Annotated in this window: 53 protein-coding genes and 2 pseudogenes (2 of these 55 running past the window's edge); 29 read left to right on the plus strand and 26 right to left on the minus strand. The window is 70.5% G+C overall.

The window, feature by feature from the left end:
- Window positions 1-82, plus strand: partial view of an NAD(P)H-dependent oxidoreductase gene (locus ERL55_RS09750; protein WP_129136252.1) — the 3' portion only. 467 nt of this gene lie to the left of the window's left edge; 82 of the gene's 549 nt are visible here — the last part of the coding sequence; the start codon falls outside the window, past its left edge; the stop codon is at window positions 80-82.
- A gap of 264 nt (window positions 83-346) precedes the next feature.
- On the opposite strand, the gene ERL55_RS09755 is transcribed toward ERL55_RS09750, so the two are convergent.
- The 11 genes and pseudogenes from ERL55_RS09755 to ERL55_RS09805 form a co-directional block, all read right to left on the minus strand.
- The gene (locus tag ERL55_RS09755) at window positions 347-919 is read right to left on the minus strand and encodes an alpha-ketoglutarate-dependent dioxygenase AlkB (protein ID WP_129136253.1); all 573 of its coding nucleotides are present in this window, start codon (window positions 917-919) and stop codon (window positions 347-349) included.
- Between the two features lie 3 nt (window positions 920-922).
- On the minus strand, window positions 923-4,165 hold the full coding sequence (locus ERL55_RS09760) for an error-prone DNA polymerase (RefSeq protein ID WP_164972174.1): 3,243 nt from the start codon (window positions 4,163-4,165) through the stop codon (window positions 923-925).
- Between the two features lie 12 nt (window positions 4,166-4,177).
- The gene (locus ERL55_RS09765; RefSeq protein ID WP_129136254.1) at window positions 4,178-5,596 is read right to left on the minus strand and encodes a DNA polymerase Y family protein; all 1,419 of its coding nucleotides are present in this window, start codon (window positions 5,594-5,596) and stop codon (window positions 4,178-4,180) included.
- A gap of 9 nt (window positions 5,597-5,605) precedes the next feature.
- A complete protein-coding gene (gene imuA / locus ERL55_RS09770; protein WP_164972175.1) occupies window positions 5,606-6,238 on the minus strand; it encodes a translesion DNA synthesis-associated protein ImuA in 633 nt (210 codons plus the stop codon).
- 4 nt (window positions 6,239-6,242) lie between these two features.
- Entirely contained in the window at window positions 6,243-6,848 is a 606-nt protein-coding gene (gene lexA, locus ERL55_RS09775; RefSeq protein WP_129136255.1) for a transcriptional repressor LexA, read from the minus strand.
- A gap of 254 nt (window positions 6,849-7,102) precedes the next feature.
- The gene (locus ERL55_RS09780; RefSeq protein WP_129136256.1) at window positions 7,103-7,606 is read right to left on the minus strand and encodes a DNA-binding protein; all 504 of its coding nucleotides are present in this window, start codon (window positions 7,604-7,606) and stop codon (window positions 7,103-7,105) included.
- 64 nt (window positions 7,607-7,670) lie between these two features.
- Window positions 7,671-8,260: pseudogene (locus ERL55_RS09785) on the minus strand (GIY-YIG nuclease family protein).
- A gap of 12 nt (window positions 8,261-8,272) precedes the next feature.
- On the minus strand, window positions 8,273-9,676 hold the full coding sequence (locus ERL55_RS09790; protein ID WP_129136258.1) for a DUF763 domain-containing protein: 1,404 nt from the start codon (window positions 9,674-9,676) through the stop codon (window positions 8,273-8,275).
- Window positions 9,677-9,848: 172 nt separating this feature from the next.
- Complete coding sequence (locus ERL55_RS09795) at window positions 9,849-11,003, minus strand: amidohydrolase (RefSeq protein ID WP_129136259.1); 1,155 nt, start codon at window positions 11,001-11,003, stop codon at window positions 9,849-9,851.
- 189 nt (window positions 11,004-11,192) lie between these two features.
- Window positions 11,193-12,326: an acyl-CoA desaturase gene (locus tag ERL55_RS09800; protein WP_129136260.1), complete on the minus strand. Its 1,134-nt coding sequence runs from the start codon at window positions 12,324-12,326 to the stop codon at window positions 11,193-11,195.
- A 13-nt stretch (window positions 12,327-12,339) separates the two neighbouring features.
- Entirely contained in the window at window positions 12,340-13,443 is a 1,104-nt protein-coding gene (locus ERL55_RS09805; RefSeq protein ID WP_129136261.1) for a ferredoxin reductase, read from the minus strand.
- 186 nt (window positions 13,444-13,629) lie between these two features.
- Here ERL55_RS09805 and fabR point away from each other — a divergent pair, with 186 nt between their 5' ends.
- Window positions 13,630-14,280 (plus strand): HTH-type transcriptional repressor FabR, encoded by a 651-nt coding sequence (gene fabR, locus ERL55_RS09810; protein ID WP_241685745.1) that lies wholly within the window; start codon window positions 13,630-13,632, stop codon window positions 14,278-14,280.
- A 151-nt stretch (window positions 14,281-14,431) separates the two neighbouring features.
- A complete protein-coding gene (locus ERL55_RS09815; protein ID WP_129136263.1) occupies window positions 14,432-15,193 on the plus strand; it encodes an enoyl-CoA hydratase/isomerase family protein in 762 nt (253 codons plus the stop codon).
- A 98-nt stretch (window positions 15,194-15,291) separates the two neighbouring features.
- Here ERL55_RS09815 and ERL55_RS09820 read toward each other — a convergent pair whose 3' ends face one another.
- The 3 genes and pseudogenes from ERL55_RS09820 to ERL55_RS09830 all read right to left on the minus strand — a co-directional run bounded on the left by ERL55_RS09820 (window position 15,292) and on the right by ERL55_RS09830 (window position 17,826).
- The gene (locus ERL55_RS09820) at window positions 15,292-16,143 is read right to left on the minus strand and encodes a sulfurtransferase (RefSeq protein ID WP_129136264.1); all 852 of its coding nucleotides are present in this window, start codon (window positions 16,141-16,143) and stop codon (window positions 15,292-15,294) included.
- A pseudogene (locus ERL55_RS09825) lies at window positions 16,140-16,981 on the minus strand (DUF1289 domain-containing protein). The gene ERL55_RS09820 and the pseudogene ERL55_RS09825 overlap by 4 nt, the downstream one beginning before the upstream one ends.
- A gap of 143 nt (window positions 16,982-17,124) precedes the next feature.
- Window positions 17,125-17,826: an FKBP-type peptidyl-prolyl cis-trans isomerase N-terminal domain-containing protein gene (locus ERL55_RS09830; RefSeq protein WP_129136265.1), complete on the minus strand. Its 702-nt coding sequence runs from the start codon at window positions 17,824-17,826 to the stop codon at window positions 17,125-17,127.
- Between the two features lie 207 nt (window positions 17,827-18,033).
- Between ERL55_RS09830 and ERL55_RS09835 the strand changes: the two genes are divergently transcribed.
- From ERL55_RS09835 to nth, 3 genes are read left to right on the plus strand one after another with little or no spacing between them, the layout of a single operon-like run.
- Window positions 18,034-18,816, plus strand: coding sequence for an enoyl-CoA hydratase-related protein (locus tag ERL55_RS09835; protein WP_129136266.1), 783 nt, complete (start codon window positions 18,034-18,036; stop codon window positions 18,814-18,816).
- 5 nt (window positions 18,817-18,821) lie between these two features.
- Entirely contained in the window at window positions 18,822-19,196 is a 375-nt protein-coding gene (locus ERL55_RS09840) for a hypothetical protein (protein WP_129136267.1), read from the plus strand.
- A 5-nt stretch (window positions 19,197-19,201) separates the two neighbouring features.
- Entirely contained in the window at window positions 19,202-19,876 is a 675-nt protein-coding gene (nth, locus tag ERL55_RS09845; protein ID WP_129136268.1) for an endonuclease III, read from the plus strand.
- A 40-nt stretch (window positions 19,877-19,916) separates the two neighbouring features.
- On the opposite strand, the gene ERL55_RS09850 is transcribed toward nth, so the two are convergent.
- Both ERL55_RS09850 and ERL55_RS09855 read right to left on the minus strand, forming a co-directional pair.
- The gene (locus tag ERL55_RS09850) at window positions 19,917-20,633 is read right to left on the minus strand and encodes a TonB family protein (protein ID WP_129136269.1); all 717 of its coding nucleotides are present in this window, start codon (window positions 20,631-20,633) and stop codon (window positions 19,917-19,919) included.
- A gap of 218 nt (window positions 20,634-20,851) precedes the next feature.
- Window positions 20,852-21,703: a 2OG-Fe(II) oxygenase gene (locus tag ERL55_RS09855; protein WP_129136270.1), complete on the minus strand. Its 852-nt coding sequence runs from the start codon at window positions 21,701-21,703 to the stop codon at window positions 20,852-20,854.
- A gap of 282 nt (window positions 21,704-21,985) precedes the next feature.
- Between ERL55_RS09855 and ERL55_RS09860 the strand changes: the two genes are divergently transcribed.
- The 16 genes from ERL55_RS09860 to ERL55_RS09935 all read left to right on the plus strand — a co-directional run bounded on the left by ERL55_RS09860 (window position 21,986) and on the right by ERL55_RS09935 (window position 39,242).
- Entirely contained in the window at window positions 21,986-23,452 is a 1,467-nt protein-coding gene (locus ERL55_RS09860; RefSeq protein WP_129136271.1) for a hypothetical protein, read from the plus strand.
- A gap of 94 nt (window positions 23,453-23,546) precedes the next feature.
- Window positions 23,547-26,165: a TonB-dependent receptor gene (locus ERL55_RS09865; protein WP_129136272.1), complete on the plus strand. Its 2,619-nt coding sequence runs from the start codon at window positions 23,547-23,549 to the stop codon at window positions 26,163-26,165.
- 291 nt (window positions 26,166-26,456) lie between these two features.
- Window positions 26,457-27,194 carry a type II secretion system protein N gene (locus ERL55_RS09870; protein WP_241685746.1) on the plus strand — a complete coding sequence of 246 codons (738 nt, stop codon included), beginning with the start codon at window positions 26,457-26,459 and terminating at the stop codon, window positions 27,192-27,194.
- Complete coding sequence (gene gspD / locus ERL55_RS09875; protein WP_129136273.1) at window positions 27,191-29,308, plus strand: type II secretion system secretin GspD; 2,118 nt, start codon at window positions 27,191-27,193, stop codon at window positions 29,306-29,308. The genes ERL55_RS09870 and gspD overlap by 4 nt, the downstream gene beginning before the upstream one ends.
- Window positions 29,305-30,786, plus strand: a complete 1,482-nt coding sequence (gene gspE / locus ERL55_RS09880; protein ID WP_129136274.1) for a type II secretion system ATPase GspE — start codon at window positions 29,305-29,307, stop codon at window positions 30,784-30,786. Before gspD ends, gspE begins: the two co-directional genes overlap by 4 nt.
- Complete coding sequence (gene gspF / locus ERL55_RS09885; protein WP_129136275.1) at window positions 30,783-31,979, plus strand: type II secretion system inner membrane protein GspF; 1,197 nt, start codon at window positions 30,783-30,785, stop codon at window positions 31,977-31,979. The genes gspE and gspF overlap by 4 nt, the downstream gene beginning before the upstream one ends.
- Before the next feature lie 154 nt (window positions 31,980-32,133).
- The gene (gene gspG, locus ERL55_RS09890) at window positions 32,134-32,589 is read left to right on the plus strand and encodes a type II secretion system major pseudopilin GspG (protein WP_255683289.1); all 456 of its coding nucleotides are present in this window, start codon (window positions 32,134-32,136) and stop codon (window positions 32,587-32,589) included.
- Window positions 32,590-32,608: 19 nt separating this feature from the next.
- Window positions 32,609-33,124: a GspH/FimT family pseudopilin gene (locus ERL55_RS09895; protein ID WP_256386120.1), complete on the plus strand. Its 516-nt coding sequence runs from the start codon at window positions 32,609-32,611 to the stop codon at window positions 33,122-33,124.
- A 1-nt stretch (window position 33,125) separates the two neighbouring features.
- Window positions 33,126-33,503 carry a type II secretion system minor pseudopilin GspI gene (gspI, locus tag ERL55_RS09900; protein ID WP_129136277.1) on the plus strand — a complete coding sequence of 126 codons (378 nt, stop codon included), beginning with the start codon at window positions 33,126-33,128 and terminating at the stop codon, window positions 33,501-33,503.
- Window positions 33,503-34,093, plus strand: a complete 591-nt coding sequence (gene gspJ / locus ERL55_RS09905; protein WP_206733305.1) for a type II secretion system minor pseudopilin GspJ — start codon at window positions 33,503-33,505, stop codon at window positions 34,091-34,093. The genes gspI and gspJ overlap by 1 nt, the downstream gene beginning before the upstream one ends.
- Complete coding sequence (gene gspK / locus ERL55_RS09910) at window positions 34,090-35,082, plus strand: type II secretion system minor pseudopilin GspK (RefSeq protein ID WP_206733423.1); 993 nt, start codon at window positions 34,090-34,092, stop codon at window positions 35,080-35,082. The genes gspJ and gspK overlap by 4 nt, the downstream gene beginning before the upstream one ends.
- The gene (gene gspL / locus ERL55_RS09915; RefSeq protein ID WP_129136279.1) at window positions 35,079-36,230 is read left to right on the plus strand and encodes a type II secretion system protein GspL; all 1,152 of its coding nucleotides are present in this window, start codon (window positions 35,079-35,081) and stop codon (window positions 36,228-36,230) included. The genes gspK and gspL overlap by 4 nt, the downstream gene beginning before the upstream one ends.
- Complete coding sequence (gene gspM, locus ERL55_RS09920) at window positions 36,227-36,724, plus strand: type II secretion system protein GspM (protein ID WP_129136280.1); 498 nt, start codon at window positions 36,227-36,229, stop codon at window positions 36,722-36,724. Before gspL ends, gspM begins: the two co-directional genes overlap by 4 nt.
- The gene (gene gspN / locus ERL55_RS09925; protein WP_129136281.1) at window positions 36,721-37,467 is read left to right on the plus strand and encodes a type II secretion system protein N; all 747 of its coding nucleotides are present in this window, start codon (window positions 36,721-36,723) and stop codon (window positions 37,465-37,467) included. Before gspM ends, gspN begins: the two co-directional genes overlap by 4 nt.
- 103 nt (window positions 37,468-37,570) lie before the next feature.
- Entirely contained in the window at window positions 37,571-38,710 is a 1,140-nt protein-coding gene (locus ERL55_RS09930) for a glycosyltransferase family 1 protein (RefSeq protein WP_129136282.1), read from the plus strand.
- Window positions 38,682-39,242 (plus strand): phosphatase PAP2 family protein, encoded by a 561-nt coding sequence (locus ERL55_RS09935; RefSeq protein ID WP_129136283.1) that lies wholly within the window; start codon window positions 38,682-38,684, stop codon window positions 39,240-39,242. The genes ERL55_RS09930 and ERL55_RS09935 overlap by 29 nt, the downstream gene beginning before the upstream one ends.
- A 33-nt stretch (window positions 39,243-39,275) precedes the next feature.
- On the opposite strand, the gene ERL55_RS09940 is transcribed toward ERL55_RS09935, so the two are convergent.
- From ERL55_RS09940 to creB, 5 genes are all read right to left on the minus strand, one after another.
- Complete coding sequence (locus ERL55_RS09940) at window positions 39,276-40,160, minus strand: carbon-nitrogen hydrolase family protein (RefSeq protein WP_129136284.1); 885 nt, start codon at window positions 40,158-40,160, stop codon at window positions 39,276-39,278.
- On the minus strand, window positions 40,157-40,765 hold the full coding sequence (locus ERL55_RS09945; RefSeq protein ID WP_129136285.1) for a GNAT family N-acetyltransferase: 609 nt from the start codon (window positions 40,763-40,765) through the stop codon (window positions 40,157-40,159). Before ERL55_RS09945 ends, ERL55_RS09940 begins: the two co-directional genes overlap by 4 nt.
- A gap of 75 nt (window positions 40,766-40,840) precedes the next feature.
- Window positions 40,841-42,163 carry a cell envelope integrity protein CreD gene (gene creD, locus ERL55_RS09950; protein WP_129136286.1) on the minus strand — a complete coding sequence of 441 codons (1,323 nt, stop codon included), beginning with the start codon at window positions 42,161-42,163 and terminating at the stop codon, window positions 40,841-40,843.
- An 86-nt stretch (window positions 42,164-42,249) separates the two neighbouring features.
- A complete protein-coding gene (gene creC, locus ERL55_RS09955; RefSeq protein WP_129136287.1) occupies window positions 42,250-43,680 on the minus strand; it encodes a two-component system sensor histidine kinase CreC in 1,431 nt (476 codons plus the stop codon).
- Window positions 43,681-43,682: 2 nt separating this feature from the next.
- Entirely contained in the window at window positions 43,683-44,387 is a 705-nt protein-coding gene (creB, locus tag ERL55_RS09960; RefSeq protein WP_206733306.1) for a two-component system response regulator CreB, read from the minus strand.
- A 31-nt stretch (window positions 44,388-44,418) separates the two neighbouring features.
- Between creB and rlmJ the strand changes: the two genes are divergently transcribed.
- From rlmJ to ERL55_RS09995, 7 genes are all read left to right on the plus strand, one after another.
- Entirely contained in the window at window positions 44,419-45,285 is an 867-nt protein-coding gene (rlmJ, locus tag ERL55_RS09965) for a 23S rRNA (adenine(2030)-N(6))-methyltransferase RlmJ (protein WP_129136289.1), read from the plus strand.
- 99 nt (window positions 45,286-45,384) lie between these two features.
- Window positions 45,385-45,918, plus strand: a complete 534-nt coding sequence (locus ERL55_RS09970) for a GNAT family N-acetyltransferase (protein ID WP_129136290.1) — start codon at window positions 45,385-45,387, stop codon at window positions 45,916-45,918.
- Between the two features lie 49 nt (window positions 45,919-45,967).
- Complete coding sequence (mfd, locus tag ERL55_RS09975; protein WP_129136291.1) at window positions 45,968-49,474, plus strand: transcription-repair coupling factor; 3,507 nt, start codon at window positions 45,968-45,970, stop codon at window positions 49,472-49,474.
- 80 nt (window positions 49,475-49,554) lie between these two features.
- Complete coding sequence (locus ERL55_RS09980) at window positions 49,555-50,397, plus strand: helix-turn-helix domain-containing protein (protein WP_129136292.1); 843 nt, start codon at window positions 49,555-49,557, stop codon at window positions 50,395-50,397.
- Between the two features lie 38 nt (window positions 50,398-50,435).
- Complete coding sequence (locus tag ERL55_RS09985) at window positions 50,436-50,891, plus strand: VOC family protein (RefSeq protein ID WP_129136293.1); 456 nt, start codon at window positions 50,436-50,438, stop codon at window positions 50,889-50,891.
- A gap of 78 nt (window positions 50,892-50,969) precedes the next feature.
- Window positions 50,970-51,524, plus strand: coding sequence for an ankyrin repeat domain-containing protein (locus ERL55_RS09990; protein WP_129136294.1), 555 nt, complete (start codon window positions 50,970-50,972; stop codon window positions 51,522-51,524).
- A 40-nt stretch (window positions 51,525-51,564) separates the two neighbouring features.
- Window positions 51,565-53,280: a catalase gene (locus ERL55_RS09995; protein ID WP_129136295.1), complete on the plus strand. Its 1,716-nt coding sequence runs from the start codon at window positions 51,565-51,567 to the stop codon at window positions 53,278-53,280.
- A gap of 287 nt (window positions 53,281-53,567) precedes the next feature.
- Here the strand turns inward: ERL55_RS09995 and lolD are convergent, their stop codons facing one another.
- The 5 genes from lolD to ERL55_RS10020 all read right to left on the minus strand — a co-directional run.
- Window positions 53,568-54,290, minus strand: coding sequence for a lipoprotein-releasing ABC transporter ATP-binding protein LolD (gene lolD / locus ERL55_RS10000; protein WP_129137306.1), 723 nt, complete (start codon window positions 54,288-54,290; stop codon window positions 53,568-53,570).
- A 64-nt stretch (window positions 54,291-54,354) separates the two neighbouring features.
- Window positions 54,355-55,596 carry a lipoprotein-releasing ABC transporter permease subunit gene (locus ERL55_RS10005; protein WP_129136296.1) on the minus strand — a complete coding sequence of 414 codons (1,242 nt, stop codon included), beginning with the start codon at window positions 55,594-55,596 and terminating at the stop codon, window positions 54,355-54,357.
- 45 nt (window positions 55,597-55,641) lie between these two features.
- Complete coding sequence (locus ERL55_RS10010) at window positions 55,642-56,094, minus strand: hypothetical protein (protein WP_129136297.1); 453 nt, start codon at window positions 56,092-56,094, stop codon at window positions 55,642-55,644.
- Window positions 56,057-56,317 (minus strand): succinate dehydrogenase assembly factor 2, encoded by a 261-nt coding sequence (locus ERL55_RS10015; RefSeq protein WP_129136298.1) that lies wholly within the window; start codon window positions 56,315-56,317, stop codon window positions 56,057-56,059. Before ERL55_RS10015 ends, ERL55_RS10010 begins: the two co-directional genes overlap by 38 nt.
- Window positions 56,314-56,692: the 3' portion of an MAPEG family protein gene (locus ERL55_RS10020; RefSeq protein WP_129136299.1), read on the minus strand. The gene runs 47 nt beyond the window's last position; the window shows 379 of its 426 coding nt (coding positions 48-426); its start codon lies off the right edge, out of view; the stop codon is at window positions 56,314-56,316. The genes ERL55_RS10015 and ERL55_RS10020 overlap by 4 nt, the downstream gene beginning before the upstream one ends.

The following is a 56,692-nucleotide window of genomic DNA, read 5'->3' on the forward strand; positions in this document are numbered from 1 at the left end:
CGACATCGCCGCCGGCAGCTGCGACTTCATCCGCGGCTGGCTTGACGCCTACCTCGACTTCGTGCGCCGCCATTCCAGCTGAGCGTCACCCCCGCACGACGTGGCGATATTTTCGCCATATCGTGCGGGGCCGCAGCGGTGGTCACAATTTCGCCACATCGGGAAATCGCCCCGTGCGATGCCGCCGGGTGACCGGTGTCCCGCGCGCTTCCACAGACTTGCCCACAGGCCAGGTGGATAACTCCACGGCGCCCTCTGGACAATTCTTCGCCACCCGGCCGCGGCATCGAAACCGCAGATCCGGACGCGAAGAACGCTTGACTTGCGCAACCGGAGCAGGGTCGCCCTACTCCTCCAGCTCCGGCCGTACACGGAACACCACGCTCATGCGTGGACCCGGATCGCGCCTGGTTTTGGGGATGCCGTGTTCGTGGGTGAGCTGCGAGGCATGGCTCATGCTCAACACGCTGCCCGGCTGCAGATCGACACGCACCAGCCTGCCATCGGCGCGCGCGCGGATGTTCATCTGTCGCGGCGCGCCCAGGGACACCAGCGTGATCGGATGCCCGGGGATGAGCGTATGCAGCTTGTCGTTGTGCATCGCCACCGAGTCGCGGCCATCGCGGTAGAGGTTCAGCCCGACCGCGTTGTAGGGCGCCGGCGCCACGCTCTGCACATGGGCGAGCAGTTCCGGCAACGGCAGGCCTGCAGGTGCCGATGCCAGCCGCCACGACGCCAGCAGCCGCGGCACTTCCACCACCCGGTCGTACATCGGCCGTGACATCTGCCGCCAGGCGATGCCATCGCGCAGCGCCTCGAACCACGCCTGCGCCAGCTCCGCCGGAATCACATCCGGCCAGTAGCGGATGCCGCCCTCGGCGTCATCGACCAGCTGCAGCACCGGGGAAAACAGGTCCATGGGTCAGTGGAAATCGCGCGATGGCAGCGACAGCCCGCCCAGCAGGCCGCTGAGGTCCTCGAGATCGCCGGCGATCAGGTGCTCCACGCCATCCACGCGTTCCCAGCGACCGCGCACCGCCAGCAGGCGCGATTCCAGCAGCGCGCGACGGCGGCGCAGCGCCAGCGTCGGCCAGACGATCACGTTGATCATCCCGTCCTCGTCCTCGAGGGTGACGAAGATCGTGCCCTTGGCGGTGCCCGGGCGCTGGCGCTGGGTGACCAGCCCGGCCACGTGCACGCCGCTGCCATGACGGCGCTCGCGCAGGGCACGCAGACCGAGGATGCGGCGCTGGGTCATCTGCGCACGCAGCAGGGCCATCGGATGTTCGCGCAGGGTCAGGCCGACGCTGTGATAGTCGGCCAGCAGTTCCTCGCCACGTCGCGGCGCCGGCAGTTCCACTGCCACTTCTTCCGGGCTGCCCGGCAGCAATGGCAGGCGGCGTTCGATGCCGGCCACCGCCCAGCGCGCGGCATTGCGATGGCCCGACAGCGACCGCAGCGCATCGGCTTCGGCCAGCGCGGTGCGCGCCTTCTCGTCCAGCCCGGCGCGCAGGCACAGATCGGCGATATCGAAAAACGGCCGCTGCACGCGCGCCTCGACGATGCGCCGCGCCACCGCTTCCGGCAGCCCGGCCACCTGGCGCAGGCCGAGGCGGATCGCCGGTTGCTCGCCGCGATCGTCCTCGTTGCGCCATGGCCGTCCACCGACCAGGGTGCTGTCCCAGTCGCTGTGCATCACGTCCACCGGCAGCACTTCTACCGCCTCACGTTCCGCGCTGCCTCGGCGTGCGTCCTGCACGATCTGGCTGGGCGAGTAGAACCCCATCGGCTGCGAATTGAGCAGGCCGCAGGCGAAGGCCGCCGGCTCGTGGCGCTTGAGCCAGCAGCTGGCATAGACCAGCTTGGCGAACGAGGCCGAATGGCTCTGGGGGAAACCATACGAACCGAAGCCCTTGATCTGTTCGAAGATCTGGTCGATGAACTCCGGCGCATAACCTTTGCCTTCCATCAGTTCGCGGATGCGCACACGGTGCGGCTCCATGTCGCCGCCACGCCGCCACGCCGCCATCGAGCGCCGCATGCGGTCGGCCTCCTCGGGCGTGTAGCCGGCCAGGATCACCAGTTCCATCACCTGTTCCTGGAACAGCGGCACGCCGAGCGTTTCGCCGAGGATCGCCTGCACGTCCGGCGACGGGTACAGGATCGGCTCCTTGCCCTGCCGGCGGCGCAGGTAGGGATGCACCATCTGCCCCTGGATCGGCCCGGGCCGCACGATCGCCACCTCGATCACCAGGTCGTAGAAACGCGCAGGCTTGAGCCGCGGCAGCATCGCCATCTGCGCGCGCGATTCGATCTGGAACACGCCGACCGTATCGGCGATCTGGATCATCGCGTAGGTGTCCTTGTCATCGCCGGGAATCGTGGCGATGTCGTAGTCGCGGCCACGACGCCCGCGCACCAGGTCCAGCGTTTTGCGGATGCAGGTCAGCATGCCCAGCGCCAGGCAATCGACCTTGAGCAGCTTCATCGTCTCCAGGTCGTCCTTGTCCCACTGGATGATGGTGCGCTCGGCCATCGCCGCGTTCTCCACCGGCACCAGGTTCCACAACGGCTCGTCGGAGATGACGAAACCGCCCACGTGCTGCGACAGGTGCCGCGGATGGTCGCGCAGCTGCTCGGTGACGTAGAGCACGCGCTGGATCAGCGGATTGGCGAGATCGAAGCCGGCTTCGGTGATGCGCTGCTCCATCGGCGTGGCCCCGTTGCCCCAGCCGTAGCAGTTGGCCAGCAGGGTGATCTGGTCGGGCGGCAGGCCGAACACGCGGGCCACGTCGCGCACCGCGCTCTTGCCCCGGTAGCTGATCACCGTGGCCGCCAGCGCGGCGCGCTCACGGCCGTACTTCGCGTACACGTACTGGATGACTTCCTCGCGTCGCTCGTGCTCGAAGTCGACGTCGATATCCGGCGGCTCGTTGCGCTCCTTCGACAGGAAGCGCGCCATCAGCAGGCGGGTCTCGTCGGGATTGACCGCGGTGATGCCGAGCGCATAGCAGACCGCCGAATTCGCCGACGAGCCGCGGCCCTGGCAGAGGATCCCGCGGCCGCGCGCGAAGCGGACCACGTCGTGCACGGTGAGGAAGAACGCCTCGTAGCCGAGGCCCGCGATCAGTTCCAGTTCCTCCTCGATCGTCGCCCACACCTTCTTCGGCGTGCCTTCCGGCCAGCGTTCGCGCGCGCCTTCTTCCACCAGCTGGCGCAACCAGGTGGTGGCGGTGTGGCCATCGGGCACCAGTTCCTTCGGGTACCGGTAGGCCAGCGTGCGCAGGTCGAAGCTGCAGCGCCGGGCCAGTGCGACCGCGCAATCGAGCAGGTGATGCGGATGGATATTGCCCAGTGCGCGCCGCGTACGCAGGTGGCGTTCGCCGTTTCGGAACAGGTGCGCACCGCACTCGGCCAGCGGCAGGTTGTGACGGATTGCGGTCAGCGTGTCCTGCACGATGCGTTCGCGGCGGGTGGCCATGTGCACGTCGCCGCTGGCCAGTGCCGGCATGCCGAGTGCATCCGACACTGCCAGCAGGTCCTGCAGCCGCCGTGCATCGTCGCGTTCGCGGTGCAGCTCCACCGCCAGGTGCGTGCGTCCGTCGCCGAACACCCGCTGCAGCCAGCGGCCCTCGTCCGCGTCCGGCTCGCCCCCCGGCAGCCACAGCGCGAACACGCCCGGCGCCGTGTCGGCGAACAGCGTTTCCACGTCCGCGCGCGTCAGCCGGTAGGTGCCCTTGCCGCCGGCGCGACGGCCGGTGGTGATCAGCCTGCACAGCTGCGTGTAGCCCTGCGCGTCCTCCACCAGCAGCACGAAACGCAGGCCGTCGAGCAGCCTGAACTCGCTGCCCACGACCAGCCTGATGCCGGTCGCCTCGGAAGCTTCGAGCGCACGCACGATGCCGGCCAGTGAACATTCGTCGGTGATCGCGAGTGCCTCGTAGCCGCACTGCGCGGCGCGCGCGAACAGCTGCTCGGCACTCGATGCACCACGCAGGAACGAGAAGTCCGACAGGCAATGCAGTTCCGCATAGGCCGGCAGCCTGTCGTCCTCGCCCACCGCATCGTTGGCGGCCTGGCGCAGGCGCTGGCCGACCGCCCAGGCGCGCGGGATCTGCACTCCGGGTGTGTCGCGGCCGAGCCCGTCGAAGAGATCACCGGTCATCGCCAGCCGCCTTCATCCGAACCACCCGTGCAGCATCCAGCCGTCACGCTGGCCGGCGGGCGTATAGGCCCAGGCGCGCTGGCCGAGTGACGTCCGCACCACGTAGTAGTCGCGACGCACGTCGTCGCCATCCCACCAGCCGCTTTCCAGCCGTTCCGGGCCGTGCAGGATGTCGATGCGGCTGTCGCGCAGCGGCAGCGGCTGCGGCAGCAGCCAGCCCGGGCGTGGCGGCCGCGGCGGCGCCGCGGGCGATGCGTCCGCCTCGCCATCGACCCGCCGCCAGGCGCGTTCCGGACGTGGATCGTCGGCAGGGGCGAGCCGGTACACCGCGGCATCGCCCAGCCGGCCACGCAGGCGCTCGCGCAACTGCGGCCACGGGGTGCCCTGCTGCAGGCGCTGGTCGAACAGGTCGCGGCTGGCGGGTACGAACGGCGGCAGCGACGCGGCGTGCAGGCGCAGTGCCACCACCGGGCGCGTCACCTCCACCCGCTCCAGCCGGCTGCGCGCCACCTCGAACAGCAGCGCGGGATCGCGCTCGGGGGCGAGCAGGCCGACGTCCACCGTGGTGTGGCCCTGCTCGTGCTCGAGCCGCAGCTCGAACCGCTGCACGCCGCCATCGCGGATCGACAGCGCGGTGCACAGGTCGCCGATCATCCGCCGCAGCGGGAACAGCAACGCCATGTGGTTTTCGACCTCGTAACCCATCTCGATGCGGGCATCGAAGCGGTCCGGTGGCGCATACCAGGGCAGCGGATCGTCCGCCTCGCCATACAACCGCTGCAGATGGTCGAGCACGCCGGCACCGAAGCGGCGGCGCACGGTGTCGGTGGGCAGGCCACGCAGCGTGCCCAGCGTGCGCACGCCCATCCGGTGCAGGCGTTCGCCATCATCGCCGGGCAGCGCCGCACGCCGTACCGGCACCGGGTCGAGCACGCGCGCCATCGCATCGGCATGGGTGACGGCGAATCCGTCGCGCAGGCCGGCCAGCACCCGCGCCGCACGCGGCGTGGGTGCCAGGGCGATGCGGTGGCGGAAGCCGAGCGCGACGAGTTCCTCGCGCAGGCGACGTTCGAACCGCGGCCACGGCCCGAACAGGCGGAAGCTGGCGCGGGCCTCGAGCACGATCGCTCCCGGCCAGGCGGTGCTGACCAGCGAGCTGTGGCGATAGGCCCAGCCGGCCAGGAACTGCTGCGCCGCGGCTTCGCGCGCGGGGGCGTGCTCGACCATGGCGAAGCCGGGCAACAGCGCCTGCGCGGCGACCAGCCGCTGGCCGGGACGCAGGCCGGCAGCGGCCGCGGTGGCATTCACCGCATGCAGGCTGCGCAGCTGCGCCGGGCCGGTGACCAGCGCCAGCGGTGCGTCCGGATCAGGGCAACGGCGAAGGACGGCGTCGAGCGCCAGTTGCGGCAGGAGGATGCAGGCCCAGAGCATGATCGCGGCTCAATGCGGAAACGCGGCCAGTGGAGCCGACTGCAGTTGCAGGGGCTGGGACGGCAGCTGCCCGCCGCGGCATTTGCGTACATGCCAGGCGCCCTCGACCCATTCCAGCCGCAACGCCGCCGGCGACGGGTTGCCGGCATGGCGGCGGTCGCGCACCGCGAACGCACAGCAATCGCCGCTGTCGGCCGCCACCTGCAGCCGGCGCAGCGCACGCTCGTCGGCGCTGCGCGGCCAGCCCACCACCGCCGCGCAGGCGCCCGAACGCAGGCACTGTTCGAATGCCCACAGCGCATCGCGTGGTTCGGCCTCCACCACGTGCAACCAGGCCAGATCGACGCCTGCCGCCTGCCAGGCCGGCGCATACGGCACGTACGGCGGCGCCACCAGCACCACCGGGCTGGCAGCCGCGGTAAAGCGCGCCAGCGCCGGCAGCAGCAGTTCCAGCTCGCCCACGCCGTCGGCCGGCAGCAGCAGTTCGCTCAGCGCACGCCGCGGCCAGCCGCCCTGCGGCAGCACGGCATCGAGCGCGGCATGACCGGTGGACTCGCCATCGACCATGCGCACCGCGCTCTTGCCCGCCGGCCAGACGGTGCGGGCGGCGAGCAAGGCATCCAGGGCCAGTACTTCGCCCATGGCCTCAACCCTGCCGCAGCAGGCCGCAGAACAGCCCTTCGATGGCGAAATCCACACCCGCCAGCACGTTGATCGGCGCATGCGCCGGATTGCGTGGCAGCAGGCGCAGGCGGTCGCGCCGCTTCTCCAGCCGCTTGATGGTGATCTCGCCATCGAGCCGGGCGACCACGGTCTGGCCATCGCGGGCATCGGCACTGCGGTGCACGCCAACCAGGTCGCCATCGAGGATGCCGTCGTCGATCATCGAATCGCCCTGCACCCGCAGCAGGTAGTCCGGGCGCAGCGCGAACAGCCCGCGGTCCAGCCACAGCTGCTGGTCCAGGCCGATATCGGCGCCGATCGGCTGGCCGGCCGCCACCCGGCCCAGCACCGGCAGGGCCAGCAGGTCCGGGCGCTCGTTGGTGGCCAGGCGGATGCCGCGGGCATGGCCGGCGGCGTGTTCGATCAGCCCCGCTTCGGCCAGCGCATGCACGTGCTTCTGCGCGGCACTGCGCGAGGCGAAGCCGAACTGCGCGGCGATCTCGGCCAGGCTCGGCGGCCGGCCCTCGGCGGCCCGCTCACGCAGGAAGGCAAGGATGGCGGCACGGCGTGGAGACAATGGCGAGGACATCGGCAGGAGGGCTGAAAGCGGAACCCGAGTGTACAGATGTACACCCGCCCCTGCCTGACTTGGAAGGCAGCCTCGACGAAGCCGGGTTCGCCGACTGGCTGCGCCGCCGCCCGGTGATGCCGGCCGCGACGCCCCGGCTCAACGAAACGGGGCGCCGCCTGCCAGGACCCAGCGGCACGCACGTCAACCCCGGGTCGAAGCTCCCGTCGGCGACCGACGGGCGCAGACGCGCGGACCGCTGCCGGCCAGCGCTGTCAGTCCGACTTCCTGCGCGTACGCGCGGCCTTCTTTGCCGCGGCCTTGCGACCTGCCGAGCCCTTGGTCTTCGCCGCCTTCCTGGCTGCGGCGGAACGGTCCGCGGCGGTGCGTTTCGAGGCGGCCTTCTTCGCCTGCGTCGACAGCGCCTTCTTGCCGGCGACCTTCTTCGCGGTGGTTTTTTTGCTGGCGGTCTTGAGCGCCTTCTTCGCCGCGGTGGAACGCTTGGCCGAGGTCTTCTTCGTCGTCTTCGAAGCCTTCGTGTCCTGCGCCGCCTTCTTCTTCGTCGCCTTCGACGCGGTCTTCGACGGCTTGGCCTTGACCCCGTCCCGGCGTGCCTTGGACAGGCCGATCGCGATCGCCTGCTTGGTGTTCTTCGCGCCGTGCTTGCCTTCGCGCACGTGCTCGATTTCTTCCTTCACGTATTCGCCGGCCTGGGTGTTGGCGGACTTGCCATCGCGCTTGGCCTGCTTGGCGGCCTTGCGGGTCTTCTGTTCCGGCATGACGGGTGCTCCGGTGGCGTGGAGCGTTCGATGTAGCAACCGCGGCGTGAAGCAGGTCGCAAGGTCAGCGGCGGTACCAGTCGCGCACAACTGCGGGAAGCACGTCGTCGATGTCGATCGACAGAGCGTCGAAGGCATCGAGCTGGTCGCGCAGGCGACGCTGCGCCGGCGTGTCGCCAACCAGGCCGTCGAGTTCGTCGACCGACAGCTGCAACAGCGTCCATTCGTGCAGGCCATCGCGCCGGGCCGAGAGTGCAGCGCGCAGCCACGCCTGCAATGGCCGCACGCGGTAACCCTGCAGGGCGAGGTCACGCACCGCCGCATCGAGCAGCGTTTCGACGCCGCGGAACCATTCGGTGCCGCCACCGGCCTCCACCCGCACCGACAATGGCGCCGGTGCGTTGTGGTCACGCAACGGTGCGCGCAGCAGCAGTTCGAGATCGCGCGCATCGCGCACCGATTCGGCCTCCACCAGCACGCCGCGTTCGAGGTCGAAGAAGTCGAACCAGCGCGGATGCAACGCGGCGATACGCCCGAGCGGATCACGCGAGAAGCCGATCTTGCAGTGGTCCTCCCAGCGGCACGGGAACACATAGGCGAAGCAGCGGCCGTCGATCGGCACGCCGGCATCGACGCCGGCGCCCGGACCGGCATCGACCGGATCCATCAGCCGGTACCGCGACGACGCGGGGCCGCCGGCGCGGCCGGTGCCGGTTCCCAGCCGAACACGCTCCGCCCGCCGTAGCGGTGCGACTGCGCGCGCTCGTCGGCGAGGAAAGCATCCAGCGTCGGCCCGGTGGCGGTCGCTTCCAGCGTGCGCGACTGCGCATCCAGCCTGCGGATCGCCGCCAGCCGCTCCTCGTTGCCAAGCTTCGCCTGGCCGACCGCCTGCTTCATCACCTCGATGGTGTGGTCGAACACCTTCGTCGGCACCGGGAACGGATGCCGGTCCTTGCCGCCATGCGCCAGCGAGAACCGCGCCGGATCGGTGAACCGGCATGGAATGCCATGCACCACCTCGGCCACCAGCGCCAGCGCACGCACCGTGCGCGCCCCCACGCCGGGCACCTGCAGCAGTCCGGTGAAGTCGCGCGGGCCGGCCTCGGCAGCCGCGGCCAGATTGCCGTGCAGGCGCCGCAGCACGAGATCGCTGGCGCGCACCTCGTGGTGGTCGGGCAGCGACAGGTGCGGCAGGCCGGCAGGCGGTGATGCGGGGGCCGGTGCCGCGGGGGTGGTGTCGCCGAACAGGTCGCCGGTGACGACATCCGTGCGGCGCCGCCGGCGCACCGGCCCGGCAGCGGACGAGGCAGTCCGCGGCGAGGAATGTTCCTGCGCAGCAACCGGAGCGACGGTCGCCGCGTCCACACCCAGACGGGCGAACTCGCGGGCGATCGCATCCGGCCCCATCGCCGCCAGCAGCGTGACCTGCGCCTCGCGCGAGGCGGCCGCACGGCGATCGGCGAGATTGACGATCCGCCCCTGCCCGGGACCGTCGATCGCCGCATGCGGCGCATCGACGAAGCTCTCCAGTCCTTCCGACAGCCAGTGGTAACGCCGCGCCTGTCCACGCCCGCCGTGCATGCCCTGCTGCACCACCACCCACCTGCCGTCGTCGGCGACGATGAAACCGTGCAGGTAGAGGTCGAAGCCGTCCTGCACCGCGGCGCTGTCCACCTTGGCCACCAGCCGGCTCGTGCGCGCCAGTGCGGCACCATCGACGCCGGTGCGCTCGCCCACCGCCATCAGTTCGGCAGGGGTGCTGCGCGAATGACGGCCACGGCCGCCGCACACGTGGATGCCGAGCTCGCCCGACAGCGGCGCCAACCCACGCTTGAGCGCGCCGATCACGCTGGTGGTGATGCCGGACGAATGCCAGTCCATGCCCATCACCGCGCCGAAGCTCTGGAACCAGAACGGATGGGCGAGCCTGCGCAGCAGCTCGTCGCGGCCGTACTCGATGACGATGGCCTCGCACAACACCGCGCCCAGCCGCGTCATCCGCTGACCCAGCCACGCGGGCACACGCCCGCCGTGGAGCGGAAGATCGGCGCTGCCGGTACGTCGTGACATGCGCCGGATTCTGCGGTGCCGGCGTCTCAGTCGATGAGATCGCCGGCCGCAGATGCCGCAGCCTGCCGGCGCCCGCGCGCCACAACCGCGATCGGCGCATGCAGGGCCACCCGCTCGCTTCGGCGGGCACCGCCGCGGTCGGCGACGGCCCGCACCCGGGCTGCTGTAAGCCTCAGCCCAGCCGCTTGCGCACGATGCGGTCGAACACCGCCGCGGCCACCGGCAGCAGGTTGTCGTCGAAGCGGTAGGTCGGGTGGTGGCACATCGCGCTTTCCATCCCGAGGAACAGGTACGCGCCCGGCCAGCGTTCGAGCATGTAGCTGAAGTCGTCGGAGAACGGGAACGCGCGCAGGTCGGTTTTCACGTTGTCGGCGCCGAGCACCTCGCCCATCGCCTCGGCGGCAAGCGCGGCCTGCTCCTGCGCGTTGACGCACGGCGGGCAGTAATGCGGCAGCTGCAGGTCGATGGTGCAGCCGGACATCGCCGCGAAGCCCTCGCACAGCGTACGCAGCCGCGCGAGCAGCTGGTCGTGCACCCCGGTCGACAGCGCGCGGATGGTGCCGGCAAGCGAGGCGCTGGCGGGGATGATGTTGTGGGTGGTGCCGGCCTGCAGCATGCCGACGTTGATCAGCGCCGCTTCCATCGGGTCGATGTGGCGGCCGACGATGCCGGAGATCTCCACCGCCAGCCGCGCTGCCACCTGCAACGGATCGGTCGCCCTGTGCGGTGCCGCGGCGTGCCCGCCCACGCCCTCGATCGCGATCTCGAACACCCCCAGCGACTGCAGGGTCGCGCCCGTGCGCACGCTGCCCTCGCCGAAGCCCAGCAGCGGCATGTTGTGGAAGGCGTAGACCTCGTCGCAGTGGAAGCGCCCGAACAGGCCGTCGTCGATCATCCGGATCGCGCCACGGCCGCCTTCTTCCGCCGGCTGGAACACCAGCACCACGCGCCCGGTCTTCGGCGGATGCGCGACCAGGTGGCGCGCGGTGCCCAGCAGCGCCGCGGTGTGGCCGTCGTGCCCGCAGGTGTGGGCGACGCCGGGCCGCTGCGAGCGGAACGGAAGATCGTTCTGCTCGTCCATCGGCAGCGCATCCATGTCCGCGCGCAGGCCGATCGATGGCCCGGGCACGCCGCTGTCGATCACCGCCACCATGCCGGTACCCCCGAGGCCGCGATGCACCTCGAGGCCAAGCGATTCCAGCACTTCGGCCACCAGCGCCGAGGTGCGCGCCTCCTCGAAGCCGAGCTCCGGCCAGGCATGGATACGCTGGCGCCACTGCGCCATCTCGGGCGCAAGCGCCTGCAATTCGGGGGAAATGGTCGACATCACGGCACCACGCAGAGGGGGCCCGCGATGGGACCAGAGCGGGCACGCACTGTCAAAGCCGCATGCCGCCATCACCGCGCGCCATGGGAACCGCACGCGGCCGGAACGCCACGCGCCGGTCGAAAGCCACCGTCAGAAACGACGAAGCCGCCTTGCGGCGGCTCCGGTCGTTCAACCCGCCTGATGGGGTCAGGCGCTCTGCGGCATGCCCTGCGGCGAGGACGCACGCTTCGGCCGGCTCGGGAACGCATGGCGGGTGATCCGCCACAGCACCTCGCCGAATTGCCGCGGCAGCGAACCGACGTCGTAGGGCTGGCCATAGCGCTTGCAGATTTCGCGCACTTCCTTGGACATCTCGCGATAGCGGTGCGCGGGCACGTCCGGGTAGAAGTGATGCTCGATCTGGTGGCTGAGGTTGCCGGTCAGCAGGTTCATCACCGGGCCGCCGCCGATGTTCGACGAACCGCGCAGCTGGCGCAGGTACCAGTGGCCACGCGATTCGTTGCGCAGCACCTGCTTGGGGAAGGTCTCCATGTCGGCGGTGAAATGGCCGCAGAAGATCACCACGAAGGTCCACACGTTGCGGATGCCGTTGGCGACCAGGTTGCCCAGCAGCACCGGCAGGAAGAACGGACCGGCCAGCGCCGGGAACAGCACGTAGTCCTTGAGCAGCTGGCGGCCCATCTTGCGGCCGACCGGCTTGAATTCGCGCCGGATCTTGGCGCGCGCGCCCTTGCCGCCGAACAGGCGGCCGACCTTGAGCTCCTGGATCGCAACGCCCCACTGGAACAGCAGCGCGAACACCGGAACGATCAGCGGCTGGAACAGGTGGTACGGCTTCCAGCGCTGTTCCGGGAACACGCGCAGCAGGCCGTAGCCGATGTCGTCGTCCATGCCGCGCACGTTGGTATAGGTGTGGTGGCGGTAGTTGTGCGAATGCCGCCAGTTGTCCGACGTCGCCACGATGTCCCACTCGTAGGTGCGGCTGTCGAACTGCGGGTCGTTCATGAAGTCGTACTGGCCGTGGATCACGTTGTGGCCGACTTCCATGTTCTCCATGATCTTCGACAGCGCCAGCAGCAGCACGCCGACGATGCACGCCGGCCACAGCAGCCACGGCACGAACGCCCCGCCTATCGCACCCACCATCAGCAGCGCGCGACCACCGAAGCCGGTGTAGCGCACCCAGCGCACCACCTTGCGGATGTAGTCGGCGTCCACCTTGCCGACGTCGGCCATGGTGCGGGTATGGAGCGCGTCGAGCTCGGCACCGAAGGCGTCGAGCTGCTGTTCGCTGAGGCGTACTGCTTTGGTCTTGGACATGTCGTTCCGCATTTCAGAGATCGAGGACGAGGTCGGTCAGCGCACTGTTCACGCACAGCTTCAGCGCGTGCGTCGGCTCTTCGCCGGCGCTGCCGGTGCGCAGGTCGCGCACGGCGCCGGCGGACTTGCCGCAGGCGCAGGTGTTGCAGATGCCCATCCGGCAGCCGGAGCGTGGCTTGAGGCCTTCGGCTTCCAGCGCGTCGAGCAGGGCCACGCCACGCGGCAGCTGCAGTTCGCGCCCGCTGCGCGCCAGGCGCACCGACACCGTGCCGGTATCGTCGGCAGGCGGGCGCGGCAGGGGCGTAAACGCCTCGGTGCGCAGCAGCGGCACGCGGCCGTCCAGCAGCGTCTCCACGGTGGCGATGAAACCGCCGGGGCCGCAGGCGTAGGTCTGGCGGCCGGCATGGTCGGCCACCACGGCGTCCAGCAGCGCGGCGTCGATGCGCCCGCCGGCCTCGTCGCCGGCCGCCGGCATTTCACCGGTGAGCACGAAACGCACGTCGAAGCCGGCATGGCGGGCGGCCAGTGCACGCAGTTCGTCGGCAAAGCAGAACTCGGCGCGGGTACGCGCCCAGTACAGCAGGGTCACCGGGGCGGGCATGCCCTGCGCGGCCAGCTGGCGTACCAGCGCCATCAGCGGGGTGATGCCGCTGCCGGCGGCAAGCAGCAACCACGGCGTGGTGGTGTTGGCCGGCACCAGCAGCTCGCCAAAGCCCGGCCCGATGTCGAGCACATCACCGATCCGCGCCGGATTCAGCAGGTGGCGACTCATCCGGCCGCCCTCCACGCCCTTTACCGTCACGCTGATGCGGCCATCGGCATGCACCGGCGCATCCAGGCTGTAGCTGCGGGTCACGCGGATGCCATCGATGACGGCCGTCAGGTTGACGTGCTGGCCCGGCAGTGCGCCCGCCCAGTGGCGGTTCGGCTTGAGCACCAGGGTCACCGCGCCGGCAGCCGCGGGCGCATGGCCGACGATACGTGCCAGCGGGCGCTCCCAGGTCCAGGTCGGATGCAGGCGCTGGGCCCAGAAATCGAACACCGGCGGTGGCATGAAGGCACCGGCCACCTGGGTCAGGCGACTGCGGCGGGCTTTCTGGCTGAGGAGGGCTGACATGGGAGCGAATGTACACGCATCCTTACAGGCGTGTATACACGTGTGCATTAAATGCGGGGAGGGTCACAACCGGGATTCAGGCAGGTGATCGCGCGTTGTCACGGGCTGCTGCATGCCCGGCGTCGGACCATACGGTGAGGCACTGCTATGCTCACGCCTCGTCCGTCACCCTGGCAGCCCGTGTCCGTGAGCACTCCAGCGCCTGCAGGCGTCGAGGCCGCCGCCCCCGACGGCCCCGGCCGCAAGCCGACCATCACCCGCGATGATCTCATCGCCGCCGCCCTGCGCCTGCTCGGTCCGCACCGCAGCGTGTCGACGCTGAGCCTGCGCGAGATCGCCCGCGAGGCCGGAATCGCCCCCAACAGCTTCTACCGCCAGTTCCACGACATGGACGAACTGGCCGTGGCGCTGATCGACGTGGCCGGTGAATCGCTGCGCCGGATCATCGGTGATGCGCGCAAGCGCGCCGTGTCAGGGCGCAGCATCGTGCGCGGGTCGCTGGAAATCTTCATGGAGCGGCTGCGCGCCGACGACAAGCTGCTGCATGCGCTGCTGCGCGAGGGCACGGTCGGCTCGGATGCCTACAAGCGTGCGGTGGACCGCCAGCTGCACTTCTTCGCCGAGGAACTGCAGGCCGATCTGGTCCGCATCGCCGCCGCGCAGGGGGCGCGCTTCCACCGCCCGGACCTCGTCGCCCGGGCGATCACCCGGCTGGTGTTCGCCATGGGCGGCACCGCGCTGGATTCGCCACCGGCGCAGGACGAGGTGCTGGTGGAGGAACTGGCGCAGATGATCCGCATGCTGCTGCGCGGCGCGCAGGCCCTGAGCCGCGAATAGCAACGGGCGCTCCAGCGCGCAGGCCGCTGCCAGCAGGACACCCGGATACGCGGACAGCGGCGCCGGCGGTCGCCGCGGGCCACGCCGCACACTGACTGGGGCTGGCCGGCGGCGCCGTATGATGACCACCCCGCCCTCGCACCGAGCCGCCATGCCCCTGATCGAGACCATCGCCCACGACCGCATCCGCGAACTGCGCCTGGCGCGCCCGCCGGTCAATGCGCTCGATCCCTTGCTGTGCGATGAACTGGTGCTCGCGATCGAGACCGCGGTGGCCGATGGCGCCGACGGCCTGGTGCTGTCCGGCGGGCCGAAGGTGTTCTCCGCCGGCCTCGACGTGCCCTACCTGCTCTCGGTGCAGGACGACCGCCACGTGCTGCGCGCCGCCTGGGACAGCTTCTTCAATGCCGCCTATGCGCTGGCGGCCTGCCCGGTCCCGGTGATCGCCGCGATCGGTGGCCATGCCCCGGCCGGTGGCTGCGTGCTCGCCCTGTGCTGCGACGCGCGGATCATGGCCGCCGGCCCCTATTCGATCGGTCTCAACGAGACCCAGGTCGGCCTGCGCATGCCGGTCGGCGTGCTGCGGCTGATGCAGCGCACCGTGGGCCAGCGCCAGGCCGAGCGCCTGGTGGTGCCCGGGCTGATGCTGGACGCCGAGCAGGCGCTGGCCATCGGCCTGGTCGACGAGGTCGTCGGGGTCGACGAGGTCGTGACCCGCGCGGTCATCCGGCTGCAGGCGCTGGCTGCCTTGCCGCGCACGCCGATGCTGGCGACGCGTGCGCTCACCCGTGCCGATCTCGTCGAGGCGATGTCGCCCGCGGCGCTGGAACTCGACGCGATGATCGACGCCTGGTTCGACCCGGATCCGCAGGCGGCGCTGCATGCGCTGGTGGCGCGGCTGGGCAAGCGCTGACCCGAAGTCCTTCGACTGCGGGCGTCGTCAACCACGTTCGCGGCGCCCGGGGTCCCCGCAGCAGCAGGGCGCAGCGCGGATGCCGCGCGCAATGGCGGTCAGGCGCCGGTGGCAACCGGCCGCGCAGGATCCTCGATCCAGCCACTCCATGAGCCGCCGTACAGGCGCGCGCCCTCGAGGCCGGCATGCGCCATCGCCAGCAGGTGATGGCAGGCGGTCACCCCGGAGCCGCACATCGCCACCATCTCCCCGGCACCGCGTGCGCCGAGCAGTGATTCGAACTCCCGGCGCAGTTCCGCAGCCGGCTTGAAGCGGCCATCGCGCAGGTTCTGCGCGTAGGGGCGGTTGACCGCGCCGGGCACGTGGCCGGCGACGCGATCGATCGGTTCGACCTCGCCGCGGAAGCGTTCGCCCGCGCGTGCATCCACCAGCAGGCCACCCGACGCGAGATGCGCCTGCACGCCCGCAGCTTCGAGCGGGGGCATCCGCCAGGACAGCGACCGGACGACGACCGGCGCCGGTACCGGTTGATCGCCCGTGACCGGCAATCCCAGTGCCTGCCAGCGTGCCCAGCCGCCATCCAGCACCGCCACCCGAGCGAAGCCCGCGGCACGCAGCAGGCACCACAGCCGCGCGGCGAAGGCGCCGTCGCCATCGTCGTAGGCGACCACCTGATGGTCGGCATCGACGCCCCAGCCGGCGAGCGTGTCCGCGAACGCCGATGCCGATGGCCACGGATGCCGGCCTTTCCCGGGGGCGTGCGGCCCGGACAGGTCGCGGTCGAGATGCGCATATCGCGCACCGGGCACGTGGCTGCGCTGCCACGCGGCTTCGCCCGCGTCCGGATCCGGGAGCGCGAAGCGGCAATCCACGACCACCACCTCGGGCCGGCCAAGGGCCGTATGCAGCTCCTCGCAATCCACCAGCGTGGTCCACACCGGCGTACTCATGCCGCGGCCTCCCGCAGCGCTGCCAGCCGCTCGCGCAGGTTGAACAGGATCGATGCGGTCGCGCCCCAGATGCGGTGCGGCGTGCACAGCGGGTCGCTGCGGAACTGCAGCACCTGCCGTTCGCGGCCGCGGTACTCGATGGCGATGCGCTCGAGGCTGGTCTCGGCCAGCAGCCAGGCCAGCGGCACTTCGAACACCTCGGCGACCTCGCCCGGATCGGGCCGTGCGATGAAATCCGGGCTGATGCGCGCCACCGCCGGCAGCACGCGGAAGCCGCTGACCGTCAGCAGCGGGTCGAGGAAGCCCAGCGGTTCGACCTGGCTGGCGGCAAGGCCGATCTCCTCGGCCGCCTCGCGCAGCGCCGCGGCCAGTGAATCGGCGTCCGCGGGCTCGACGCGGCCGCCGGGAAAGCTCACCTGGCCGGGGTGGTGGCGCAGGTTCTCGTTGCGCAGCGTCAGCACCACGCGCAACCCATCGTCGCGGCCCACCAGGCCCACCAGCACGCCGGCCTGGGCGTGCACGCGCGCGTCCGGCAGCAGATCGTGCAGTTCGTCGAGATTCCAGCCCTCGCCGGTGGGCGGGTGCCGCAGCGGGTGCAGCACCCGCGCGATTCCCTCCAGCGTCGGGCCCGCCATGGTCACGTCCGCTGCGCCTCGCGCTCGGGCAGCACCACGTCCATGAAGTGCTGGCGCTCGGCCTCGCCCATCTGCGCCCAGCGGGTGATCTCGTCGATGCTGCGATGGCAGCCGTCGCACAGACCGGCAGCGTCGAGCGTGCACACGCCGATACAGGGCGTGAGCACCGGGCGCAATGGCATGTAGGCGGTCATGCCGGACATTGTATTGGCGCGACGGTGAATCCGCAGGCGCCTGGATACAGGGCTGCAGCGTTCGCGGCGCATCCGCGTCACCAACAGAAACGCCGCCCGGAGGCGGCGTGCTGTTGAGGCGGCGTGCTGCTATTGCGTGGTGCGGACGACGATCAGTTGATGCTCACCAGCTTGACGTCGAACACGACTGCCTGGTTCGGGCCGATCGGCGACTGCGGCGAGTTGCCGTAGGCCTTCTCCGGCGGCATCACGATTTCCCAGCGCGCGCCGGTCGGCATCTGCGCCAGTGCCTCGCGCAGGCCCACGAGCGGGATCTGGTCCATGCGCACGCTCACCGGGCCGGCCTGCTGGCCTTCCTGGGCGACCGAAGTGTCGACGAAGGTCTGGCCGGTCGACAGGCTGCCCTTGTAGTTGATCGACACTTCGCTGTTCGGGGTCGGCTTGGCGCCACTGCCGGCCTCGATCACGCGGTACTGCACGCCGCCGGCCAGCGACTGCACGCCGGCCTTGGCGCGGTTCTGCGCAAGGAAGGCATCGCTGCGGGTCTTGTTCTCGCCGGCGACGCGCTCGAACTCGGCGCGGGCCTTGGCCAGCTGGCGCTGCTGCATGTTCTCGACCGCACTGCGCAGCTGGTCGACCGGCACGGTGGGATCGCGGCGTGCGTAGCCGTCCTGCAGCGCCTTGATGACGGTATCGACGTTGACCTGCTCGCCGCTCTCGATCAGGTTGCGGCCCAGGTCGTAACCGAGCGCGTAGCTCAGCCGTCCCTGCTCCGACGAGGTGTCCTGGGCGACGGCGGCGCCGGCGGTCAGGGTCAGTGCCGCCAGGGAAGCGGCCAGCAAACGCAACTTCATTCGGTGGATCTCCGAGAATTTTTCCGGTTTGAGTCGTTCCCGACGGCACGCCCCGGGGGCGCGCGGAGGAACGGGTTAGGATAACGACCGCCGGGCTTAACTGCCACTGACGGCGTCCCTCCGACAAGCCCCCCGGGTGGTGAGTTCCCCGGAGGCGCGGAGCCGTTCACGCATGACACCACATTTCGACCTCCGGAAACGAATCGCATGACCGAATCCCTGCTCCTGGTTGCCGACGACGGCGCCGTGCGCACCCTGACCATCAACCGGCCGGACAAGCTCAACGCGCTCAACGCCGCCACTCTCGACGCCCTGCTGGTCGCCTTCGAGGATGCTGCCGAGAACCCCGCGGTGCGCACTGTGGTGCTGACCGGCGCCGGGCCCAAGGCGTTCGTCGCCGGGGCCGACATCGCCGAGATGGCCGACCTGCCGCCGGTTGCCGGGCGCGATTTCTCGCAGCGCGGCCAGCGCCTGATGCGGCGTATCGAGACCTTCCCCAAGCCGGTCGTGGCGATGGTCAACGGCTTCGCGCTGGGCGGCGGGCTGGAGCTGGCGATGGCCTGCCACCTGCGCATCGGTGCCGACACCGCGAAGGTCGGCCAGCCCGAGATCAACCTTGGCCTGGTGCCGGGTTTCGGCGGCACCCAGCGTCTGCTGCGCCTCGCCGGCCGTGCTGCGACCCTCGAGCTGTGCCTGACCGGCACACCGATCGATGCCGCGCGCGCGCAGGCACTGGGCATCCTCACCCGCGTGGTGCCGGCGGATGAATTGGCCGCCGCCACCCGCACGCTGGCGGCGCAGCTGGCCGCGGCGGCGCCGCTGGCGCTGCGCGCGATCCTCGACTGCGTGCACGTCGGCGGCGAGTGCGCGATGAGCGAAGGCCTCGAGTACGAGACCGCGCAGTTCGGGCTGATGTTCGCCACCGAGGACATGCGCGAAGGCACCCGCGCCTTCCTCGAGCGCCGCAAGCCGGACTTCAGCGGGCGCTGAAAGCCATGCACGCGCCCGACCCGCACCGACTGCTCGCGCTGCTGGCCACCGACGACGTCGACGCGGCCATCGAGGCGGGCCTGGCCGAGCTGACCGATTCAGAGCTGGCCGATGCCGGGCTCGCCGGGCTGGCAGCGGCGGACGCGGCCCGGCTGCGCGAGGCGCGCGACCGCCTGCACGCGGCCTGGGCCGCGCGCGAACGCTATCGCGCGCGCAACGAACGCCTGGCGCGCCGCGCCGCCGAACGCGAGGCACGGCGCCAGGCCGCGCTGGCGCCGCCAAAAGCCGCCACGCCGAGCGCGCGGCCCGCCCTGCCGGCCGCCGCCGCGGCCGCACTGGCCCGTGCGCGCAGCCGTGCGCAGCGCCCCGCCGACTCCTGATCCATATGCCCGAACGCAATTCACCGCGGCGCCGCGGCCGCACGCTGACCCGCGCCGAGATCCACGAGATGTTCGAGCGGCTGTCTGCACTGAATCCGAAGCCGACCACCGAGCTCGAATACAGCTCGCCGTTCGAGCTGCTGGTGGCGGTGACGCTGTCGGCACAGTCCACCGACGTCGGCGTCAACAAGGCCACGCGCCGGCTGTTCCCTGTCGCCAATACCCCGGCGGCGATCCTGGCGCTGGGCGAGGACGGGCTGAAGCGCTACATCTCCACCATCGGTCTCTACAACGCCAAGGCGAAGAACGTGATCGCCGCCTGCCGGATGCTCGTGGAGCAGCACGGCGGCGAGGTACCGCGTGATCGCGCATCGCTGGAGGCGCTGCCGGGGGTGGGCCGCAAGACCGCCAACGTCGTACTCAACACCGCCTTCGGCGAGCCGACCATGGCGGTCGACACGCATATCTTCCGGGTCTCCAACCGCACGGGCCTGGCGCCAGGAAAGAACGTACGTGAGGTCGAGGACGGGTTGCTCAAGCGCATCCCGAAGCAGTTCCTGCACGACGCCCACCACTGGCTGATCCTGCACGGCCGCTACGTCTGCAAGGCACGCAGGCCGGAATGCCCGGCCTGCGTGATCCGCGATCTCTGCCGCTACCCCGACAAGACGCTCCTCTGACCGTACGCCAGAAGGGTGTACCCCATGACCCCGGCGATGCTCAGCGTGCGTCGAACGCCAGAGGCGTCACCGGGCGCGCAACCGGGTCCAGCGGCAGCACCGTCTTGCTCGAATACAGCCGTGCCTCGGGGCCGCTCCACGCGCAATGGGTCGCGGTGGAACCCGCACCGAGGAAGCAGACCGGCCACAGCACGGTGCCCTCCACCGGGCGGGCGTCGACCAGTTCCGGCGAGAAGCGCCACTCGGTCGCGGCGCTGCGCGCTGCAGCAGCCATCCTGCGGCTGACGTTTCCATGCACGCTGTCCACCTCGGAGGAGCGCACGTGGCCGTCGGCGCCGATGTTGAGCCTCAACACCACCGCTCCCTGGCGACCCTCACGCTGCTCGCGCACCGGATACTCCGGTTGCGTGAGACGCTGCGGCGCCGGACCTGTGGTCGCCGAGACCAGTTCCGGACCGTTCGCTCCGGGCGAAACGACCAGGCGCAGATAGGTACGCACGCTGCTGTCCTGCCCATTCCCGGAACGGCTGTCGGTGGTGAACAGCCAGGTTTTGATCCGGTCGGCGAACTCCGCGCCGAGGGCGTCGCCACCGGCGCCGACCGGCACGACCTCCTGCACCCGGCCGTCGGCATCGAGCTGCACCGCATAGGTATGGACCTGCTGTTCGCTCCAGGCGTCCCGTTCCGTGGCGACCACCGCCTGCGTCGCAGCGCCCAACGCCAGAACGCCGGCGAATCCGAGCAAGGAATTCTTCATTTCAGCCCCTCGAGTGTGTGACAGGGACATGTCACACCACGCCAGCGGCCGCAATGATGACAATGCAATGACACACCCGGACGGGTCCGACCAGTGGTCGAATTCTGCTGACAGGCGGTCGGAAATCCGTGCAGACCTTTCCGGTCTTGTTGCCTTGCAGCAGTGAGGTGCGACTGCGCGGACCACGCGGCTGCAGGGGTCCGATGGTCCGGAACGCCTCAGACGTGCCGGCTCTCGCGCAACCACTTGGTCGCCACCCACTTTTCCCCGCCCAGCACCGGCGCACCGCCGTGCAGGCTGCGCGTCATGGGATGCGGACGGTCGTAACTGAAGAAGACCGCATTGCCCCGGATCGCCGCGACTTCGAACTGGACATCGGGAAATGTGGTGGCGCCGCCCCGCGCCGGGGTGTTGAGGTACATCACAAGGGTCGCCACGCGCTGGCCGCCCCGTGCCAGCGTGGACCGGTTGCCCGGGCGGTCCGGATCGAAATAGTCGTAGTGCGGCTTGTACTCCGCGCCCACGCCGTAATTCAGTAGCTGGATGCCCTCGCCGTGCTCCAGCGGCCATTCGGTGAGCGCGGCGATCCGCGCTTCGATCGTGCGCAGCAACGCGTTCTCTCCGCGTTGCAGGAACAGACCCCGGCTGGTGCGGTCCGGATGGACCTGGTCGCGCCCGGTCTCGGGGTCGAGCGTGGGCGAACGCTGCACGCGGCCGCGCGCGAGTTCGATCAGGGCATCGCACTCGCCGTCGGAGAGCAGCCCGCCGAACACCACCACGTGCGGATGTACGAGGTGGGCGAGTACCTGCACGCAGCGGTCGCCGGCATCGATCTGCGACGCGCCATTCCACGCCACCGGCGCAGGCACGCGCGCAGGCGCGGGAAGCCCGGCGTCACGTGCATGCCTGGCGAGGTGGTGGCGCACCGCGCTGTCGATGGCGTCGATCGCCACCTGCTCCTCCCAGCCGCGGGTCATCAGTGCCGCGACCACGGCTTCGGGAGACTGGCCCGCACCCACCTGCGCGAGGATCCAGTCGTCGAGCTCGGGGCCGGTGTGGTGCAGGTCCATGGGATCGATCTCCGGTTGCCATCGCGGCCGCACGGACAGCATGCGCGTCGCGCAAGCCTGCACTGCGTCCATGACGGTACGAAGAAAAAAAGATCGGGGGACCGGGCTGGCGACGAGGGGCCCCTCGCCCGGCACGACCCATCGCAATAACGCAAGAAAAGCGTCACACAACGCATCTATAACTTTTCTCCGATCTTCACCGGGGAACGGGGGCCGCGGCCGATGGCAGCGCCCCTACTCCTGCGTCGACACCCCTGTCTAACTTCTCGGAGAGAGTTGCAAATGGCTGCGAACAATTACCGGACTCTGGCGCTGGCCTTCGGCGCGGTCCTCGCGCTTGGCGGCTGCGGCAATGGCGCCGATCGCGTGGCATCCCCCGGCGAAGGCGCGTTCCCGCCGGCCCCGCCGCCGACCACGCCTCCGCCGACCACCCCGCCCCCGACCACACCGCCGCCGCCGACCGGTGGCCCCGCCGCGGACTGTCCGTCGGGCTTCACCGACGTGGGCACCGTCGCCAACAACACCCTGCGCGCCTGCCGTCTGCCGCAGCTGATCACCGGCAACGTCGTCGTTCCCAAGCGCGACGGTACCGTCTACGCCATCTCGGGCCGCGTCAGCGTCGGCCAGGACCAGGGTGGCGATGCGGCCAATCCGCATCCGGTCCCCCGTGGTGTTCTCACCATCGAACCTGGCGTCACCCTCTACGCGTCCTCGGGCAACGACTACCTGCTGGTCAACCGCGGCTCGGAGCTCTACGCCGACGGCACGGTCGACCAGCCGATCATCTTCACCGCGCGCCAGGACCTCGAAGGCCAGACCAGCGCCGACACCATGGGCCTGTGGGGCGGCCTGATCCTCGCCGGCCGCGCGCCGATCAACGCGTGCCCGGGTGGTACCACCTCCGGCACGCCGCAGTGCCAGAGCCAGGTCGAGGGCACCAACGCGTTCTACGGCGGCAACGCCCCGGCCGACAGCAGCGGCCGCATCCGCTACGTGCAGGTCAAGTACTCGGGCTTCGAGATCTCGCCGAACAACGAACTGCAGGGCATCACCGCCGCCGGCGCCGGCAGCGGCACCGTGCTGGAGTACTTCCACATCCACAACAGCTCGGACGACGGCATCGAGATCTTCGGCGGCACGATGAACGCCCGCTACCTGGTGGTGACCGGTGCCGACGACGACTCCATCGACACCGACACCGGCTGGAACGGCGCCATCCAGTTCGGCATCGTGATCCAGCGCCCGGGCGGTGGCGACCGCATGAACGAGTGGAGCAGCATCAACCGCCAGCCCTACTCGCAGCCGCGCGTGGCCAACATCACCTACGTCGGCCGAGCCGGCGGTGGTGCCGCGATCCATCTCAACCAGGGCACCCAGGCCTCGTTCTACAACAGCGTGGTGACCCGTCCGGCGGGTGGTTCGGGCTCCGCCGAGCGCTGCCTCGAGATCCGCGATGCCAACACCACGGGCACGTTCCACTCGGTGCACTTCTCCTGCCCGGTCGCGTTCGAGGACGCCCGCGCACAGACCGCATTCGAGGCGGGCACGAACAATGTCGTCGGCACCTCGAGCCTGACCGGCGTCTTCATCAACGGACCGCAGGAACGCGCGGTGCCGGCGTACCAGGGACTGGCGCAGGTGCATCCCTTCTTCCGCCAGGTGGACTACATCGGTGGCGTGCGTGACGCCAACGACAACTGGTGGAGGGGCTGGACCTGCGGCCTGACGGCGGACTCCCCGTCCTGCTGATCGGACCACGCAGAAACGTAGCGGGGCGGCGGAAACGCCGCCCCGCTGCAATCGTGATCCGGAAATCCCCCCTGTCCGCAGCCAAGGTTTTCCCATGAAACACATTCCGACCCGAAACCGCCTGGTCCGACGGCATCTGCCGCTGGCCATCTCGGCCCTGCTGGCACCGTGGGCCGCGCATGCCCAGGATGCCCCGCCGGCCTCGCCCACCCAGCTCGACGCCGTCCAGGTGCGTGGCGAATACATCCCGGAGCCGATGCTCCAGACGTCCGAAGTCGCCTCGTTCATCACCCGCGAGGATTTCGAGCGCACCGGCGACAGCGATGCCGCAGCCGCGCTGACCCGGGTGACCGGCCTGAGCCTGGTACGCGGCAAGTTCGTCTACGTGCGCGGCCTCGGCGAGCGTTACTCGTCCGCATTGTTCAACGGCTCGCCGTTGCCGAGCCCGGAGCCGCTGCAGCGCGTGGTGCCGCTGGACCTGTTCCCGAGCGAGGTGCTCCAGAGCGTCACCGTGCAGAAGACCTATTCGGCGCGCTATCCGGGTGAGTTCGGCGGCGGCGTCATCGACCTGCAGTCGCTGACCGTGCCCGACGAGCCTTTCCTCAACCTGTCGATCGGCAGCGGCGGCAACAGCGTCACCACCTTCGAAAAGGGCCTGACCTACTTCGGCTCCGACGACGACTTCTGGGGATACGACGACGGCACCCGCAAGATGCCGAGCGCGCTGAGCGAAGCCATCGGCACCGGACGTCGCGTCGACCTCGGCTCGTTCGAGCGCGAGGACATCCGCCGCATCGGCCGCAGCCTGCAGAACGCCAACGTCCGCCTGCTGCAGGAAAAGGACAGCATCGATCCGGACCTGAGCTTCGGCGGCAGCGCCGGCTATTCGCTCGACATGGGCGACGACGGCAGGCTCGGCTTCGTCGCGGTCGCCGGTTTCGACAACCAGTGGCGGACCCGCTTCGGCGTGCAGCGCGACCCGGTGTTCGTCGACGACGCCGTGCAGTACAACTCGGACTACGACTTCCTCTCCACCACCAACAACGCCAAGGTCAACGTCCTGCTCGGCGCGGGCTGGGAGAACGGAGGCCACAGGATCGGGCTGACCACGCTGTACGTGCACGACACGCTCAAGGAAGCGCGCTCGCGCTCCGGCTTCGACAACCTTGCCGGGTTCCAGGTCCGCGACGATTACACCGAGTGGTTCGAGCGCGAGCTCATCAACAACCAGATCACCGGCACCCATACCTTCGGCGAATACGACGACCTGAAGATCGAATGGCGTGGTGCCATCGCCCGTGCCACCCGCGATGCCCCCTACGAGACCGGCATCCGCTACGAGCTCGTCGATGGCTACTGGTCGCATGACGGCACCCGCGTGCAGAACCACCTGCGCTTCAGCAACGTCGAGGACGAGGTCGCCAGCGGTGGCGTCGACGTGAGCTGGCGCCTGCCGGTGGAGCGTGACATCACCGTATCCGGCGGCGTGGCCTATTCCGACAACGACCGCAATGCGGAGAACCGCGAGTTCCGCCTGCTGGCGCTGGATGGGCCGCTGCCGCACTACAACCGCTACCAGCGCGTGGACTACCTGTTCTCCGACTACAACCTCAGCAACGACCTGCTGCGGTTGCGCGAGGTCACCGGCAATTCCGGCGACGCCGCGTACGACGCGACCCTCAAGGTCATGGCGGGCTACCTGCAGGCCGAGGCGGAGCTCACCCCGCACGTGCGTGCCACCGCTGGCGTGCGCTACGAGGACGCCACGCAGGCGGTCCATACCTACGACATCTTCAGCGGCGAACGCCAGGGCGGCGTCGACCCGCTGCGCAACAGCTACGTCCTGCCCACCGCCACCGTGACCTGGAACTTCTCGGAGAACCAGCAGATCCGCTTCGGCGCCTCGAAGACCATCGCCCGGCCGCAGTTCCGCGAACTCTCGCCGTTGCAATACCTCGACCCGGACAATGACCGCATCTTCTACGGCAACCCGTACCTCGTCGACAGCGAACTGCTGAACCTCGACGCACGCTACGAGTGGTTCTTCGGATCCGGCGAGTACTTCACGCTCGGCGCGTTCTACAAGGACATCGACAAGCCGATCGAGAGCAACGTGAACGACGCGCCGGGCGGCGGCATCCTGCAAAGCTTCCTCAATGCACCCTCGGCGACGCTGTACGGGGCCGAGATCGAGGCGAAGAAGTACGTGGAACTGCCGATCGACGCCAACTGGTGGGGCGACAAGCGCCTGTACGTGGCGGCCAACTACACCTGGTCGAATTCGGAAGTGCAGGTGGAGGCCGGCGATACCGTGCATCCGTACGGATTCCTGGCGCCGCAGGATGCCACCCTGTTCGTCCGCGACGGTAGCGTGATGCAGGGCCAGTCGGACCATATCGGCAACCTGCAACTGGGCGTCGAGAGCGAGAGCAGCCGCACGCGGGCCACCCTCATCGCCAACTACGTGGGTGAGCGCGTCAGTGCGCGCGGCCGGCCGGGGCAGCCCGACTACATGGAGAAGCCGGGTGTTTCGCTCGACCTGGTGCTGCGCCAGGGCTTCAGCCTCGGCGACAACGAGATGACGCTCGGCTTCAGCGCCCGCAACATCCTCGACGCCGACCATCGCGAGTACCAGGAAGGCGGCGAGCGGATCGACATCTACCGCTACAGCCCGGGCGTGTCCTACACACTGAGCCTGTCCGCTTCCTTCTGATCGACGCGCTCGTTTCCGGCCCCGTTCCCGCCTGCGGGAGCGGGGCCGGTTGCGTTCCAGGGGAGCGTTGCCGCGACGAGCCGGAGCCCAAGGAAGGCGACAACGAAGACGACTCTCGTCGAATATGGCAGCTGAAGCCTGACTGTCACAAATCGGTCTCAAACTGGCCGTATCCCCGCCAGACCGTCACAGTCCGTGCATAACGCGCTTCGACGCCCCCTGTTGCGCTCCTTCCGCAACGGCGCACGTTCCGGCGGCTCTCCCGCGTCCGGCGCGACATTGCGCGCGGGCGTGGAACTGTTGTTGGTCGCGCTGCTTGCGCTGCAGGCCGCACGCCTGGGCTGGCTGCTGCTGGCGCCAGCGGGGCCGCTGGTTGCCGATGACAGTGTCGTGGCAGCGCCCGCCCCGGTGCCGCCTGCACTGGCGCTGTCATCCGATCCCTTCCATCCCGCCGCCGGTCGTCACGGCGTCGCAGCCGCGGATGTCTCCGGGCTGCGTCTGCACGGCGTGCGGATGGCGGGGACCGGGAGCTCCGCGATCCTCTCGTCCGCCGACGCACCGCAGGCGGCATTCCGCACCGGCGACAGCGTCGCGCCCGGGGTCGTTCTTCATGCGGTCGCATCCGATCACGTGATCCTGCGCACCGGCGCGGGCGAACGTCGCCTCGCGCTGGAAGCCGCACCCGCATCGACCGCGACCGCGGTCGCGCCCACGCGCACCGTCGGCACGACGGCGGCCCCGTCTGGGGCACCCATCGACCCCGCTGCGCTGGTCGCCCAGGCCGGCTTCAGCGCGCGGGTGGAGAACGGAAAGATCACCGGGTACACCCTGATCCCGCGCGGCGACGGCACGGTGCTGCGCCAGGCGGGCCTGGAAGCGGGCGACGTGCTGCTGGCGCTCAACGGCAACCCGCTGACGCCCGAGCGGATCGCGGAACTGGAACCCGAACTTGCACGCGGGGAGGCCAGGCTCACCGTCCAGCGTGGCGGACAGACGCGCACACTCACCTTGCGGACGGCCTTGCCTTGACCTACCGACTCCACTCCGTCTCCCTTGCCGTCGCGCTCGCCCTGGCCACGGCCCTTCCCCTGGCCGCGCAGGACGGCGCCACGCGCGCGCCGGCGCTGCACGTGCAGAACGCCGACATCCGCGCCTTCATCCAGGACGTCGCGCGTGCCACCGGCACGACGTTCCTGGTGGATCCCGCCGTGCAGGGCACCATCACCCTGTCCAACGAGGAACCGCTGACGGAGCCCGAGCTGCTGGGAATCCTGGTGGCCACGCTGCGCGCGAACGGCCTGATCGCGGTGCCCAGCGGATCCGGTGTGTACCGGGTGGTCCCGGACGACACCGCCGCGCAGCAGCCCGGTGCCGTCGCGGCCGGCGGCGCCGGCGGGTTCTCCACCCAGGTATTCCAGCTGCGCCACGTCGATGCGCAGGCGGCGGTGGAAACCGTACGCCCGCTGGTCGGGCGTGGCGGCGTGGTGCTGGCCACCCCCCAGGGAAACAACCTGCTCGTCGCCGACTACACCGACAACCTGCGCCGCCTGCGCGGGCTGATCGCGCAGATCGACCAGGACCGCGCGCAGGTTGAGGCGGTGAGCCTGCGCAACAGTTCCGCACGCGAGATCGCCCAGGTCGTCGACAACCTCTATGGCGGCCAGCGCCGCGGCGGCGTGCTCACGGTGGTGCCGGTCGAAAGCAGCAACGCGGTGCTGTTGCGCGGGGATGCCGCACTGGTGCAGACCGTGCGCCGCGTGGTCGAGGACCTCGACCGGCGCGCCGAGAACAGCGGCGACGTGCGGGTCATCCGCCTGCAGCATGCCAATGCCGAAGACCTGCTGCCGGTGCTGCAACAGGTGGTCGGGACACCCGATGCCGGCAACGCGAGGCAGGCCGGCGGCACGGCAGGCGCGCTGCAGCAGCGCCTGTCGACGCCCGCCGCCGACGTGGGAAGCCTGGCCGGAGGTGCCGCCTTCTCCGCGCCTGTCGCCGACGGCGCCGCCGCGCCGCTTGCGGCGTCGGTGATGGTGGCACCGGGCCGGCGCGCGACCATCGCCCGCTATCCGGGCGCCAACGCGATCATCATCAACGCCGATCCGGAAACCCAGCGGATGCTGGTCGACGTGATCACCCAGCTCGACGTCCGCCGCGAGCAGGTGCTCGTGGAGGCGCTGGTGGTGGAGATCTCGGACGAGGCGGCACGGCGGCTGGGCGCGCAGCTGCTGGTGGCCGGCCGCGACGGCAACATTCCACTGGGCTACACCAACTTCCCCGGTGGCGCGCCGAGCATCGGCGCGCTGGCCGCAGCGGCGGCGCGGGTGCGCGAGGGCGACACCGACTCGCCGGTCGTCCGCAACGCGGTGAACTCGCTGCTCGGATACAACGGCGGGCTGATGGGCCTGGCCGGAAACACCGGCAGCGCGATGTTCGGGCTGATCATCGACGCGGTGCGCAGCGACACCTCGTCGAACCTGCTGTCCACGCCATCCATCCTGACGCTGGACAACGAGGAGGCCCGGATCCTCGTCGGCCAGGAGATACCGGTGACCACGGGCGAAGTGCTGGGCGACGCCAACACCAATCCGTTCCGAACGATCCAGCGCCAGGACGTCGGCATCCAGCTGGTGGTGCGGCCGCAGATCAACGCCGGCGGCGGCATCACCCTGGCGTTGCGGCAGGAAGTCTCCTCGGTCGCCGGCCCGGTGAGCGAGACGTTCAACGAACTGGTGCTGAGCAAGCGCGAGATCGAGACCCGCGTGCTCGCCGACGACGGCGCGATCGTCGTGCTCGGCGGCCTGCTCGACCAGAACGACCGCAACACCGTCAACAAGGTGCCGGTGCTCGGCGACATCCCCGGCCTGGGCGCGCTGTTCCGCAGCACCGCCCGCGAGCGCAACAAGACCAATCTAATGGTCTTCATCCGCCCCACGATCGTGCGCGACGCGGCGCAGGCGCAGGCGGTCACGGCGCCCCGTTACGACTACATGCGTGCGCGCCAGCTCGACAGCGGCGGCACCAGCGCCGACGGCCGCACGATGCTCGACACGCTGGTCCGCGACTATTTCGGCACCACCCCGCCGGTGATGCCGCCGCCCGCGCTGGCGCCCGTTCCCGCCACCACCGATGACGCGCAGCCGTGAGTGAAGCCGCGCCAGCGCTGGCCTACGCGTTCGCACGCCAGCACGGGCTGCTGCTGCTGGCGCTGGGTGACGGCCCGGCGCGCGTGGGCATGCGCGAAGGCGCGTCGCCCGCCGGCCTGGTCGAAGTGCGGCGTGCCCTCGACCGGCCGCTCGACGTCCAGGTATTGCCCCGCGACGAGTTCGATCGCCGCCTGTCCGAAGCCTATGCGGGCAATGGCCTCGCGGGCGCGGAAGGCATCGGGCAGGGCGACGACCTCGACGCGCTTGCCGACGACCTGCCGGCAACGGCCGATCTGCTCGATGCGCAGGACGATGCCCCGGTCATCCGCCTCATCAACGGGCTGATCGCCGAGGCCGCACGCAGCGGCGCCTCCGACGTGCACATCGAGCCGTTCGAGAGCGCGCTTCTGGTGCGCTTCCGGATCGACGGCGTGATGCGCGAAGCCCTCACGCTGCCGCCGCGGCTGGCGCCGATGCTGGTCTCGCGGGTCAAGGTCATGGCACGCCTCGATATCGCCGAACGCCGGGTGCCGCAGGATGGCCGCATCTCGCTGGCGATGGGCACCAAGGCGCTGGATGTGCGCGTCTCCACGCTGCCGGCGCGCAATGGCGAGCGGGTGGTCATGCGCATCCTGGACAAGGGTGCGGGCGTCCGCCCGCTGGAGGCGCTGGGCATGCCGGCACCGGTGCTTGCCGCGTTGCGCACGGCACTGGCGCAACCCAACGGCATCGTGCTGGTGACCGGGCCTACCGGTTCCGGCAAGACCACCACGCTCTACGCGGGGCTGCAGGCGCTCAACGACGGCAGTCGCAACATCCTCACCGTGGAGGATCCGGTCGAATACGCGGTGGACGGGATCGGCCAGACCCAGGTCAACGCGCGCGTCGGGATGTCGTTCGCCGCCGGGCTGCGCGCGATCCTGCGCCAGGACCCGGACGTGGTGATGATCGGCGAAATCCGCGATCCGGAAACCGCGCAGATCGCGGTGCAGGCCAGCCTCACCGGTCACCTGGTGCTGTCGACCGTGCATACCAACGATGCGCTGGGTGCGATCACCCGCCTGCGCGACATGGGGATCGAATCGTTCCTGCTCGCGAGCACCGTGCGCCTGGTACTCGCGCAGCGCCTGATCCGCCGGCTGTGCCCGCATTGCCGGCAGCCGCGTGCGCCCGACGCGCTGAGCGCGAGGTTGATGGGCCCGGGCTATGACGGCGCGCTGTTCGCGGCGGCGGGCTGCGCGCAATGCCAGCAGTCGGGCTACGCCGGGCGCATCGGCGTGTACGAGGCGGTGACCATCGACGAGCGCCTGCGTGCGCTGATCGGCGCTGGCGCCGATGAGGACGCGTTGGCCCGGGCGGCTGCCGTGTCCGGAGACTGGCTTGCGGATTCGGCGCGCGCCTGCGTTTCCGCCGGCACCACCACCCCGGAGGAAGCGCTGCGCGTGGTGCGCCAGGATGAGCGGAGCGTGCCGGCGTGAGCGCCTGGGAGTACGAGGCACTCGACGACCGCGGTCGACCGCGCAACGGCACGCTCGCCGCCGCCAGCGAACGCGAGGCACGCGAGCACCTGGTGCGGCGCCGTCTGTGGCCACTGCGGCTGTCGCCGGCGGCCACGCCGACCGCCAGGCTGCGCGGCCGTTTCGGCGCCCGCGAGCTGGCACTGGCCACCCGCCAGCTGGCGACCCTGGCGGCGGTTGCGCCGATGGAGGAGGCCCTGCGCACCATCGGCACCCAGTCCGAGCGACCGGGTACGCGCCGGGTCCTGCTGTCCACCCAGGCCGCGGTGGTCGAAGGCTTCCGGCTCTCGGAAGCGATGGCACGCCAGGGCAAGGCGTTCCCGCCGCTGTACCGGGCGATGGTCGCGGCGGGCGAGAGCACCGGTGCGCTGCCCGACATCCTGGAGCGGCTGGCCGACCTGCTGGAACGGCAGCAGGAAGTCCGCGGCAGACTGGTCGCGACGCTGGTGTACCCGATGGTGCTGGCAGTCACCGCGGTGGCGGTGGTGATCGCGCTGATGACCTTCGTGGTACCGCGCGTGGTCGAGCAGTTCGACTCGATGGGCCGTGCGCTGCCCTGGCTGACCCGCGCGGTGATCGCGGTGTCGGACGCGATGACCACGTGGGGCGTCGTGTTCGCAGCCGTGCTGCTGTTGGCCGGCGTCGCCGCACTGCACGTTCTGCGCAGGCCGGGCCCGCGGCTGCGCTTCGACGGCGCCCTGCTGCGCACGCCGATCCTGGGGCGGATGCTGCGCGACCTGCATGCCGCACGCCTGTCGCGCACCCTGGCGATCATGCTCGCCGGCGGGCTGCCGCTGATGGAGGGCCTGCGCATCACCGCGCGCACCGTGGGCAACCGCGTGCTGCGTGACGCCACCGACGGGATGGCCGATGCGATCCGCGAGGGTGCCAGCCTGTCGACCGCGATGCGCCGCGCCGGGGTGTTCCCGCCCACGCTGCTGTACATGGCCGCGAGCGGCGAGGACAGCGGCCGCCTGGCGCCGATGCTCGAGCGCGCCGCCGACTATCTCGAGCGCGAATTCAACACCTTTACCTCCGCCGCCATGAGCCTGCTGGAGCCGGCGATCATCATCGTCATGGGGGCGGCGGTGGCGGTCATCGTGCTCTCGATCCTGCTGCCGATCCTGCAGTTCAACTCCCTGGTTGTCGGCTGATCCCACTTCGTTTCCGGAGCGTTCCATGTCGTATCGCCAACCCGCTTGCCCCGCGCGCGCGACGCGCGTCCACCTCCAGCCACGGCGCCCAGGCGCCCACGGGCTCCCTGCTCCGGCAGAACGCGACGAGACAAGCGGACTCCCCTCTCCCGCCCTGCGGGAGAGGGGCATCGGAGGACGGCCTGCGGCCGCCGTTCTCCAGGGGGGCTTCACCCTGGTGGAACTGATGGTGGTGATCGTGATCATCGGCCTGCTGGCCACGGTGGTGATGATCAACGTGATGCCCAGCCAGGACCGTGCGATGGTGGAGAAGGCACGTGCCGACATCGCCGTGCTGGAGCAGGCGGTGGAAACCTACCGCCTGGAGAACCTGAGCTATCCGCCGACCACCGATGGGCTGCAGGCGCTGTTGCGGGCGCCGGCGGGTCTCGTCCGACCGGAGCGTTACCGCCAGGGCGGCTACATCCGCCGGCTGCCCGAAGACCCGTGGGGCAACCCGTACCAGTACCGCCATCCGGGCGTGCACGGCAGCTTCGACGTCTATTCGCTGGGTGCGGACGGGCGCGAGGGTGGCGAGGGCGACGCCGCCGACATCGGCAACTGGAACTGACCCGGAAACGGGCCGCACCGTGGACCGGCCGCAGGCGCCGCACGTACCCCGGGGTTGCCGCGATGCACGCGGGCGGCGCGCGCAGGCACATGCACAGGGAGGCTTCACCCTCGTGGAACTGATGGTGGTGGTGGTGATCGTCGGACTGCTCGGCAGCGTCGTGCTGCTCACCGCGCCGACCGCGGGCTCGGGCCTGCGACGCGATACCGATGCGCTGGCGGCGCAGCTGGCGCGGGCGCGCGACGAGGCCATCCTGTCCACCCGCACAGTGCGCGCGGACATCGACGCGCAGGGATACCGTTTCGCGATCACGCGCCGCGATGGCTGGCAGCCACTGACGGCCGCGGGTTTCGCCCCGGAGGCCTGGACGTCGGGAATCTCCCCTGCCCTGCCACGCGACGCGCAGACACTGTCCATCGCCTTCGACCCCCTGGGCGCGGCCCAGCCGACGGAGCTGGCGCTGAGCGACGGACGCGACGTGGCGCACCTGTCGGTCGGCCCCGACGGCCGCGTGCACGTGAGCGGGACGCGTTGAGATGCACCCGTGCAGGCGCCATCCGCATGCGGGTTTCACCCTGCTGGAGATGCTGATCGCGGTGGCGGTGTTCGCGCTGGTGGTGCTGGCGCTGCTCAACCTCGCCGGCGAGAGCACCCGCACCGCGGCGGTGGTGGAGGAACGGGTGCTGGCGGCAATCGTCGCCGGCAACCGGGCCGTCGAGGCCGCGATCGAACCCGCGGCGAGCCTGGCCGCGCACACGACGGGCGTGGAACAGCTGGGCGGTCGCGAATGGCGGTGGACGCGCCGGCTTGCGCCCACCGATGACCCGGCGCTGTTGCGCATCGCGATCGACGTGCATCCGGCCGGCAGCGACCGCATTGCTGCCGAGCTGGTCGCCTTCAGGGCCGCCCGCTGATGCGCATGAAGGGCTTCACCCTGGTGGAGATGCTGGTGGCGCTGGCGGTGTTCGCCCTGCTGGCCGCGGCCGGGGTTTCGGTGATGGCCTACGCCACCGGCAGCCAGGGCATCGCGCAGGCACGCATGGCGCGGGTCGCCGACCTGCAACGCATGCGCGCGCTGCTGGAGGCCGATCTCGGACAGGCGGCGGTTCGCCGCACCCGCAACAACGCCGGCCAGCCGGCCGTACAGGCATTCACCGGCAGCGCGGATCCGCATGCGGCCGTGCTGTTCGCGTTCGTGCGGGCCGGCCACGACAATCCGCATGGCGCACCGCGCTCCTCGCTGCAGTACGTCGAGTACCGCCTGCGCGACGGCAACCTGCAGCGCAGCACGCGGCCGATGCTCGACGGCAGCCGCCTCGATCCTCCGCAGACGCTGATCGATGGCGTCCATGCCGCGCGGATGCTGTACCGCTACCAGGGCCAATGGCTGGACGGGTGGCCGGGCGGGGTCGACCGCGTGCCCGAGGCCGTGCGGCTGACGCTGGAGCTCGACGGCTTCGGCGTGGTCGAACAGTGGTTCCTCATGCCCGGACAGCCCACGTGACCGCGGCCCGCAGCCAGCGCGGGGTGGCGCTGCTCACCGTGCTGCTGCTGGTGGCGGTGATGACAGTGCTGGTGACCGTGATGCTCGACGACATCCGTTTCGCGCTGCGCCGCGCCGGGAACGCGCAGGCGCTGGCGCAGGCGCGCTGGCATGCGCTGGGTGCCGAGCAGATGGCGCTCACCCAGATCGAGCGCCTGGCGCGGCGCGACCCCGGAGTGACGACGCTCGCCGGTGGCTGGAACGGCCGTGCATTCCTGTTCCCGATCGACGACGGCGTGATCCGCGCCAGCGTCGCCGACGCCACCGCCTGCTTCAACCTCAACAGCGTCGTGTACGGCGCGGGCGACCTGCTGATGCGCCGCGAAGAGGGCATCGCCCAGTACGTGGCGTTGCTCGATGCGCTCGATCTCGGCTCCGCGCAGGCGCTGTCGCTCGCACACGCGCTGGCCGACTGGATCGACGCCGACCAGCAGCGCGAAGGCCTGGGCCAGGAGGATGCGGCCTACATGCGCGGCCGCGACGGCTACCGTACCGGCGGCACCCTGCTGGCCCATCCCAGCGAGCTGCGCGCGATCCAGGGCTACACGCCCGCGCTCTATGCGCGCCTGCGACCGCACGTGTGCGCGCTGCCCACCACCGCCCCGACACCGGTCAACCCGAACATGCTGGGCGAGGCCGATGCGCCGATCCTGGCAATGCTCACCGAAGGCCGGATCGACGCTGCACGGGCGCGGCGGGTCATCGCCGCGCGCCCGCCGCAGGGCTGGCGCGATCCGAACGCGTTCTGGCACGCCCCCGGCATGGAGGGGGCCGAGCCGCCGCAGGCGGCCTTCGAACAGGTGCGGCTTCGCAGCCGCTATTACCGCGTGCGTGCGGAGGTCGACAGCGGCCCCGCGCAGGTCACGCTCAACGCGCTGGTCGAACACGAGGCGGAAGGAGCCGACGCACCGGCACGCGTCCTCTCCCGTGACTGGAGTACAGAACGATGAGATCGACCACCGACCCCGTCACCGACGTGGTGTGGCTCGCGTCCACCCCCGGCGCAGCCGCCGTGCGGTTGAGGGTGGATGCCCGGGGGCACATCCTCCAGCGCGACATCCTGGAGGCCGCCTCGCCTGCCGCCAGCGCGACCGCCGTGCGGACGATCCTGCTGGTTCCCGGCACCGCGGCGCCCGCGCAGTGGCTGGAGCTTCCGGCCGGCTCCATCGCGCAGGCACGCGCAGCCGCACGCATCCAGCTGCGCGAGCGCGTGGCCGGTGACATGGGCGCGGTGCACATCGCCGTCGCCCGGATGCAGGACGCCGGTCCGGCGCCGGTCGTCGTCGTGGCCAGCGCTGCGATGGATGAATGGCTGCGCCAGGCCGCGGCGCTGGGGCTGCGCCCGGATGCGATGGTTCCCGACCATCTCGCGCTGCCCCCGCCGCCTGCCACCGGTACCGACGCCGACCCTGCCGGGACCACCGCCACGGTGGTGGCGCTCGGCGGAGACTGGCTGGTGCGCACCCCGACCGGGGCCTACCGCATCGAGGCCGAACTGGCGTCCGCGCTTTCGATCGCACCGCCGCCTGCCGTGAGCGACATGGATCGCATCGAAGCGCTGCTGGCACGCGGCGCCCTCGATGCGCCACTCGACCTGTTGCAGGAACGCTACGCACCCGAGCATGCGCGCGCGCCAGACCAGCGTGCGTGGCGCCGCAGCGCGCTGCTGGCCGCGGCACTGTTGTGCTCGGTGCCGCTGGTGTCCGCCGCTGCACTCGCGCGCTACGCCGGCCTGAGCCGTGCCATCGAGGACCGCACCGCGGCGCGCATCGCCGCGGCACTGCCCGGGGCCCCCGCGCTCTCCGCGGACGCCGTTGTGCACGAGGTCCGCACGCGGACCGGCGCCCGGCATGGGTTCGCGCATGCCACCCGGGCTCTGTTCGCGGGCGTCGAGGCACTCGATGGCGCCAACGTCGAGCGTCTCGACTGGGACGCCGCCAGCGGCCTGCGTGCCGGCGTCGCCCATCGCGATGCGGCGGACCTCGAGACCTTGGCCACCATCGCCACCGGCCATGGGTTGCGGCTGACCGTCGCCGGAAGCCGCGCCGCCGACGGCCGGCTGATGTCCGAAGTGGAACTGCAGGGAGCCGCGCCATGACCCGCCCCGCACGTGGCCCCGGGTCCATCGACGCCGGCCGCGACTGGTGGAACGCGCGCGCCCCGCGCGAGCGCTGGATGCTGGCCGCGATGGCCGGATCGATCGCCGTGTTCCTCGCCTGGTTCGCGGTGCTGACCCCGCTCGAGTCTGCGCTCGAGCGCGGCGGCGCACGCCTTGCCGCGGCAACGCGTAGCGCAGCCGAGGTCGAGGCCGCCCTCGCGTCCCTGCCGCCGGAGGGGGTGCAATCCGGGTTGACCCCGGCGGCCCATTTCGCGCTGATCACCGATACCGCAGCCGTCGCCGGTGTCGGCGTCGAGCACCAGTCGCCCGACAGTGGCGGCGGCCTCGAGATCGACTTCGACGCCAGCGACACCGGCACCCTGTTCGCGTGGCTCGACACCCTGCGCCTCGAGCACCGCGTCGCGCCGTTCGCCGTGCGGATCGAACGGCGCGACGGCAGGTTGCGCGGTTCGCTCCGGTTCCCCCCGCCATGACCGCGCTCAAGACGCGCACCCTCGTGCTGGTGTTCGCACTGGCATTGCCGGTGGCGGGACTGGCCACGTTTCCCGTCGGCTTCGCATTGCGTCTGGCCGGCGCGCAGCAATGGGGGCTCTCCGCGACGGAGGTGGCCGGCAGCATCTGGCACGGACGGCTGCGGGACGCGCAACTGCACAGCCATCCGTTGGGAGATCTCCGTGTACGCCTGCAGCCGTGGCCATGGCTGGCGGGAGTGCGTGCAGTCCGGGTGGATGTCGCGACAGTGCGTGGCCGTGTGCTGCATGGCCGTCGCAGCGGTATCGATGGCGTCACCGGGGCGTTCGAACTGCGGCAGGTGCCCGCGCTGGCCGGTCTGGACCTGCTGCTGCATGCCACGGACCTGCGGATCCTGTTCGATGGCGACCGCTGCATCGGCGCCGACGGCCAGCTGCGCGCGGCAATCCTCGCCGCGGGCGACGCCGCGCCGCGCGCGGAGCTCGCTGGCGACGCGGCCTGCGCCGGGCGCACTGCGGTGATCGAGATGGCCCCGGTCACCGGCCATGGAGCGCTCGAGGGTTTCTCCGCGACCCTGCGCGTGCACGGCGACGGCGCATGGGACGCGGAGATGCGCGTTGCCGGCACCCCCGATGCGCCCGCCCAGGCATGGCTGCAGGCGGCGGGTTTCCAGCCGGGCCCGGCCGGCTGGAGCCGGCTGCACCACGGCGATGCCCCCGGCGCGGGTCGCACGTCGACACCATGACCTCGAACAGCGCTCGCCGCGCTGTTGCAACACAACCGACATCGCCGCGACACCGCCCCGGCACATGCGCCCGGCACGCTGGCTGCAACCCGGGAGGACGCCCATGCACTACGCGCTCGTGACCGAGACCTGGCCGCCGGAGATCAACGGGGTCGCACTGACGGTGCGCGACCTCGCCCGCGGCCTCTGGCAACGCGGCCATCTCACCGACGTGATCCGCCCGCGCCAGCACGATGACGTGGAACCGGTGGCTCAGGAACTGCTGGTGCCGGGGGCTCGCCTCCCCGGCTACAACACCCTGCGTTTCGGGCTTCCCGCACAGCGGTTGCTGGAGGCCCGCTGGCACCTGCATCGCCCGGATGCGATCTATATCGCCACCGAAGGCCCGCTCGGCTGGTCGGCACTGCGCGCAGCGCGCAACGTCGGTATTCCGGTCGCCACCGGCCTGCATACCCGCTTCGACCTGTACATGCACGACTACGGCATCGGGATGCTGGCGCCGCTGGCGCTGGGCTGGATGCGCCGCTTCCACAATTCCGCCGCGACCACGCTGGTGCCGACGCAGGTCCTGCGCGACGAACTCGCAGGCCGCGGCTTCCGCACCCTGCGGCACCTGCCGCGCGCAGTCGACACCCTGCGCTTCGCACCATGGCGCCGCGATGCCGCGTTGCGGGCGCGCTGGGGCATGCACGACGACGACCTGGTGGTGACCTGCGTCGGGCGACTGGCCGCGGAGAAGAACCTGCCGTTGGCGATCGCGGCGTTCCGCCATCTGCAGCGCAGCCATCCCCGCGCGCGCTTCGTGCTGGTCGGCGACGGTCCCCTGCGCGCCACCCTGCAGCGCGAGCATCCCGATTTCGTGTTCTGCGGCACGCAGACCGGGCGCGCGCTCGCCGGGCACGTGGCGTCCGCCGACCTGTTCCTGTTTCCCAGCCGTACCGAGACCTTCGGCAACGTGGTGCTCGAAGCGATGGCCAGCGGCGTGCCGGTGATCGCCTTCGACAACGGCGCCGCGCGCGAACACCTGCGCGACGGCGTGCATGGCCGCCGCGTCACCAGCGACGCCGGTTTCATCCATGCCGCACGCACGTTGGCCGGCGACGCCGAAATGCGCCGGGCAATGGGCGTGGCCGCACGCAGGGCGACCGAGCCCCTGTCGCCGGCCGCGGTGTGCGCCGACTTCGACCGCATCCTCTCCAGCCTGGGCCAGCCGCATGCCACTGCCGCACTCGCCACCGCCTGACTGGACCACCCGCGATGCCGGCTGGTGTCTGCGCACCAATCGCTGGTGCGAGCGCGGCCCGGTGTTCGCGCTGTTCGCCTGCATCAGCCGCCTAGGCGATGGCGTGTCGTGGTACCTGCTGATGGCCGCATTGATCGTCGCCGACGGCTGGCACGGCCTGCATGCCAGCGTGCACATGGCCGCCACCGGCGTCATCGCGCTCACGCTGTACCGCTCGCTCAAGCGACATACCCGCCGGCCGCGACCCTTTGCGGCGGATGCGCGCATCCGCGCCTGGGTGGCACCGCTGGACGAATACAGCTTTCCTTCCGGCCACACCCTGCACGCGGTCGCCTTCAGCAGCGTTGCCGTCTGGCACTACCCGGCGCTGGCCTGGTTGCTGGTGCCGTTCGCCTCTGCCGTTGCCGCCTCGCGGGTGGTGCTCGGCCTGCACTACCCGAGCGATGTGCTCGCGGCCGTGGCCATCGGCGGTGTGCTGGCCGGGCTCTCGATCCTCGGTGGGCCGGCGCTGGTCGCCGCAGTCATCGGCTGAGCGCCGCGTCGCACTGCTGCAGGCGCCGCGCCCTCAGCCGAGCGCGGTCACCCGTGCCGCACGCAGGGGCGGCAGCAACTGCTGCGGCCAGTCGCGGTCGTTGGCCACCTGCGCATGCGCGCGGCTGGCCTGCAGTGCGTCGAAATCGACGTCCGCCAGCGTCCAGCCGTCGCGGCCATCGCTGGAAGCCAGCACACCATCGGCGGGAAACCCGACATCCATCGGCGCATACACCGCGGCCTCGCCGGTGTTGACGTCGAGCGCGGGGCTCCATGGCGCGTCGCCTGCGGTCACCGCCTGGGTGATGAAGCAGCGGTTCTCCAGCGCGCGTGCCAGGCAGCCCACGCGCACGCGGGTGGCGCCGGCAGCGGTGTCGGTGCAGCTCGGCGCAAGGATCAGCCGCGCGCCCGCCTCCACCTGCGCACGCACCGGCAGCGGGAACTCGATGTCGTAGCAGACCGCGATGCCGAAGCGCAGGCCGCGGTACTCGAACACCCGCAGCGCATCGCCACCGTCGATCACTCCGGTGGCTTTCTCGAACCCGGTGAGCTGCAGCTTGTCCTGCCAGTCGTGGCCGCCATCGGGAGTGAACACGTCGGCGCGGTTGCGATAGCGCCCGTTGCCGACATCGAGCAGGAAGGTACCGGGCACCAGCAGCATGCCGCTGTCCGCGGCGAGCCCGCGGTACAGATCGATCCAGTCCTGCCGCAGCGCCTGCAGTGAAGCGAGTGACGCATGCAGGTCGTCGCGCACGGCATCGTCGAACACCGCCGCGAGCTCCAGCGACAGGTACTCCGGCAACAGCGCGATGCCGGCACCCGCCTGCGCCGCCTCTTCGATCCATTGGCGCTGGGTTTCGGCGAATTCCGCGAAGCTGCCTGGCCGGCCGACCGGGTAGCGGGCAACAGCGATCTTCATGCGGAATGCTCCAGCGCACGCGTCCAGAACGTCAGCGTGTGCTCGCATTCGCCGCGCCCGAGTTCGTCCCAGGGCAGTTGCATGCGCAGCTCCGGCCGCCGCACATAGCCGCGACGGCTCCAGAACGCGTCGTTGTCGCGGTGCCCGGCGGGCCGGCGCGGATCGTCCTGTTCCCGGTCCACCGCACAGAACGCCGTCATGCGGAAGCGGCCCAGCGCGCGTGCATGCGCCTCGCGCGCATCGAAGAACGCATGCCCCACCCCGCGGCCGCGGTAGGCGGGCAGCAGCACCGATTCGCCGAAATAGAACACGTCGTCGACACCGTGCCCCCGCGCGCGGAACGGTGCCTGGAAGGCATCGTCGTCGTCGGCCAGCGGAATGCCGGTGGAGGCGCCGACCACGCTGTCGCCATCGAACGCCAGCACGAACACGCTGTCGGCGGATGCGGCGTAGGCCGCGAGATAGCCGCGTTCGTAGTCCATGTCGCCGGCGTAGAGATAGGGCCAGTCGCGGAACACCGCGACGCGCAGGCGGGCCACGTCGTCGAGGCGCGCCTGCAGGTCCGCGCCGGATACGCGGCGCACGTCGGGGGCGGATGCGGTCATGGCGCGGATTCTATCGGCCCGTTGCGCCCCGCCGCCGGTCGGCAGCGGGACGCAGTGTTGCCCCCTCGCCGGTGGCTAGCGCAGGTCGTTGCCCAGCGCGTACCAGTCCACCTTGCGGGTGATCCACATGATCGTGGCGAGGATGGCGAACAGCAGCAGCGAGCCCATCAGCAACGCGTTGTCCTCCGACACCAGCAGGCAGTACAGCGCGCCATAGAGCGCGGTGAGCATCGCCGCGAAGCCCAGCGCCCGCGGCCAGCTGCGCAGCACGCCGGAGAGGTACATCGCCTGCACGCCGATGCAGGCCGCGGCCGATGCGAGGTACGCCCAGTGGAACGCGATGTGCTCGGACAGGCCCAGCAGCAGCAGGAAGAAGATCGCCAGCGCCAGGCCGACCAGCAGGTACTGCAGCGGGTGGATCTGCAGGCGTCTGATCAGCTCGAACAGGCCGAACGCGACGAAGGTCAGCAGCACGAACAGCAGCCCGTACTTGGTGGCGCGGTCGACCCGGGTGTAGACGTCCACCGGATCCACCAGGCTCACCTGCAGGGTGTCCAGCGCATGCGCTTCGCCCTTGTGCAGCTGTGCCTGCGCATCGCTGGCCAGTGACGACAGCGCCCAGTGCGCGCGGAAGCCATCGGCATCGATATCGCGACGGGTCGGCAGGAAGCGGCCTTCGAACGATGGATGCGGCCACGGCGATGCGATGTCGATGCGGTTGTCGTCGGCCACCGGCACGATGGCGAGCGAACGGGTGCCGTCGATGGTCGCCGCCAGCCGCACCTCGCGCAGTGCCGGCAGCGTGCCGGCACCGGTGCTCGCGAGCGGCTCGAGTTCCGCGTGCACGCCGCCGGTGAGCGCCGCGAGCTCCCGCGTGCCCGCCGCCAGCGCCAGCGCCTGCCCGTCGACGCGCAGCTGCGGCGTGCCGACCAGTCCACGCACGTCGGCAATGCCCACCGCGAGATACGGCCGCCCGTACACACGCCCGGGCGCGACGGGGTAGGCCATGGGCGCGAATTGCGCAGCCGCGCTTGCCTGCCAGCTGTAGACCGGGATGCGGAACAGGCCCACGCGCCGTTCGGAGGGCTGCAGCCCGCCGTCAATCTCCAGCCGCGTCGGCGCCTGCAGCAGATGCCCGGTGACGGTGCGCAGCACCACGCGCTGGCTGCCGTCGGCCGCGCGCTCGGCGACCTCATGTTCCTCCGTCCACGGCAGCACCCGCAACGGCCCGACCAGGCGCTGCTCGCCCGCCCGGCCCTGCGCCACCCGTTCCACCGCCTGCGCGCGGTACTGCTGCCGCTCATGCACCACGCCACGGATCATCGCCAGCGGCACCAGTAGTGCCAGCACCAGCGCACCGATCACCGCGAACCGCAGCACCAGCTTCATCGATTTCATCTCGCACCCTCACCAGGAACCGGCCCGCAGGGTGCGCGGCGTGCATGGGCAGGATTCGAAGCGGGTTTGAAGCGAATGTGAAGTGGTCAGGCCAGCGGCAGCGACAGCATGGCGATGGCGCCGCCGCCGTCGCGATTCTCCAGACGCACGTCGCCGCCATGCAGGCGCGCGACCTCGCGCACGAACGGCAGGCCCAGGCCGGAACTGCGTGGCGTGCCATCCGGGCGCGGCAGCGAATAGAAGCGCTCGAACACCCGTTCGCGTGCGTAGTCCGGCACGCCGGGCCCGCGGTCTGCGACGCGGATGCGCACACGGCCGGCATCCACCACCGCGTCCACCCGCACCTCGCCACCGGCAGGGGAGAACGCCAGCGCGTTGTCCACCAGGTTGCGCAGCGCCTGCCGCAGCAGGAAGGGATCGCCACTGACCTGCACACCGGCGGCAGCATCGCAGCGCACGCGCACGTCGCGGCCATCCGCGACCACCGCCTCGGCCGCCTGCTGCAGCAGTGCGGCAACGTCGATCGGTTCGCGCTTCTGCAGCCAGCCGTGCTGCTCGACCTCGGCCAGCACCAGCAGCTTGTCGATGGTCTCGGTGAGCCGCCGCTGCTGGGCGAGGATATTGCCGGCGAAGCGCGCGCGCTCCTCATCCGGCAGCGGCTCCTGCAGCAGTTCCGCGGAGGCGCCGATGGCCGCCAGCGGGCTCTTCATCTCGTGCGTCAGCGACTGCACGTACTGCTCGACATAGGCCTTCCCCTCGAGCCTGCGCCGCATCGCCTCCAGCGCCTGGCCGAGGTCGCCGATCTCGTCGCGGCGCGGTCGCGGCGGCGGCACCGGCTCGCCACGCGCCACGGCCTGCGCATAACGGTTGAGGCCGCCGATGCCACGCACCAGCCACCAGGTCATGGCGATGCCGATCAGCGCCGCGATGCCGATCAGCCACGCACCGCGCGCGAGGATGCTGCGCTGGCTGGCGACGATGAAAGGCTCCACGCTCCGGTTGGGCTGCGACAGCGTCAGCACGCCGAGCAGCCGCGAGGGATCGTCGGGATCGCGTACCGGTGCGGCCACGTGCATCACGCTGTCATCGTCGGCGCCGGGCACGCGCGGCGTCGAGCGCGCGCCGTATTCGCCGCGCAGGGTGCGGTAGACATCGTTCCAGCGCGAGTTGTCGCGGCCGATGTCGCGCCCGGTGGAGGCGTACACCACCACCCCCTGCGCATCGGTGATCACGATCTCCTGGTCGACGCTGGTCTTCGCGAACTCCCACACCCGTGCCCCGGGGTCGCGCGCATGCGCCTGCGCCACCCGCTGCGCGAAGCGGCCATCGGCAATGCGCCCGGCCTTGAGGTCATCGGCGGCGAGTTCGGCCAGCGTGTTGGCCGAGTCGACCAGCGTGGCCTCCAGCGCCTGGCGCACGCCGGGCTTCACCTCGTCGACGAACACCCGCATCACGAAGAACGCCGCGACCCCGACGATCAGGAAGAACGCCAGGAACAGCCGCAACCCGATGCGCATGCTCAGGCGTCCAGGGCGTAGCCGATGCCGCGATGGGTGCGGATCGGATCGCGGGTGGCACCGGCCGCGCGCAGCTTGGCGCGCAGCGTCTTGACGTGGGTATCGACGGTGCGGTCGCCGCTGTCGGCGCCATCGTCCCAGCCGCGGTCCATCAGCTGCGCGCGGCTGAGGATGGCGCCGGGGCGCTGCAGCAACGCGGCCAGCAGCGCGTACTCGTAGCGGGTGAGCTCCAGCAGCGCGTCGCGATAGCGGATGCGGCGGCCGTCGTGGTCGATGGCGAACGCACCGTGGGTGCGCCAGCCGTCATCGCCCGCGGCAACCGCCGGCACACTCCGGCGCAACCGCGCACGCACGCGTGCCACCAGTTCGCGCGGCGAGAACGGCTTGGCCATGTAGTCGTCGGCCCCCAGTTCCAGGCCCAGCACGCGGTCGACCTCGTCATTGCGCGCGGTGAGGAAGATCACCGGCACCTGGCTGAAGCCGCGCAGCTGCCGGCACACCTCGAAGCCGTTGAGATCCGGCAGCCCGACATCCAGCACCACCAGCTCCGCGCCGGGGTCGCGCAGGGCCGCGAGCGCATCGCGGCCGAGCAGGCAGTGGCGCACCGCGTAGCCCTCGCTGCCGAGCGCGTACAGCAGGGTATCGGCGATGGCCTGTTCGTCCTCGACGACGAGGATGCGCGCGGGTTCCGGCATGCCGCGCAGCATAGAGCGTGGCGGCGCGGCATACACTGCGCGGATGAATTACCGCCATGCCTTCCACGCCGGCAACCATGCCGACGTGCTCAAACACGTCGTGCTGCTGGCCCTGTGCGATGCACTCACCGCCAAGCCCGCCGCCTGCTTCGCCCTCGATACCCACGCCGGCCGCGGCCTGTACGGGCTTGGCGACTACGCCGCGCGGCAAACCGGCGAGGCCGACAGCGGCATCGGCCGGTTGCGCGCGGCGGCCGTCGCCGAACCGCTGCTGCGCCGCTATCTCGATGCGGTCGATGCCTGCCGCGCGCAGGCCGGTGCCGACGCCTACCCCGGCTCGCCGTGGCTGCTCGCCCATGCACTGCGCGAACAGGACCGCATCGCCTGCTGCGAACTGCAGCCGGAGGAAGCCGCCGCGCTGAAGGCCAACTTCGCCGGCGACGCGCGCGTGGCCGTGCACGCGCGCGACGGCTATGGCGCGGTGCGCGCCCTGCTGCCGCCGCGCGATGGCGCCACCCGCATCGCCCGCGGCCTGGTGCTGGTCGATCCGCCCTACGAGCTGCAGCTGGAGGAATTCGCACCCGCACTCGGCGCCATTCGCGAGGGCCTGCAGCGCTGGCCGCAGGCGAGCTACGCGCTGTGGTATCCGATCAAGCAGCGCCGGGTGCTGCAGCGCATCTTCCGCAGCGCGGCGGCCCTGGAAGCCACGGGCGGCGTGCTGGCCTGCGAGCTGCTGGTACGCCCGGACGACTCGCCCTTGCGGATGAATGGCAGCGGCATGCTGCTGGTCAATCCGCCATGGGGGCTCGACCGCAGGCTCGGCGCCGCCCTGAAGGCGCTGGGCGGGTTGCTCCCCGAAGTGCCGATGGCGGACCCCACCCGGCTGGAATGGCTGCGCACTGCAGACTGAATCGGGCCCGTCACGGCGAGTTCGCGTCACGTTCACGCCCGTTCGCCCATTCAGCTTCTGCAAAGGAACTTCACCCGCCGCGTGGCAGCATCCGCCGTCATGGCCGCCCGCAACCGACTCCCGCCGTGGCATGACCAGATCCGTCTGGCCAATGGCCGCGAAATCCTCATCCGTCCGGTACGCCCCGACGATGCCGAACCGCTGCGTGCGGGCTTTGCGTTGCTGGGCCCGGAGGAAATCCGCCAGCGCCTGGTTGCGCCGCTCCCCGAACTCAGCGCCGAGATGGCCAACCGCCTGACCCGGCCGGACCCGAGGACCGAATTCGCCCTGGTCGCCGCCGAGCCGCTGCCGCCCGGCGATGCGGTGGTCGGCGGCGTGGCGCGGGTGGCGATGGTGCCCGGCACCCGCGACGGCCAGTTCATGATCCTGATCAGCAGCTACATCGCCGGCCTGGGTGCGGGCCGCCAGCTGATGCGCCGGCTGGTGCGCTGGGCCAAGGGCAAGAAGCTGCAGCGCCTGATCGGCGAGGTGCAGGAAGACAACCAGCCGATGCTGGCACTCGCCCAGTCGCTGGGCTTCCGCCAGGAACCGTCGGACAACCCCGGCACGATCCGGGTCATCCTCGAGCTCTGAGGCCGCGTTCTCATCGCCTGCAACCGCGGCCCGTACAATGCGCGGTTCGATGAAAACACCCGACTCTTCCGTTCCGCCGCTGCCCCGCCGCGGCCAGCAGCGCGCGTTCTGGCGTGCGCCCGCCTCCACCTCGGCACTGGCCTGGTCGCTGCTGCGCGCAGCCGCCGTGCATGGCCGCCTGCTGCTGGTCGTCGCCCGCGACAACCACCACGCGCACCAGCTGGAGTCCGACCTGCAGACGCTGTCGGGCGGCCACGGCGACGTGCCGATGCTGGTGTTCCCGGACTGGGAAACCCTGCCCTACGACCACTTCAGCCCGCACCCGGACATCGTCTCGCAGCGGTTGTCCACGCTGAACCGGTTGCCGCAACTCACCCGCGGGCTGGTGGTGGTGCCGGTGCAGACGCTGATGCAGCGGCTGCCGCCGCTGGCGTGGATCGCCGGCCAGACCTTCGACCTGCAGGTCGGCCAGCGCTTCGACCTCGACGCTGAAAAGCGCCGCCTGGAAGCCGCCGGCTACCGCAACGTGCCACAGGTGCTGGACCCCGGCGATTTCGCCGTCCGCGGCGGCCTGCTCGACGTCTACCCGATGGGCGCCGATGCACCGTTCCGGGTCGAACTGTTCGACCAGGACATCGAATCGATCCGCAGCTTCGACCCGGAATCGCAGCGCTCGCTCGACAAGGTCGAGGCGATCCGCATGCTGCCCGGCCGCGAAGTGCCGCTGGACGAGGCCGCGCGCGAACGCGCGATGGAAGCGCTCGGCGAACGCTTCGACATCGACCAGCGCCGCAGCTCGCTCTACCAGGACCTGAAGTCCGGGCTGTCGCCGTCGGGCGTCGAGTACTACCTCCCGCTGTTCTTCGAACCCCCGCGCGGGCGCTTCGGCGAGCGCGATGCCGGCGACGCCACCGCCACGCTGTTCGACTACCTGCCCGACGGCGCGCTGCCGGTGCTGGCGCCGGGCGCCCTGGCCGCGGCCGACCATGCCTGGGCGCAGATCGGCGACCGCTACGAGCAGCGTCGCCACGACATCGAGCGCCCGCTGCTGCCGCCGGCCGAACTGTGGCTACCGCCCGACACCCTGCGCGAATGCCTCAACCGCGGCGAGCGCGTGGACGTCGCCGACGACAGCCACGCCCAGGTCACCCAGGCCGTCGCGCTGGGCGACCAGCCGGCGCCGGACCTGCCGGTGTCCACGCGCGAGGTCGATTCCGCCGCGGCGCTGAAGTCCTTCCTCGGCAGCTACCCCGGCCGCGTGCTGCTGGCCGCCGACAGCGCCGGCCGCCGCGAGGCGCTGATCGACCTGCTCGCGCCCACCGGCCTCAAGCCGCAGGTGGTGGCGGATTTCGCCGGCTTCATCGCCGCGGAAAACGATGCCCGCTTCGCCGTGGCCGTCGCCCCGCTCGACAACGGCTTTGCGCTGGACGCCCCGCAGGTCACCATCCTCACCGAGCGCCAGCTGTTTCCCGAGCGCGCCACCCAGCCGCGCCGCGCGCGCCGTGCCGGGCGCGAGCCGGAAGCGATCATCCGCGACCTCGGCGAGCTCACCGAAGGCGCGCCGATCGTCCACGAGGACCACGGCGTCGGCCGCTACCGCGGGCTGGTGGTGCTGGAAGCCGGCGGCCAGCCGGCCGAATACCTCGAGATCGAATACGCCAAGGGCGACCGCCTGTACGTGCCGGTCGCGCAGCTGCACCTGATCAACCGCTATTCCGGCGCCTCGCCGGAAACCGCGCCGCTGCATTCGCTGGGCGGCGAAGCGTGGACCAGGGCCAAGAAGCGCGCCGCCGAGAAGGTGCGCGACGTCGCCGCCGAGCTGCTGGAGATCCAGGCCAAGCGCGCCGCACGCGCCGGTCTTGCGATCGACATCGACCGCGCGATGTACGAGCCGTTCGCCGCGGCGTTCCCGTTCGAGGAAACCCCGGACCAGCATTCGGCGATCGAGGCGGTCATCCGCGATCTCTCTTCCAGCCAGCCGATGGACCGGGTGGTCTGCGGCGATGTGGGCTTCGGCAAGACCGAGGTCGCCGTGCGCGCGGCGTTCGTTGCCGCGGCGGCCGGCAAGCAGGTGGCGCTGCTGGTGCCGACCACGCTGCTGGCCGAACAGCATTTCCGTAATTTCAGTGACCGCTTTGCCGACTGGCCGATCCGGGTCGAGGTGCTGTCGCGCTTCAAATCGACGAAGGAGATCAAGGCGGAACTGGAGAAGGTCGCCCGTGGCGAGATCGACGTGATCGTCGGCACCCACCGCCTGCTGCAGCCCGACGTGAAGTTCAAGGACCTGGGCCTGGTCATCGTCGACGAGGAACAGCGTTTCGGCGTGCGCCAGAAGGAAGCGCTGAAGGCACTGCGCGCCAACGTGCACCTGTTGACGCTCACCGCCACGCCGATCCCGCGCACGCTCAACATGGCGATGGCAGGCATCCGCGACCTGTCGATCATCGCCACCCCGCCGGCACACCGGCTCGCCGTGCAGACCTTTGTCAGCGAATGGGACGACTCGCTGCTGCGCGAAGCCTTCCAGCGCGAGCTCGCGCGCGGCGGCCAGCTGTACTTCCTGCACAACGACGTCGAGTCGATCGGCCGCATGCAGCGCGAGCTGCAGGAACTGGTGCCGGAAGCGCGCATCGGCATCGCCCACGGGCAGATGCCCGAGCGCGAGCTGGAAAAGGTGATGGTCGATTTCCAGAAGCAGCGCTTCAACGTGCTGCTGTCGACCACGATCATCGAATCCGGCATCGACATCCCCAACGCCAACACCATCGTCATCAACCGCGCCGACCGCTTCGGCCTCGCCCAGCTGCACCAGCTGCGTGGGCGCGTCGGGCGTTCGCACCATCGCGCCTACGCCTACCTGGTGGTGCCGGACAAGCGCTCGATCACCGCCGATGCGCAGAAGCGCCTTGATGCCATCGCCTCGATGGACGAGCTCGGTGCCGGCTTCACCCTGGCCACCCACGACCTCGAGATCCGCGGCGCCGGCGAACTGCTGGGCGAGGAGCAGAGCGGGCAGATGGCCGAGGTCGGCTTCAGCCTGTACACCGAGCTGCTGGAACGCGCGGTGCGTTCGATCCGCCAGGGCAAGCTGCCCGATGCCGACGAACCGGAATCGCGCGGTGCCGAGGTGGAACTGCATGCCCCCGCACTGATCCCGGACGACTACCTGCCCGACGTGCACACCCGCCTGACGCTGTACAAGCGCATCAGCGCCGCCGGCAATGCGGACGGCCTGCGCGAGCTGCAGGTGGAGATGATCGACCGCTTCGGCCTGCTGCCCGATGCCGCCAAGCAGCTGTTCGCGGTGGCGGAGATGAAGCTGCAGGCCACCGCCATGGGCATCCGCAAGATCGACCTCGGCGAGAACGGCGGCCGCATCGTGTTCGAGGCCACCCCGCGCATCGACCCGATGGCGCTGATCCAGCTGATCCAGAAGCAGCCCAAGCTGTACGCGATGGACGGCCCCGACAGGCTGCGCATCAAGCTGCCACTGCCCGAGGCCGCCGACCGCCTCAACGCCGCGCGCGGCCTGATGGCGCAGCTGGCGCAGGGCTAGGACCACGGGTGCGCGCGCAGGCGGCGGGGCTATAGTCGGCCCCGTCGCCCGCTCGAGGCCGCCCCGTGCAGCGCCTGCCGATGCCCGCCCTGCGTCCCTTCGTCGCCACCCTGTGGGCGTCGTCGGGAGACGCGCGGGTGAGCGCGGCCTGCGAGCACGTACTGCCGACCGGACAGATGCACCTGGCGATCCGCCTGGGCGATGCGCCGTTGCGGGTGTTCGATGCCGGCACCGGCACGTCCACCAGTTTCGAAGACACCGTGGTCGGCGGCGCGCGCGACCGTTACTACGTTAAGGACATGACGGCGCCCTCGGCCAGCGTCGGCGCGCAGTTGCGCCCGGGCGCGTCGCAGGCATTGTTCGGAGTGCCTGCCGATGTGCTGGCGCACCGGCATGTCGCACTTGCCGCGCTGCTCGGCGATGGCGTGGCCACCCTGCGCGAACGCCTGCTGCAGGAGGCACTGCCCGTCCGACGCATCGACCTGCTGGAAGCCTTCCTCGCCACCCGGCTGCCGCGTGCGCGCGGCCTGCATCCGGCGGTTGCGGAAGCGCTGGCGCTGTTCGGCCACGGCCACGCGGTGGCAGCCGCCGTGCAACGCAGCGGCTACAGCCATCGCCACTTCGGCGCGCTGTTCGCCGGCGCGGTGGGGCTCACCCCGCAACGCTTCCGGCGCGTGCTGCGTTTCCAGCATGTGCTGGCCGCCCACCGCCGCGACCCGGCACTGCCGTGGGCCATGGCCGCACACGACGCCGGGTACAGCGACCAGCCGCACCTGGTGCGCGACTTCGTGGCACTGACGGGCGTGCGCCCGCAGGACTACCGCCGCATCGCGCCGGTCGCGGCCCACCATGTGCCGGTGGATGCCTGGCCGCGTGCGAAAGGCGGCGACGTCGATTCCATACAAGACCCCGGCCGCCGCTGAGCCGCAGCATTTCCGCACCACCCACACGGAGCCGCGCCATGACGATCCACGAGCTCTACGCCTACCTCTGCGTTGCCGATACCGATGCCGCGATCGGCTTCTACGCCCGCGCCTTCGGTGCCACCGAGACGTTCCGCCTCACCGAACCCGGTGGCCGCATCGGCCATGCCGAGATCGATCTCGACGGCCACACCCTGATGCTGTGCGATGCCTTTCCCGAGTACGGCATCCACGCACCGCAACCCGGCGCCCCGACCGCGGTCACCCTGCACCTGCATGTGGACGATGCCGACGCCGCCATCGCCCGCGCGGTCAAGGCCGGTGCCACCCTGGAGCGCGCGGCCAGCGATGCCTTCTATGGCGAGCGCGGCGGCAGCGTGATCGACCCGTTCGGTCACCGCTGGCTGATCGGCCACAGCATCGAGGACGTCAGCCCCGAGGAGATGCAGCGCCGCTACGACGCGTTGTTTGCCGAGGGGCCGCAGGCCGGCTGAGGCGTGCGCTTCACTGCCGCGTCACGCCCCCCATACCCCGGTCGGGCCACCATCGCCTCCTGCCACAAGGACCAGGCGATGACCGCACCCGACCGTCCCGAACTCGACGCCGACACCCACGCCCGCGTGCAGGAGCTGTTCGCGCTGGTGCGCGCCGGCGATGCCGCCACCCTCGCCCGCCTGCTCGGCATGGGCCTGGTGCCCAACCTGCGCGACGGCAAGGGCGACAGCCTGTTGATGCTGGCCGCCTACCACGGCCACGCCGATGCGGTGCGCGTGCTGCTGCAGCACGGCGCCGATGCGTCGCTCGCCAACGACCGCGCCCAGACCCCGCTCGGCACTGCCGCGTTCAAGGGCGACATCGACGTGGTGCGCGCACTGATCGAAGGCGGCGCGCCGGTCGACGACCAACCTGACGGCGGCCGCACCGCGCTGATGCTTGCAGCGATGTTCGACCGCGTGGAAATCATCGAACTGCTGCTTGCGCATGGCGCCAACCCGGAGCACGCCGGTGCCGATGGCGCCACCGCGCTTGATCTCGCCCGCGGCATGGGCGCGGAGCGTGCGGTACAGCGCCTATCACATCCATCGGAAAGTTCAATCCCCCGAACGCCCAAACCGGGCGTCGAATGACCGATCCTATCGATCCCAGCCATCCAGCGAGGATGCATCTATGAAAGACGACAACAACCAAGGGAATTCCGGCGACCGCAGCCTGACCAACCGCCAGGGCCATCCCATCTGCAACAACCAGTCGCAGCGCACCGTGGGCAGCCGCGGCCCGGCGACGCTCGAGAACTACCAGTTCCTGGAGAAGATCAGCCACTTCGACCGCGAGCGCATCCCCGAGCGCGTGGTGCACGCGCGCGGCTTCGTCTGCTACGGCGAGTTCGAGGCCACCGGCAACATCGGCGATGAGCCTGCCGCGAAGTACACCCGCGCGAAGATCTTCTCGCAGGCCGGCAAGAAGACGCCGCTGGCGATCCGCTTCTCGACGGTCATCGGCGGGCGCGATTCCTCGGAAACCGCGCGCGATCCACGCGGCTTCGCGGTGAAGTTCTATACCGAGGACGGCAACTGGGATCTCGTCGGCAACAACCTCGCGATCTTCTTCATCCGCGACGCGATCAAGTTCCCCGACGTGATCCACTCGCTGAAACCCGACCCGGTGACCTTCCGCCAGGAACCGAACCGCATCTTCGACTTCATGAGCCAGACGCCGGAGTCGATGCACATGCTCACGCATCTCTTCAGCCCACGCGGCATTCCGGCCAGCTACCGGCACATGGAAGGCTTCGGCGTGAACACCTACAAGATGGTCAACGCCGAAGGCCAGACCGTGCTGGTGAAGTACCACTTCCACCCCCGCTGCGGCGTGGCCAGCCTGACCGCGGCGGAAGCCGCCAAGGTACAGGGCCAGGACCTCGGCTCGGCCTCGAAGGACCTGTTCGAATCCATCGAGCGCGGCGAATTCCCGCAGTGGGACATGTACGTGCAGATCATGGAGGACCATGACCATCCCGAGCTCGACTGGGACCCGCTGGACGACACCAAGATCTGGCCGGAGAAGGACTTCCCGCTGCGCCACGTGGGCGTGATGACGCTCAACCGCAACGTCGAGGACCACCACAACGAGAACGAGCAGATCGCGATGGGCACCGGCGTGCTGGTCGACGGCCTGGACTTCTCCGACGACAAGATGCTGGTGGGCCGCACGTTCTCGTACTCCGACACCCAACGCTACCGGGTTGGATCGAACTACCTGCAGCTGCCGGTGAACCAGCCCAAGGGCGTGCAGCGGGTGCAGACCAACCTCAGGGGCGGCCAGATGTCCTACGGCGTGGACCTCGCCCCGGGACAGAACCCGCACATCAACTTCGAGCCGTCCATCCACAACGGCCTGCAGGAAGCGCCGGACATGGGCCCGAACAACGCGCCGGAGATCCGCGGCGCGCTGACCCGCAGCGTGATCGAGCGCCGCAACGACTACGTGCAGGCGCGCGCCCGCTTCAACACCATGCAGGACTGGGAGCGCCAGGACCTGATCGACAACATGGGCACCCTGCTGTCGGCCTGCGAGCGCGACGTGCAGGAGCGCATGCTGTGGCACTTCTTCCTGGTGCACGACCAGTACGGCCAGGGGGTGGCCGAGAAGCTGGGCATGCGCGTGGACGACGTCCGCCACCTCGAGCCGTTGAAGGGCCAGGTGCTGACCGACGAGGACCAGCAGCGCCTGAAGAACCTCGGCAACAACAACGACCCCATCGACCCGGAAGTCTGGGGCCAGTGGACCAGCTCGGTCACCAACCACCGCGCCACCGCCGAGGAAGTCCTCGAAGGCCGCCTCCCGGGCCCGAAGGCGGAGCTGGAAGCGACGGCGGAAGCGTGATGTAGCCGACGCCCGCTACCGGGTGAGTTGAACAGGCGGCGCCGGCAACGGCGCCGCTTCTTTGTGGCCGACGCCCGGGCGGCAGCCATCCTTCGCCGGGTTCGATCGGCATGACCTGCAGGCTCCGCGGACGCGGTGCCGAGGCCGTCGATGTGTGACTCGAGCCAGCAGGCAGTCCTGCTGCCGGTGACGTTCATGAGTGGAGGCGGCGAACCGCCGCTCCTGGTTCACCCCAGCCCCTCGCGCAGACGGGAGAGGGAAGTCAACATCAAGCGCGGCGAGCCTTGTTACACCGTCGACGGCGCCACTTCGCGCAGCTTGCCTTCGTGCAGTTCCAGCACGCGGTCCAGGCGGCGGGCGAGGCTGCGGTCGTGGGTGACCAGCACCAGGCTGGTGCGCTGCGCGCGGTTGAGGTCGAGCATCAGGTCGAACACGGTGGCCGCGGTGCGGTCGTCGAGATTGCCGGTGGGCTCGTCGCCGAGCACGCAGGCGGGGCGGTTGACCAGTGCACGCGCCACGGCGGCACGCTGGCGTTCGCCGCCGGAGAGTTCGCCGGGCTTGTGCTGCAGGCGATGGCCGAGACCGACCGACTCCAGCAGTTCGCGTGCCTTGGGCTCCACCTCGGCGATCGCCGGCGGCTTGCCGCGCTTCTCGCCATCCACCGCCTGCCCGGTGAGCAGCGCCGGCAGCATCACGTTCTCCAGCGCGGTGAACTCGGGCAGCAGGTGGTGGAACTGGTAGACGAAGCCGAGCGCGCGGTTGCGCAGCGCGCCGCGCGCGCGATCGGACAGCCTGCTCATGCGGTGGCCGTCGACATACACCTCGCCGGCGGTGGGTACGTCCAGCCCGCCCAGCAGGTGCAGCAGCGTGCTCTTGCCGGCACCGGAGGCACCGATGATCGCCACCGTCTCGCCGGGGTACACGTCGAGGTCGAGGCCGTCGAACACCGGGGTGTTGAGCTTGCCTTCGCGGTAGGTCTTGCCGAGCGCTTCGGCGCGGATGACCGGCATGCCCGGCGTGGCGGTCGGCTCGCCTTCGCGCGGCAGCAGCGTGGTCGGCACGGGGTCGTGATGCTCACTCATAACGCAGCGCCTCCGCCGGGGCGGTGCGCGATGCACGCCATGCCGGGTAGATCGTGGCAAGGAAGGCCATCGCCAGCGCCACCAGCGCGATGATGGTGACGTCGTCGGCGCGCAGTTCGGTGGGCAGGCCGGTGATGTAGTAGACGTCGGGCGGGATCAGCACCACGTCGAACGCGGCTTCGATCGCACGCAGGATGTGTTCGAGGTTGAGCGTGAGCAGCACGCCGCCGACCACGCCGAGCACGGTGCCGATGACGCCGATCAGCGTGCCCTGCACGATGAACACCCGCAGGATGCCGCCGGGCGGCATGCCCAGCGTGCGCATGATGGCGATGTCGGCCTGCTTGTCGGTGACCAGCATCACCTGCGACGACACCAGGTTGAACGCGCCCATCGCGATGATCAGCGACAGCAGGATCGCGATCATGGTCTTTTCCAGCCTGAGCGCGCGGAACATGTTGGCGTTCTCCCGGCTCCAGTCGCTCACCCGGTACGGGCCCTGCAGCGCGATGGCGAGATCGCGTGCGACATCCCAGGCCTGGTTCATGTCGTGCAGGCGCAGGCGCACGCCGGTCACGCCCTCGCCGAGGCGCTGCACGCGCTGCAGGTCGGCCATGTTGACCAGCGCGAGGTTGCGGTCGAACTGCTGGTGGCCGGCCTCGAACAGGCCGCTGACGGTGTAGCGCTTGAGCTGCGGCACCGCGCCCATCGGCGTGGTCTGGAAATCGGTGGTGACCACCACGCGGTCGCCGACGCGCACGCCCAGCCACAGCGCGAGCTCGCGGCCGAGGATGATGTTGAAGCTGCCGGCTTCCAGCGAGTCGAACGCGCCTTCCACCATCCGCTCGGCGATCACCGAGACGTTCTTCTCCTGTTCCGGCAGCACGCCCTGCAGCAGCGCGGGCTGACGGTTGGGCCCGGCGATCAGCGCCTCGCTCTGCACATACGGCGCGGCGCCGGCCACGCGTGCATCGCGCCCGGCGATGTCGACCGCGTAGCGCCAGTTCTCCATCGCGCCGCTGTCGGCACTCACCGTGGCATGCGCGGACATCTGCAGCAGACGGTCGCGGATCTCGCGCTGGAAACCGGTCATCACCGCCAGCGTGGTGATCAGCGCGGCGACGCCGATGGCGATGCCGAGGATGGAGGCGAGCGAGATAAAGGAGATGAAGCCGTTGCGTCGCTTGGCGCGCAGGTAGCGCAGGCCAATGGAGGCGGACAGGGGTCTGAACATCGGGGCTCGCGAGGGACGCCGGCGGTCTGCACCGGCACAAGAGCCTTATGGTGCCATCGACGGTGCCCTGCGCGCAGTGTGCGTGGTGGGCGCGGCCAGTCGGAGTTCACGGCGTGCGGCCGGCAGCAGGGTATCGGGCCACCAGGCGATGCGCTGCGCGCGCCCGTGCGCATCGCGCCAGCGCGCGAACGCCAGTGGCCCGCGCCACGCGAGTTCGAAGCCGTCCACGCCCTGCCCGTCCACCTCGACGCGGCCATTGCCGGGGAAATGCAGCGTGCGTGGCGCCCGGCGTGCCTCGCGGCGTACGACGGAAATGCCGTAGGCGCAGGCCAGCAGCGTGAGCGGCCATGCGGCAATGCGCGGCATCTCGGAGGCGAGGATCGCCACCGGCGCCAACGCGGTCATCAACAGCAGCGCGGCCAGCAGCCAGCGCGAAGGATTCCAGGCGACGGTGCCGCCGTCAGCGCTGTTCCTGGAGCGAACGCATGCGTTCGACAAGACCTCTGAGGCTGGCATCGGGGACGTCCTCGTAGCCCATGAACCAGCGCCAGAGCCTATCGTCCTCGCAATCCATCAGCTGTAGGAATACCCCGCGTTCCGCGTCGGACGCGGTTGGCCATGCACGGTCGAGATACGCGTTGAACAGCACGTCGAGTTCGCGCATGCCGCGGCGGCAGCGCCAGCGCAGGCGCTTGAGTTCGGCGTCGTCGTGCGTGCTCATGCCTGCGCCAGCAGCCAGCCGAGACGGATCCAGAACAGCAGCAGCACCGCAACCCCGAGCAGGAACACGCGGAAGCGGTGCATCACCTTGTTGTAGCCGCACTGGATGGCGCTGTGGGCGATGCGCAGGGCCACGAAACCCCATGCAAGGGCGACCACCCACGGGTCGCGCACGCCGACCGCCAGCGCCACCGCAACGCCGAAGTAGAACAGCACCGGCAGTTCGAACAGGTTGCGGTAGTTGTCCGACGCGCGGCTGTCGCTGAGCCGCTGCGCCAGTTGCCCGGAAAGCGCCACCGACTGCGGGTGGATGCGCTCGCGCACCATCTCGCCGATGCGCCGGCGGTACATCACGCCGGCCACCACGAAGGTCAGT

Origin of the sequence: Luteimonas sp. YGD11-2 (genome assembly GCF_004118975.1) — a bacterium.
Classification (GTDB): domain Bacteria; phylum Pseudomonadota; class Gammaproteobacteria; order Xanthomonadales; family Xanthomonadaceae; genus Luteimonas; species Luteimonas muca.

What these genes read in the sequence shown, in the direction of transcription:
- creD (WP_129136286.1), bottom strand. Translation starts at nt 42,163, where the DNA reads ATGAAATCGATGAAGCTGGTGCTGCGGTTCGCGGTGATCGGTGCGCTG.
- ERL55_RS10005 (WP_129136296.1), bottom strand. Translation starts at nt 55,596, where the DNA reads ATGTTCAGACCCCTGTCCGCCTCCATTGGCCTGCGCTACCTGCGCGCC.
- ERL55_RS09800 (WP_129136260.1), bottom strand. Translation starts at nt 12,326, where the DNA reads ATGTCCAAGACCAAAGCAGTACGCCTCAGCGAACAGCAGCTCGACGCC.
- creC (WP_129136287.1), bottom strand. Translation starts at nt 43,680, where the DNA reads ATGCGCATCGGGTTGCGGCTGTTCCTGGCGTTCTTCCTGATCGTCGGG.
- ERL55_RS10015 (WP_129136298.1), bottom strand. Translation starts at nt 56,317, where the DNA reads ATGAGCACGCACGACGACGCCGAACTCAAGCGCCTGCGCTGGCGCTGC.
- ERL55_RS09930 (WP_129136282.1), top strand. Translation starts at nt 37,571, where the DNA reads ATGCACTACGCGCTCGTGACCGAGACCTGGCCGCCGGAGATCAACGGG.
- lexA (WP_129136255.1), bottom strand. Translation starts at nt 6,848, where the DNA reads ATGTCCTCGCCATTGTCTCCACGCCGTGCCGCCATCCTTGCCTTCCTG.
- ERL55_RS09790 (WP_129136258.1), bottom strand. Translation starts at nt 9,676, where the DNA reads ATGTCACGACGTACCGGCAGCGCCGATCTTCCGCTCCACGGCGGGCGT.
- nth (WP_129136268.1), top strand. Translation starts at nt 19,202, where the DNA reads ATGCCCGAACGCAATTCACCGCGGCGCCGCGGCCGCACGCTGACCCGC.
- ERL55_RS09765 (WP_129136254.1), bottom strand. Translation starts at nt 5,596, where the DNA reads ATGCTCTGGGCCTGCATCCTCCTGCCGCAACTGGCGCTCGACGCCGTC.
- gspJ (WP_206733305.1), top strand. Translation starts at nt 33,503, where the DNA reads ATGCGCATGAAGGGCTTCACCCTGGTGGAGATGCTGGTGGCGCTGGCG.
- ERL55_RS09835 (WP_129136266.1), top strand. Translation starts at nt 18,034, where the DNA reads ATGACCGAATCCCTGCTCCTGGTTGCCGACGACGGCGCCGTGCGCACC.
- ERL55_RS09795 (WP_129136259.1), bottom strand. Translation starts at nt 11,003, where the DNA reads ATGTCGACCATTTCCCCCGAATTGCAGGCGCTTGCGCCCGAGATGGCG.
- ERL55_RS09855 (WP_129136270.1), bottom strand. Translation starts at nt 21,703, where the DNA reads ATGGACCTGCACCACACCGGCCCCGAGCTCGACGACTGGATCCTCGCG.
- ERL55_RS09865 (WP_129136272.1), top strand. Translation starts at nt 23,547, where the DNA reads ATGAAACACATTCCGACCCGAAACCGCCTGGTCCGACGGCATCTGCCG.
- rlmJ (WP_129136289.1), top strand. Translation starts at nt 44,419, where the DNA reads ATGAATTACCGCCATGCCTTCCACGCCGGCAACCATGCCGACGTGCTC.
- ERL55_RS09755 (WP_129136253.1), bottom strand. Translation starts at nt 919, where the DNA reads ATGGACCTGTTTTCCCCGGTGCTGCAGCTGGTCGATGACGCCGAGGGC.
- gspN (WP_129136281.1), top strand. Translation starts at nt 36,721, where the DNA reads ATGACCGCGCTCAAGACGCGCACCCTCGTGCTGGTGTTCGCACTGGCA.
- ERL55_RS09985 (WP_129136293.1), top strand. Translation starts at nt 50,436, where the DNA reads ATGACGATCCACGAGCTCTACGCCTACCTCTGCGTTGCCGATACCGAT.
- imuA (WP_164972175.1), bottom strand. Translation starts at nt 6,238, where the DNA reads ATGGGCGAAGTACTGGCCCTGGATGCCTTGCTCGCCGCCCGCACCGTC.
- ERL55_RS09850 (WP_129136269.1), bottom strand. Translation starts at nt 20,633, where the DNA reads ATGAAGAATTCCTTGCTCGGATTCGCCGGCGTTCTGGCGTTGGGCGCT.
- ERL55_RS09970 (WP_129136290.1), top strand. Translation starts at nt 45,385, where the DNA reads ATGGCCGCCCGCAACCGACTCCCGCCGTGGCATGACCAGATCCGTCTG.
- ERL55_RS09995 (WP_129136295.1), top strand. Translation starts at nt 51,565, where the DNA reads ATGAAAGACGACAACAACCAAGGGAATTCCGGCGACCGCAGCCTGACC.
- ERL55_RS09935 (WP_129136283.1), top strand. Translation starts at nt 38,682, where the DNA reads ATGCCACTGCCGCACTCGCCACCGCCTGACTGGACCACCCGCGATGCC.
- gspI (WP_129136277.1), top strand. Translation starts at nt 33,126, where the DNA reads ATGCACCCGTGCAGGCGCCATCCGCATGCGGGTTTCACCCTGCTGGAG.
- ERL55_RS09945 (WP_129136285.1), bottom strand. Translation starts at nt 40,765, where the DNA reads ATGACCGCATCCGCCCCCGACGTGCGCCGCGTATCCGGCGCGGACCTG.
- mfd (WP_129136291.1), top strand. Translation starts at nt 45,968, where the DNA reads ATGAAAACACCCGACTCTTCCGTTCCGCCGCTGCCCCGCCGCGGCCAG.
- ERL55_RS09830 (WP_129136265.1), bottom strand. Translation starts at nt 17,826, where the DNA reads ATGAAGTTGCGTTTGCTGGCCGCTTCCCTGGCGGCACTGACCCTGACC.
- ERL55_RS09805 (WP_129136261.1), bottom strand. Translation starts at nt 13,443, where the DNA reads ATGTCAGCCCTCCTCAGCCAGAAAGCCCGCCGCAGTCGCCTGACCCAG.
- gspM (WP_129136280.1), top strand. Translation starts at nt 36,227, where the DNA reads ATGACCCGCCCCGCACGTGGCCCCGGGTCCATCGACGCCGGCCGCGAC.
- ERL55_RS09980 (WP_129136292.1), top strand. Translation starts at nt 49,555, where the DNA reads ATGCCCGCCCTGCGTCCCTTCGTCGCCACCCTGTGGGCGTCGTCGGGA.
- ERL55_RS09990 (WP_129136294.1), top strand. Translation starts at nt 50,970, where the DNA reads ATGACCGCACCCGACCGTCCCGAACTCGACGCCGACACCCACGCCCGC.
- gspL (WP_129136279.1), top strand. Translation starts at nt 35,079, where the DNA reads ATGAGATCGACCACCGACCCCGTCACCGACGTGGTGTGGCTCGCGTCC.
- ERL55_RS09780 (WP_129136256.1), bottom strand. Translation starts at nt 7,606, where the DNA reads ATGCCGGAACAGAAGACCCGCAAGGCCGCCAAGCAGGCCAAGCGCGAT.
- ERL55_RS09840 (WP_129136267.1), top strand. Translation starts at nt 18,822, where the DNA reads ATGCACGCGCCCGACCCGCACCGACTGCTCGCGCTGCTGGCCACCGAC.
- ERL55_RS09940 (WP_129136284.1), bottom strand. Translation starts at nt 40,160, where the DNA reads ATGAAGATCGCTGTTGCCCGCTACCCGGTCGGCCGGCCAGGCAGCTTC.
- ERL55_RS09815 (WP_129136263.1), top strand. Translation starts at nt 14,432, where the DNA reads ATGCCCCTGATCGAGACCATCGCCCACGACCGCATCCGCGAACTGCGC.
- ERL55_RS09760 (WP_164972174.1), bottom strand. Translation starts at nt 4,165, where the DNA reads ATGACCGGTGATCTCTTCGACGGGCTCGGCCGCGACACACCCGGAGTG.
- ERL55_RS09860 (WP_129136271.1), top strand. Translation starts at nt 21,986, where the DNA reads ATGGCTGCGAACAATTACCGGACTCTGGCGCTGGCCTTCGGCGCGGTC.
- creB (WP_206733306.1), bottom strand. Translation starts at nt 44,387, where the DNA reads ATGCTGCGCGGCATGCCGGAACCCGCGCGCATCCTCGTCGTCGAGGAC.
- lolD (WP_129137306.1), bottom strand. Translation starts at nt 54,290, where the DNA reads ATGCCGGTCATCCGCGCCGAAGCGCTCGGCAAGACCTACCGCGAAGGC.
- ERL55_RS09820 (WP_129136264.1), bottom strand. Translation starts at nt 16,143, where the DNA reads ATGAGTACGCCGGTGTGGACCACGCTGGTGGATTGCGAGGAGCTGCAT.